The organism is Companilactobacillus sp. (assembly GCF_022484265.1).
Lineage (GTDB): Bacteria > Bacillota > Bacilli > Lactobacillales > Lactobacillaceae > Companilactobacillus.
The window spans coordinates 807400-865070 of the sequence record NZ_JAKVLR010000001.1; the positions used below are offsets into that span (position 1 = coordinate 807400).

The 57671-nt window shown below is 37.6% G+C and carries 53 protein-coding genes and 1 other RNA gene (2 of these 54 only partly in view); 22 read left to right on the forward strand and 32 right to left on the reverse strand.

Translation table 11 applies throughout. The annotated features are described in order from the left end of the window. The 6 genes from LKF16_RS04115 to LKF16_RS04140 form a co-directional block, all read right to left on the reverse strand. On the reverse strand, positions 1-985 hold the 5' portion of the coding sequence (locus LKF16_RS04115) for a methionine ABC transporter ATP-binding protein (RefSeq protein WP_291468903.1). 77 nt of this gene lie to the left of the window's left edge; 985 of the gene's 1062 nt are visible here — the first part of the coding sequence; the start codon lies at positions 983-985; its stop codon lies beyond the left edge, outside the window. A 4-nt stretch (positions 986-989) separates the two neighbouring features. Then, complete coding sequence (locus LKF16_RS04120) at positions 990-2327, reverse strand: M20/M25/M40 family metallo-hydrolase (RefSeq protein ID WP_291468905.1); 1338 nt, start codon at positions 2325-2327, stop codon at positions 990-992. Positions 2328-2342: 15 nt separating this feature from the next. Continuing rightward, entirely contained in the window at positions 2343-3161 is an 819-nt protein-coding gene (locus tag LKF16_RS04125) for a MetQ/NlpA family ABC transporter substrate-binding protein (RefSeq protein WP_434735174.1), read from the reverse strand. A 25-nt stretch (positions 3162-3186) separates the two neighbouring features. After that, positions 3187-4014: a MetQ/NlpA family ABC transporter substrate-binding protein gene (locus LKF16_RS04130; RefSeq protein WP_434735157.1), complete on the reverse strand. Its 828-nt coding sequence runs from the start codon at positions 4012-4014 to the stop codon at positions 3187-3189. 525 nt (positions 4015-4539) lie between these two features. Continuing rightward, positions 4540-5352, reverse strand: coding sequence for a MetQ/NlpA family ABC transporter substrate-binding protein (locus LKF16_RS04135; protein ID WP_291468909.1), 813 nt, complete (start codon positions 5350-5352; stop codon positions 4540-4542). A 936-nt stretch (positions 5353-6288) separates the two neighbouring features. Then, positions 6289-7065, reverse strand: coding sequence for an acetoin reductase (locus tag LKF16_RS04140; protein WP_291468911.1), 777 nt, complete (start codon positions 7063-7065; stop codon positions 6289-6291). A gap of 141 nt (positions 7066-7206) precedes the next feature. Here LKF16_RS04140 and LKF16_RS04145 point away from each other — a divergent pair, with 141 nt between their 5' ends. After that, the gene (locus LKF16_RS04145; RefSeq protein WP_291468913.1) at positions 7207-7431 is read left to right on the forward strand and encodes a hypothetical protein; all 225 of its coding nucleotides are present in this window, start codon (positions 7207-7209) and stop codon (positions 7429-7431) included. 70 nt (positions 7432-7501) lie between these two features. Here the strand turns inward: LKF16_RS04145 and LKF16_RS04150 are convergent, their stop codons facing one another. After that, complete coding sequence (locus LKF16_RS04150; RefSeq protein WP_291468915.1) at positions 7502-8113, reverse strand: DPBB and LysM peptidoglycan-binding domain-containing protein; 612 nt, start codon at positions 8111-8113, stop codon at positions 7502-7504. Between the two features lie 225 nt (positions 8114-8338). On the opposite strand from LKF16_RS04150, the gene LKF16_RS04155 reads away from it, so the two are divergent. Next, entirely contained in the window at positions 8339-8938 is a 600-nt protein-coding gene (locus tag LKF16_RS04155) for a YitT family protein (RefSeq protein ID WP_291468917.1), read from the forward strand. 15 nt (positions 8939-8953) lie between these two features. Here LKF16_RS04155 and LKF16_RS04160 read toward each other — a convergent pair whose 3' ends face one another. Further along, positions 8954-9466: a TetR family transcriptional regulator gene (locus tag LKF16_RS04160; protein WP_291468919.1), complete on the reverse strand. Its 513-nt coding sequence runs from the start codon at positions 9464-9466 to the stop codon at positions 8954-8956. Positions 9467-9606: 140 nt separating this feature from the next. Between LKF16_RS04160 and LKF16_RS04165 the strand changes: the two genes are divergently transcribed. The 3 genes from LKF16_RS04165 to LKF16_RS13065 all read left to right on the forward strand — a co-directional run bounded on the left by LKF16_RS04165 (position 9607) and on the right by LKF16_RS13065 (position 11191). Then, positions 9607-10500 carry an SDR family oxidoreductase gene (locus LKF16_RS04165; RefSeq protein ID WP_291468921.1) on the forward strand — a complete coding sequence of 298 codons (894 nt, stop codon included), beginning with the start codon at positions 9607-9609 and terminating at the stop codon, positions 10498-10500. Positions 10501-10599: 99 nt separating this feature from the next. Next, positions 10600-10967: a transfer-messenger RNA gene (gene ssrA / locus LKF16_RS04170) on the forward strand. A 152-nt stretch (positions 10968-11119) separates the two neighbouring features. Beyond that, complete coding sequence (locus tag LKF16_RS13065) at positions 11120-11191, forward strand: putative holin-like toxin (RefSeq protein WP_363305300.1); 72 nt, start codon at positions 11120-11122, stop codon at positions 11189-11191. Positions 11192-11427: 236 nt separating this feature from the next. Here the strand turns inward: LKF16_RS13065 and LKF16_RS04175 are convergent, their stop codons facing one another. The 3 genes from LKF16_RS04175 to LKF16_RS04185 all read right to left on the reverse strand — a co-directional run bounded on the left by LKF16_RS04175 (position 11428) and on the right by LKF16_RS04185 (position 14740). Continuing rightward, the gene (locus LKF16_RS04175; protein ID WP_291468923.1) at positions 11428-11835 is read right to left on the reverse strand and encodes an iron-sulfur cluster biosynthesis family protein; all 408 of its coding nucleotides are present in this window, start codon (positions 11833-11835) and stop codon (positions 11428-11430) included. Between the two features lie 203 nt (positions 11836-12038). Further along, positions 12039-13724 carry an alkaline phosphatase family protein gene (locus tag LKF16_RS04180; RefSeq protein WP_291468925.1) on the reverse strand — a complete coding sequence of 562 codons (1686 nt, stop codon included), beginning with the start codon at positions 13722-13724 and terminating at the stop codon, positions 12039-12041. 17 nt (positions 13725-13741) lie between these two features. Further along, the gene (locus LKF16_RS04185; protein WP_291468927.1) at positions 13742-14740 is read right to left on the reverse strand and encodes a LamG domain-containing protein; all 999 of its coding nucleotides are present in this window, start codon (positions 14738-14740) and stop codon (positions 13742-13744) included. A 759-nt stretch (positions 14741-15499) separates the two neighbouring features. Here LKF16_RS04185 and LKF16_RS04190 point away from each other — a divergent pair. From LKF16_RS04190 to LKF16_RS04200, 3 genes are all read left to right on the forward strand, one after another. After that, positions 15500-16027 carry a VanZ family protein gene (locus LKF16_RS04190; protein WP_291468929.1) on the forward strand — a complete coding sequence of 176 codons (528 nt, stop codon included), beginning with the start codon at positions 15500-15502 and terminating at the stop codon, positions 16025-16027. 326 nt (positions 16028-16353) lie between these two features. Then, positions 16354-16476 (forward strand): hypothetical protein, encoded by a 123-nt coding sequence (locus LKF16_RS04195; protein WP_291468931.1) that lies wholly within the window; start codon positions 16354-16356, stop codon positions 16474-16476. Between the two features lie 149 nt (positions 16477-16625). After that, positions 16626-17075: a GNAT family N-acetyltransferase gene (locus LKF16_RS04200; protein ID WP_291468932.1), complete on the forward strand. Its 450-nt coding sequence runs from the start codon at positions 16626-16628 to the stop codon at positions 17073-17075. 31 nt (positions 17076-17106) lie between these two features. Here the strand turns inward: LKF16_RS04200 and LKF16_RS04205 are convergent, their stop codons facing one another. From LKF16_RS04205 to LKF16_RS04215, 3 genes are all read right to left on the reverse strand, one after another. After that, positions 17107-19494 carry a lectin-like domain-containing protein gene (locus LKF16_RS04205; RefSeq protein ID WP_291468934.1) on the reverse strand — a complete coding sequence of 796 codons (2388 nt, stop codon included), beginning with the start codon at positions 19492-19494 and terminating at the stop codon, positions 17107-17109. Between the two features lie 344 nt (positions 19495-19838). Then, on the reverse strand, positions 19839-21104 hold the full coding sequence (locus LKF16_RS04210; RefSeq protein ID WP_291468936.1) for a methionine gamma-lyase family protein: 1266 nt from the start codon (positions 21102-21104) through the stop codon (positions 19839-19841). Positions 21105-21127: 23 nt separating this feature from the next. Next, a complete protein-coding gene (locus tag LKF16_RS04215; protein ID WP_291468938.1) occupies positions 21128-23227 on the reverse strand; it encodes a putative ornithine decarboxylase in 2100 nt (699 codons plus the stop codon). 247 nt (positions 23228-23474) lie between these two features. Here LKF16_RS04215 and LKF16_RS04220 point away from each other — a divergent pair, with 247 nt between their 5' ends. After that, positions 23475-24920, forward strand: a complete 1446-nt coding sequence (locus LKF16_RS04220; protein WP_291468940.1) for an APC family permease — start codon at positions 23475-23477, stop codon at positions 24918-24920. A 74-nt stretch (positions 24921-24994) separates the two neighbouring features. Here the strand turns inward: LKF16_RS04220 and LKF16_RS04225 are convergent, their stop codons facing one another. After that, the gene (locus LKF16_RS04225) at positions 24995-25831 is read right to left on the reverse strand and encodes a metallophosphoesterase family protein (protein WP_291468942.1); all 837 of its coding nucleotides are present in this window, start codon (positions 25829-25831) and stop codon (positions 24995-24997) included. 388 nt (positions 25832-26219) lie between these two features. On the opposite strand from LKF16_RS04225, the gene LKF16_RS04230 reads away from it, so the two are divergent. Both LKF16_RS04230 and LKF16_RS04235 read left to right on the forward strand, forming a co-directional pair. Beyond that, a complete protein-coding gene (locus LKF16_RS04230) occupies positions 26220-27410 on the forward strand; it encodes an MFS transporter (RefSeq protein WP_291468944.1) in 1191 nt (396 codons plus the stop codon). Positions 27411-27642: 232 nt separating this feature from the next. Further along, on the forward strand, positions 27643-27957 hold the full coding sequence (locus LKF16_RS04235) for a DMT family transporter (protein ID WP_291468946.1): 315 nt from the start codon (positions 27643-27645) through the stop codon (positions 27955-27957). Between the two features lie 49 nt (positions 27958-28006). Here the strand turns inward: LKF16_RS04235 and gdhA are convergent, their stop codons facing one another. Then, the gene (gene gdhA / locus LKF16_RS04240) at positions 28007-29353 is read right to left on the reverse strand and encodes an NADP-specific glutamate dehydrogenase (protein WP_291468948.1); all 1347 of its coding nucleotides are present in this window, start codon (positions 29351-29353) and stop codon (positions 28007-28009) included. A 201-nt stretch (positions 29354-29554) separates the two neighbouring features. Between gdhA and LKF16_RS04245 the strand changes: the two genes are divergently transcribed. From LKF16_RS04245 to LKF16_RS04280, 8 genes are all read left to right on the forward strand, one after another. Then, a complete protein-coding gene (locus tag LKF16_RS04245; protein ID WP_291468950.1) occupies positions 29555-30100 on the forward strand; it encodes a TetR/AcrR family transcriptional regulator in 546 nt (181 codons plus the stop codon). After that, the gene (locus LKF16_RS04250) at positions 30100-31161 is read left to right on the forward strand and encodes an ABC transporter permease (protein ID WP_291468951.1); all 1062 of its coding nucleotides are present in this window, start codon (positions 30100-30102) and stop codon (positions 31159-31161) included. The genes LKF16_RS04245 and LKF16_RS04250 overlap by 1 nt, the downstream gene beginning before the upstream one ends. 3 nt (positions 31162-31164) lie before the next feature. Beyond that, entirely contained in the window at positions 31165-31854 is a 690-nt protein-coding gene (locus LKF16_RS04255; protein WP_291468953.1) for an ABC transporter ATP-binding protein, read from the forward strand. Positions 31855-31943: 89 nt separating this feature from the next. Next, entirely contained in the window at positions 31944-32384 is a 441-nt protein-coding gene (locus LKF16_RS04260; RefSeq protein ID WP_291468955.1) for a MarR family winged helix-turn-helix transcriptional regulator, read from the forward strand. A gap of 1 nt (position 32385) precedes the next feature. Beyond that, positions 32386-32814, forward strand: a complete 429-nt coding sequence (locus tag LKF16_RS04265) for a GNAT family N-acetyltransferase (RefSeq protein ID WP_291468957.1) — start codon at positions 32386-32388, stop codon at positions 32812-32814. A 207-nt stretch (positions 32815-33021) separates the two neighbouring features. Beyond that, positions 33022-33582 (forward strand): peroxiredoxin, encoded by a 561-nt coding sequence (locus LKF16_RS04270; RefSeq protein WP_291468960.1) that lies wholly within the window; start codon positions 33022-33024, stop codon positions 33580-33582. A gap of 92 nt (positions 33583-33674) precedes the next feature. Then, on the forward strand, positions 33675-36212 hold the full coding sequence (locus tag LKF16_RS04275) for an excinuclease ABC subunit UvrA (RefSeq protein ID WP_291468962.1): 2538 nt from the start codon (positions 33675-33677) through the stop codon (positions 36210-36212). A 23-nt stretch (positions 36213-36235) separates the two neighbouring features. Beyond that, positions 36236-37102 (forward strand): glycerophosphodiester phosphodiesterase, encoded by an 867-nt coding sequence (locus tag LKF16_RS04280; protein ID WP_291468964.1) that lies wholly within the window; start codon positions 36236-36238, stop codon positions 37100-37102. Between the two features lie 379 nt (positions 37103-37481). Here LKF16_RS04280 and adhE read toward each other — a convergent pair whose 3' ends face one another. The 5 genes from adhE to LKF16_RS04305 form a co-directional block, all read right to left on the reverse strand. Further along, the gene (gene adhE, locus LKF16_RS04285; protein WP_291468966.1) at positions 37482-40079 is read right to left on the reverse strand and encodes a bifunctional acetaldehyde-CoA/alcohol dehydrogenase; all 2598 of its coding nucleotides are present in this window, start codon (positions 40077-40079) and stop codon (positions 37482-37484) included. Between the two features lie 308 nt (positions 40080-40387). Further along, the gene (locus LKF16_RS04290; protein ID WP_291468968.1) at positions 40388-41551 is read right to left on the reverse strand and encodes a mannitol-1-phosphate 5-dehydrogenase; all 1164 of its coding nucleotides are present in this window, start codon (positions 41549-41551) and stop codon (positions 40388-40390) included. A gap of 1 nt (position 41552) precedes the next feature. Further along, entirely contained in the window at positions 41553-41996 is a 444-nt protein-coding gene (locus tag LKF16_RS04295; protein WP_291468970.1) for a PTS sugar transporter subunit IIA, read from the reverse strand. Between the two features lie 4 nt (positions 41997-42000). Then, positions 42001-44085 carry a BglG family transcription antiterminator gene (locus tag LKF16_RS04300; protein WP_291468972.1) on the reverse strand — a complete coding sequence of 695 codons (2085 nt, stop codon included), beginning with the start codon at positions 44083-44085 and terminating at the stop codon, positions 42001-42003. 22 nt (positions 44086-44107) lie between these two features. Continuing rightward, positions 44108-45955: a PTS mannitol transporter subunit IICBA gene (locus tag LKF16_RS04305; protein WP_291469402.1), complete on the reverse strand. Its 1848-nt coding sequence runs from the start codon at positions 45953-45955 to the stop codon at positions 44108-44110. A gap of 234 nt (positions 45956-46189) precedes the next feature. Between LKF16_RS04305 and nagB the strand changes: the two genes are divergently transcribed. After that, positions 46190-46921 carry a glucosamine-6-phosphate deaminase gene (nagB, locus tag LKF16_RS04310; protein WP_291468974.1) on the forward strand — a complete coding sequence of 244 codons (732 nt, stop codon included), beginning with the start codon at positions 46190-46192 and terminating at the stop codon, positions 46919-46921. A 104-nt stretch (positions 46922-47025) separates the two neighbouring features. Here nagB and LKF16_RS04315 read toward each other — a convergent pair whose 3' ends face one another. Beyond that, positions 47026-47442 (reverse strand): winged helix-turn-helix transcriptional regulator, encoded by a 417-nt coding sequence (locus tag LKF16_RS04315; RefSeq protein WP_291468976.1) that lies wholly within the window; start codon positions 47440-47442, stop codon positions 47026-47028. Between the two features lie 142 nt (positions 47443-47584). Between LKF16_RS04315 and LKF16_RS04320 the strand changes: the two genes are divergently transcribed. Both LKF16_RS04320 and LKF16_RS04325 read left to right on the forward strand, forming a co-directional pair. Further along, entirely contained in the window at positions 47585-48235 is a 651-nt protein-coding gene (locus LKF16_RS04320) for a nitroreductase (RefSeq protein ID WP_291468978.1), read from the forward strand. Between the two features lie 14 nt (positions 48236-48249). Continuing rightward, on the forward strand, positions 48250-48915 hold the full coding sequence (locus tag LKF16_RS04325) for an NAD(P)H-binding protein (protein ID WP_291468980.1): 666 nt from the start codon (positions 48250-48252) through the stop codon (positions 48913-48915). 209 nt (positions 48916-49124) lie between these two features. On the opposite strand, the gene LKF16_RS04330 is transcribed toward LKF16_RS04325, so the two are convergent. The 10 genes from LKF16_RS04330 to LKF16_RS04375 form a co-directional block, all read right to left on the reverse strand. Then, complete coding sequence (locus tag LKF16_RS04330; RefSeq protein WP_291468982.1) at positions 49125-50801, reverse strand: oleate hydratase; 1677 nt, start codon at positions 50799-50801, stop codon at positions 49125-49127. Positions 50802-51071: 270 nt separating this feature from the next. Next, positions 51072-52259, reverse strand: coding sequence for an acetate/propionate family kinase (locus LKF16_RS04335; RefSeq protein WP_291468984.1), 1188 nt, complete (start codon positions 52257-52259; stop codon positions 51072-51074). 8 nt (positions 52260-52267) lie between these two features. Continuing rightward, positions 52268-53287: a class I SAM-dependent methyltransferase gene (locus LKF16_RS04340; RefSeq protein ID WP_291468986.1), complete on the reverse strand. Its 1020-nt coding sequence runs from the start codon at positions 53285-53287 to the stop codon at positions 52268-52270. A 223-nt stretch (positions 53288-53510) separates the two neighbouring features. Further along, complete coding sequence (locus LKF16_RS04345) at positions 53511-53987, reverse strand: hypothetical protein (RefSeq protein WP_291468988.1); 477 nt, start codon at positions 53985-53987, stop codon at positions 53511-53513. Then, positions 53968-54228: a hypothetical protein gene (locus LKF16_RS04350; protein WP_291468990.1), complete on the reverse strand. Its 261-nt coding sequence runs from the start codon at positions 54226-54228 to the stop codon at positions 53968-53970. Before LKF16_RS04350 ends, LKF16_RS04345 begins: the two co-directional genes overlap by 20 nt. Beyond that, positions 54221-54670: a hypothetical protein gene (locus tag LKF16_RS04355; RefSeq protein ID WP_291468991.1), complete on the reverse strand. Its 450-nt coding sequence runs from the start codon at positions 54668-54670 to the stop codon at positions 54221-54223. The genes LKF16_RS04350 and LKF16_RS04355 overlap by 8 nt, the downstream gene beginning before the upstream one ends. Then, positions 54648-54953: a competence type IV pilus major pilin ComGC gene (locus LKF16_RS04360; RefSeq protein WP_291468993.1), complete on the reverse strand. Its 306-nt coding sequence runs from the start codon at positions 54951-54953 to the stop codon at positions 54648-54650. The genes LKF16_RS04355 and LKF16_RS04360 overlap by 23 nt, the downstream gene beginning before the upstream one ends. A 1-nt stretch (position 54954) precedes the next feature. Next, complete coding sequence (locus LKF16_RS04365) at positions 54955-55992, reverse strand: type II secretion system F family protein (RefSeq protein WP_291468995.1); 1038 nt, start codon at positions 55990-55992, stop codon at positions 54955-54957. Next, positions 55934-56902, reverse strand: coding sequence for a competence type IV pilus ATPase ComGA (gene comGA, locus LKF16_RS04370; RefSeq protein WP_291468997.1), 969 nt, complete (start codon positions 56900-56902; stop codon positions 55934-55936). The genes LKF16_RS04365 and comGA overlap by 59 nt, the downstream gene beginning before the upstream one ends. An 89-nt stretch (positions 56903-56991) precedes the next feature. Continuing rightward, positions 56992-57671: the 3' portion of a YebC/PmpR family DNA-binding transcriptional regulator gene (locus LKF16_RS04375; protein WP_291468999.1), read on the reverse strand. 55 nt of this gene lie beyond the right edge of the window; only the last 680 of its 735 coding nucleotides appear in the window; its start codon lies beyond the right edge, outside the window; its stop codon occupies positions 56992-56994.

The following is a 57671-nucleotide window of genomic DNA, read 5'->3' on the forward strand; positions in this document are numbered from 1 at the left end:
CAACCTTGTCGTCATCCCCGCTTAGGGCTAACAACATGATACCGATGGTCGTACCTGAAAGACGTTCCATGTTACTGAACATGATACTTGCCGAAACGTTGAAACGCTTGTATAAACCGACAACGATTGGCTCGTTAGTAACATCACCCGTAAATTTAAGTTCGATCAAACGACCTTGGAAGTCCTTGGCCAAACCACCAGCCTCAATTTCTTCAAGAGCTGATTTGATTTGTGTAGACGTATCAACGAAGTCTTTAGTAAGTTTTTGCTTAGGTTGACCAAAGATCGTCAACAAGCTACCTTCTTCGATCAATTGACCATTTTCCATGACCGCAACACGATTACATACTTGTTTGATAGCGTCCATTTCGTGAGTAATGATCACCACTGTGATACCGAGTTGCTTATTCAAACGACCTAATAGATCCAAAATTTCAGTGGTCGTCTTTGGATCCAAGGCACTAGTAGCTTCATCAGAGATCAAGATCTCAGGATCATTTGCTAAGGCACGAGCGATACCAACACGTTGCTTTTGTCCACCAGATAGTTGTGAAGGATAGTTATTAGCACGGTCTGATAGACCAACTAGATCAAGCAAATGTTCGACCTTGTCTTTACGTTCCTTTTTAGAAAGTTTTGAATCACGCAATGGAAAATCGATATTGCCATAAACTGTTAATGAGTTCATCAAGTTAAAATGCTGGAAGATCATTCCAATATTTTTACGAGCAGAACGTAATTCCTTAGAATTTAAAGCTAACATGTCCTGTCCATTTACGGTTACTTCACCGGCTGTTGGACGTTGCAATAAGTTGATCACACGGACCAAAGTACTTTTACCAGCACCAGAGTATCCGATGATACCGAAAACGTCGCCTTTGTTTACTTCTAACGAGATATCTTTTACCGCTTCAATAGTTTTGTTTTCGTTGTGAAACGTTACATCAATATCTTTTAATTTAATAATTGGATTTGAATCTGCCATTAAATTACTCCTTCACTATTTTTCCTAAAAATTCATCAAAGAAATCTATAAAATCTAAATAATCTTGAATCCGGATGTTCTCATTTGGTGCATGATTGCCAGCCTTCGAATAGCTAACTCCGCAAGCCACGATCGGAGCTTTAGCATATTTGTTGACCAAGTACATTGGACCTGTACCCGGGCTTGAAGGCAAAGCTTCAATTTTATCTTCACCACCATAAAATTCTTTGGCGGTGTCGATCAAGGTATTGACGATTGGGCTGTTCAAGTCCCAACGATAAGCCTTTTCGCCTAATAGATATGAAACCTTAATATCTGAAAAACCTTGATCTTCTAAATACTTAGTTAATTTGTCAAAAAGAACATGTGGATCTTGATCAGGAACTAATCGAAATTCTAACTTAGCTTTCGCTGTCTTTGGCGTAACGGTCTTAACGCCCTCGCCTTCCCAGCCACTGCTGAGCCCTTCAACGTTGATGGTAGGACTAAACGTTAAGTTGTAGTTGACTGACTTGTTATCTAATAATGGAACCGTTAAGCCCCACTTTGCTTTCAAATCTGGCGTGATAGCTTTATCAACCAAATCTTTTTCACGTTGAGTAGGTTCTTTAACGTCATCGTAAAATCCTGGGATCAAGATTTTTCCATTGGGATCTCTCAAAGCATTCAATGCTTGAGCCAATCTCCAAGTTGCGGAATCGACTACAGCTGCAAATGATGAATGTAAATCGATGTCGGCTGAATTTGCTTCAAGTTCAAAACATAAGACACCTTTAGTTCCACCATTGAAACTAAATTGCTCATGTTCATTTTTAAAACCTGATTCCCAGATAACTAAATCAGCTGCTAATTCATCGTGATAAATTTTAAGATAATCCTCAAGATGTTGGCTAGCAACTTCTTCAGCACCTTCAACTAGGAACTTGACGTTGCAAGGAAGGTCGCCATGTTCCTGACGATAAATGTTTAACGCGGTGATTCGACTAATCAAATCTCCCTTACAATCAGAAGCTCCACGTCCAATGAATTTATCATCGGTAACTTGCAATTCGAATGGATCAGAATTCCAAAGTTCCAAAGGTTCCTCAGGCTGAACATCGTAATGATCGTAAATCAGAATAGTCGTATCGCTAGGCTTTTTGGGATGGGCTTCAGCAAATACGCAAGGAACATCGAAATCGTTCCAAACAGTTGCTTCAGCGCCAAAGTCGGTCAAAAGATTTTTTAAAAATTCGGCTGTTTCTGGTTGAGCTTGTTTCTTTGCTGAAACTGATGGTAGTGCTACGTAATCTTTAAATTGTTGAATTGATTCTTGAATCAATGGGTCTGAAATCTTTGACATCCAAATCCCTCCTGACTATTTATTGAAGTTATAATTCCAAGCTGGATATGTTGAACCTTTGTAAACTTCTTTGATCTTCTTAGCGATAAATTCAGTTTGGTAAGCTTTGACAACTTTCTTGTAAGTTGCGTTATTCTTCTTATCTTTAGTAGTAGCAATGATATTAACGTATGGTTTTGATTCTTTGTTGATTACTTCTTTATAAATTGCTGATTCTGGTTTTAAGTTAGCATCTTGAGCAACATCATTGTTGACAACAGCTGCTGCCACGTCAGTCAATGAATGAGCAGTTTGAGCTGCATCTAGCGGTGTGATCTTCAAATGTTTCTTGTTCTCAGTAATATCTTTAACAGTATGCAATGAAGCATTATTCAACTTGATCAAGCCAGCTTGTCTCAACACTCTCAAACCACGATCTTCGTTGGTAGCGTCACTAGGAATTGACACTTTGTCGCCACTCTTTAATTCGTTCAAACTCTTGATCTTGTCTGAATAAATTCTTTGTGGGGCAATATAAGTATCGCCGATTGAAACGACGTTTCCTTTATTAGCCTTGTTCCAATCATTCATAAAGTGATAATTTTGGAAAGCATTGATGTCAAGTTCGCCTTGAGTCAAAGCTTTGTTTGGCGTGTTGTAATCGTTAAATTCAACTAGTTTTAAATCGACTCCTTGTTTCTTCAACTTAGTAGCTAGTGGTTTCCAAATTCGATCATCTGATCCATAAATACCAACTTTGACTGTTTTTTCAGATGAATTGTTGCCACAACCTGCTAAAACAAAAAATGATAATGCTGCACATAACACTAAAAATATTTTTGAAAACTTATTAATCCTCTTCATTTGATCCACCCCTGAATTATTTAAGCTTAAGATTCCAAGCAGTCACTGCATTGCCTCCGTAAACCTTCTTGATTTCTTTGGCAGTCTCTTTTGATTGATATGCTTTAACTACTTTCTTGTAATTCTTGTTATTCTTCTCTTTATTATCAGCCACGATAATATTGATCCATGGTTTTGACTTCTTAGTGATTGGTTCACGATAAACTGCTGTCTTCGGATTGAACTTCGCGTCAGCAGCGACATTACCGTTAACAACTGCAGCGGTAACATCATCCAATGAACGAGCTGTTTGAGCCGCATCTAAAGTAATAAATTTCAAATGCAATTTGTTTGAAGTAACATCCTTAACTGAAGGAAGTTTCTTATTCTTCAACGTGATCAAACCAGCTGATTGTAAAAGCTGCAATGCACGTGCTTCATTTGACGTGTCATTAGGAATTGTGATCTTAGCGCCCTTCTTGATCTGGCTGATCTTGGTGACCTTGTGGGAATACATTGCCAATGGTTCGATGATCGAGTAGCCAATCGGAACTAGATTCGTGTGATGCGCTTTGTTCCATGCATCAAGGAAATATGTATGCTGATAAGCATTCATTTCTAGCCCACCCTGTGCTAAAGCCATATTGGGTTGATTGTAGTCGTTGAATTCGACAATTTTAAGATTAATGCCTTCTTTTTTCACTTTCTTCTTAACGACTTCCCAAATTGGTGCATCGGAAGCATTGATACCGACTCGAACGGTATTTCCATTATGGCTATTGCCACAACCAGTCAATACGACGACTCCTATAACTGCGATAAATAAAACTAATAGTGCTTTCCAACCTTTAAAAATCTTGTTCATTACGTTCTCCTGCAAATTACTCTTTCCTACTATATATACTCACGGTTCAAAATGTTGCTCATTGATCTGGTAAATTGATTGATAATCAAATTCCCCCTTAGAACATTCATTTCTCAAAGTTAGAAAAAAATTAAAATAGTTTGGAAATAAAAAAGTCGCTCCCAATTGAAACTCGACTGAATTTCATTTTAGAAGCGACTTCTCGCGATACCATTCTAATTTAAGACGAGCTTACACCCGTCTCCTCAACAACATACAAGTAAAACTTATATGCGTGTATTGTAATGGATACCACCCATTGCATCTTTATCCTTACGGACTCAGCGCACCAATCACAGGTCATTTTCAAAAGGATCATCCGTTGTCTCTCAGCAAGCGACAACTTTCTGTAGTTCCGAATCCTAATTACTTCCCCTGATCTCATTGTTTAAATTAATAATTTTCTAACTAATCGTTGAATTCATAATACGATTAGGCAATAAAATTGTCAAACTTAAATAATAATTTGCAGAAAAAATATATTTATTATAATTTCAAATTCCAGGCTGGTAAAGTCGTTCCCTTGTATTGTTTCTTGATGTTCTTAGCATTAGCTTCTGATTGGTATGCTTTCACAACTTTCTTGTAAGTGGCGTTATCTTTGTTCTTTTTCTCAGTTGCGATAACATTCAACCATTCTTTGGACTTCTTAGTAATCTTTTCTTTATAGATAACTTCATTATTTGGTAAGTTAGCACTAGCTGCAATTGTGTTGTTAACGACCGCCGCAGTCGCATCGTTTAATGAATGTGCAGTTTGAGCTGCATCCAGTGGCGTGATAGTTATCTTCTTATTATATTTAGTAATATCTTTGACTGTTGGCAAGGCAGCTTTTTTCAGTTTGATCAAACCAGCTGTTTCCAATAGTTGTAAAGCGCGACCTTCATTAGTTGCATCGTTTGGAATCGTGACCTTGTCGCCATCCTTTAAATCGTTTATTGATTTAATTTTTGGTGAATAAACTCGAAGCGGTGCAATAACAGTTGTCCCAATTGAAACTAAATCGGTGTGATGAGTCTTGTTCCAATTATTTAAAAAGTAAATGTGCTGGAATGCATTGATATCGAGTTCTCCTTGCGATAGAGCTTGATTAGGTTGGTTAAAATCGTTGAATTCAACTAACTTCAAGTTGATGCCTTCTTTGGCTAACTTCTTCTTAATTGGTTTCCAAATTGGATCATCAGAAGTCATGATACCAACCTTAACTGTTTTTTCATTTGAATTGTTTCCACAACCGACTAAAGCGAAAAGTGAAAATGCTGCAACTACTACTAATAAAACTCGACGTAACTTTTTCATGATGGATCCTCCCTATAATAAAAGATAAAACTAAAAACAAAACGCAACGGATTATCCTGGTCCGTGGCCGTCCCATAAGTTGGCGTATGCACTTCGGTTACTCCAAATCAAGGATTGCCGCGGCCTTCGGCCGTCCCATAAGTTGGCGTACGCACTTCGTGCTACTTAAAAACCAAGGATTGCCGCGGCCTGTGGCCGTCCCATAAGTTGGCGTACGCACTTTCGTGCTACGCCAACTAAAAAAGCCGCTCCTAAGCAAATATATATTTGCTTTAGAAGCGGCTTATCCGCGGTACCATTCTAATTTAGGATAAATTTACACTTATCCCCTCAACAACGTACAAAATTATACGCGTGTACTGTAATGGGTACCGACCATTGCCACTTTATCCTCTGGATTCAGTGCACCAATCACAGGTCATTTTCGCTCAAGACGTCTACCCTCTCTCAGCTAATGAAGGCTTTCTGTATGTCGGTCGTTGGGTTACTTCCCCTGATCAATTTGTTTGGTTAATTAGTTTTATCTGTTAAGTTGTGACCAATATTAAACAATATCTGATGACTTGTCAACAACTTTATTAAAATTATTTTCATTTAATAAGGATTTTTTCTAATTTAAGAAGATTTATGAATTAAAAGATCATTTTCATTTGTTTTTTTGAAAAAAATGGTATTCTATATTCGTAATATGAATTGTGACAAACGAAATTCTAGGAGGTAACTTGATGAGTAAGAAATTCATCAAATTTTTTCTCGGTTCTTTGCACTCTGTCCAAAATTCATTATCACCGGTCTACATCTCACATGAGATCAGACTGATTCGTAACTCCAATAAGGCTTTTACAAAGGAGCCTCCCTAAAGAATTTCAATAATAATGATCATAAATAAAGCTCTCAACTAATTTTTTGGGATAGTTGAGAGCTTTTTTAATTCAATTATAGTAATCCGCCACCATCGACTGCATATGTTTGACCAGTAATGAAATCGGCTTTTGGTCCAGCTAAGAATGAAACCATATTTGCAATATCATTAGGTTCAACCGTACGACCTAGTGGAATTGTACCAACATAGTCCTTCTTATTTTGGCCGATTGGTTTGCCATTGATCTCGGACATCTTTTTATCAATTTCATCCCACATACCTGTAGTACCAACAACTCCGGGTGCGTAGGCATTGACGTTGATATGTGAATGAGCATATTCGTTTGCTGCATCTTGGGTGATACTAATTACTGCAGCTTTTGTTGAGGAGTATGTTGCCCAAACTGGGAATGCGTGCATTCCGGCAATTGAAGAAGCATTGATAATACGTCCGGGAACATTCAATTCTTCAAATTTTGCTGCAGCAGCTTGTATGCCATAAATAACGCCAAAAACATTGATCTTGTAACTAAATTCCAGGTCTGCTGGCTTGATATCTGCGAATTTATCAACCTTTGCAACACCCGCATTATTGACCATTACATCAAAACCACCTAATTTATCAGCAGCTTCATCTACAGCTTTTTTAACTGCAGCTTGATCTGTGACGTCAACCGGTACGAAAATAGCTTTTTGTCCAATTTTTTCAATTTCAGAAATAACATCTTGGGCTTTACTTTCTTGTCCAGGTAGATCTGCAACAGCAATATCAAATCCGTCTTGAGCTAAATGTCTTGAAACTTCAGCACCGATACCTTGTGCAGCACCTGTGATCATAGCAACTTTTGTCATAAAAATGACCTCCCATTATTTATCTTTTGAATAACAGTTACTAATATATTCTTAATGTAAGCGTTTTACAAGCTAATCAAAACAATATTATTGCCATTTTCATTAGTTACTGTTAAAGTCTTGTGCAAAGAGGTGTTGATTATGAAGTACAGACAATGGCACGAAGTTATGAAGAATGATAAATATAAATCGTTCCAGCAAGAAACCAGTCGAAACAATCCCGATGGTATCAGAGCTGTGAATAACCTTACTCGTCAATATCAAGAAAAATATATCAATGATCATCCCTTCACTAACAAAATTTATAATGGGATCACTAATTTTTTAAATGATTTAGAAAGATTTCGCAAAGAAACTTACTTTTAAATAAAGAAAAAGAGCTTCCCCTCAGATGGAAGCTCTTTTTTGGTATTCGTATATTCGTATGTGTTAAATCTTATCCAACGACTTCAACAGATGCTGATGTAACACCATATGAAGGAATGCTTGAGTTAGGCATAGCAACATCTAATTGTTGTGGGTTGCTGTATGCAAATGTACCTGTATCATTAACTGTTCTGTACAATACTGTACCGTCAGATAATGTGATCTTCAATTGTGTTCCCTTAGGGAATACTGAAAGGTTTGCGGCTACACCAGAGTAACCCATGTTTGAACCTAATACAGCTGGATCATAGAAAGAAATCTTGAATGTTCCTGCTGATTGAGTTGAAGCACTTTGTGTTGTAGCTGCTTGTGTAGTTTGTGTTGCAGGTTGTGCTTGTGTTTGTGTTGTTTCTACATTTTGTTGTACGGCTGTACTTGTTGGCAATGTAATTGTTTCACCTGGGTAGATAATATCGAATCCACCGACTTCGCGTCCGTTAGCTTGTTCCAATGCTGAGATTGAAACGCCATTTTCTTCTGCGATGCTCTTGTATGTGTCGCCTGCTACAACTGAAACGTGTGTGCTATCTACTGTAGTAGCAGCTTGTGATGTACTAGTTTTGATACCGAAGACTGTCAAAGCCATGGCACCTACAAATGCGAGTGATAATACTTTTTTCATAAAATAATAACATCCTTACTTTTTAAAGTTTAGCTCTCGTTGCTATGTGAAGTACTATAACAGGTCAATGTTACATAACTACTCCGCGTACGTTACATTTTATGGAATTTATGTAACCTTAGTAATGTTATTGTAATATTCATATATAATTTCTGATCTAAAAGTTGATTAACGGGCAATTACCAAACTTGCTCGATTTCTCCTAAAAATGATATATTTAATAACATGAATAAAAAAACACTTAGAATCATTCAAAAAATAGCCCTAATGTTAGTTTCATTAGAGCTAATTGCATTAAGTATCAACATGTTTTTCGAGCCCAGCAAAGTTGCTGCAGGTGGTGCAACCGGTATCGCAATCCTATTGTTTGAAGGTTTTTCCATCCCCACGGCACTTTCAGTTTTCTCGATCAACATCGTCATGCTGATCATTTCCTACTTTTTCTTGGAGAAAATCACCACTATCAAATTAGTCTTTGGTAGTTTTGTATTACCGATTTTGCTATTTGTTACGCCTGTATTTGATGTCATCAAGCCGATTTTTCCTTCTGTAATAGTAGGAAGTATCATTTTCGGGATAGGATTGGCAATTTTGTACACACTGGATATGTCCAGTGGTGGAACTACGGTCCCACCGATAATCATCCACAAGCATTTCGGAGTTGACCGCTACATCACCCTATTTATAGTAGATGCATTAGTTTGTATCGGAAATATCTTTGTTACCAGCTGGCTAAACTTCGGGTTAGCAGTAATGTCCGTGGCAATCTCAAGTATCGTCATCAAATTGTGTACTATTATAGAAGAAAAGTATTTAAACTTTTAATTTAAGCCAGAAGGCTTATTTTTTTTGTTCGACTTTCCCTTTCTTAAAAATTTTATCTAGTTGTTGATAATCAACAAACGCGTCATATGGTTGATGGGTTTGTTCGACCCACATATTAATTGCCTTAAATCTTCCTATAAAGAAGTATTTTTCCAACTCAGTTTTTTCAGACGGTGCATCCATGATGAAATTCATAATGAATTGAAACAACGTGTTTCGAAATTCTTGATCATGAGTCTGGTATTTGAAAATTGGCAACAGTTGCTCATTGCCGATATTGGCAAAAGTCGTATACGGATGTTGATAAATTTCTGCTACTTGCAAATGAGAGGTGGAACTCTTGTCCTTTAGAAATTGTTCAAGCAAATCATATTTATCATTAAAGTGAATGTAAAAAGTTGAACGGTGGATCATTGATTTATCCGCAATATCATTGATCGTCATCTTGCTGAATTGCTTTTGCAGCAATAATTCTTGAAATCCCATGAAGATGATTTTTTTCGTGCGTTGATTTTGTAATGATGTCATATTGTCTCCTGGATAGACATTTTATGGTATTTGTCGATTATATAAACTATATCTATCAATTGAATATTATCTAATTTATATACGGTGTTATTATAACTTTGTTGTTGAAAAGAACAACCCTATGTAAAGGAGATATTTAAATGAAAATATTTATGACAGGTGCTACTGGATACGTTGGCACACAAGTTGCTAAAGAATTAATTAAAAATAACTATCAAGTATATGGACTCACTAGATCAGATAAAAGTGCTCAAAAATTAACCGGCTTAGGTGGAATTCCAGTCAAGGGAACCTTGGAAGACTTGGACATATTGAAAAAATCAGCACAAGATGCCGATGCAATTTTGCATTTGGGATTTACCAACGATTTTGACCACTTTGATAAGGCTACTAAAATGGATCAAGATGCCATTGAAACGATGGGTGAAGCAATCAAAGGAACTAACAAGCCACTAATTGTCACAGCAGGAACTGCTGGACTTGATCCTGGCGTGGTACTAACAGAAAACGACCTGGGATTTCCTGGCTACGATGATGTTTCACCAAGACAATCAGAACAAACCGCACGTCGTTTGGTAAAAGAAGGCGTTAACTCTGCGACAGTTAGATTTGCTCCATCAGTCCATGGAGACGGACGTTATGGTTTGATCTCAATGATGGTCCAAATGGCACAGAAAAATGGTGTCGTAACCTATTTTGGAAATGGTGAGAATCGCTGGAATGCCGTTAATTATTTAGACGCAGCTCATTTATTTGTCCTAGCATTAGAATATCGTCTAAAAAATACTGGAGAAATGCGAGTCTTCAACGCTGTTGGTGAAGGCGAAGTTAAAATGATTGACATCGTTAATACAATTGCGAAGAAGTTAGATCTCCCCACTAAATCACTACCTCAACATGAAACTGGAGCATCGTTTGATGTTACTCAGACCTTTGGTGCTGACTACCCTGTTTCAAGTGAATTAACTCAAAAAGAATTGAACTGGAAGCCTGACCATATTGGTTTACTCGACGACTTGAAAGAAAATTTATAATCGAAAATATGACATCCCTGAAGGCATAAGCTATAATATAAGTGTTCCTGATTGATTAACTTAGCAATATCAGTTAATATAGTTAAGCATGAATATCCCGGGGATGTTCTGGATTCGACATGTGTAATAGCGTGCGGGCTGCACTTCGTTTTTTTAGGTTCGTAAAACCTATCAGTTTAAATTATAACTGCAAAAAATAATAATTCTTACGCATTAGCTGCTTAATAACAGTCTAAGCGTGATCCAACCTGGTTTCGCCCAAGGGCCAGAATTGGGTCTCAAATTAATTGGGCTACGTTTAACTATCCCTTCTGAATAGTTAAAAAGAGATTCATCAGGATAGTCATTATGGTTTGCCTTGTTATATGGCGTTCATGATGGCAAAACTTCAAATAATATAACTATGAGTGTAGAGGTTTGCATAGCATTATGCCTGGACAGGGGTTCGATTCCCCTCATCTCCATTCTTCCTTAATGTCGTTGGCGTAGCCAACATTAAGATAACGAGGCGCAAACGCTAACCAACTTAGTATCATTACTGTTTGGCAGGCGTTTACGTACAAATAAACCCAGTAATATCAAAATTAAAATTTGATATTACTGGGTTTTTCATTATCTTTTGAATCTTATGTTAACTTTCGGTATATTCTTAATTGCCTTGTTATCATACGTTCATGATCAAAAGAAATGAGCACAAAAAAATAACCGTCAAACTTTGGCTAGTTACGGTTATTTTTTCGTTTCATAATTAATCTGACATAGTCACCGTCAAAAACGGGCTATCAAGGGGGATGTTACCGCATCCCTCTTTTTTGTACACCTGTATTATAACAGAACCTACCTCCATTTCTAATACCGTCAATAAAATATCGTTCCCTGGCAAACAAATAGTACTTGATTCCTACGAAACAACGCATTCTGACAATATTAACAAATAAATTGGCCTAACGTCTTCATCGTATTCAAACGTTCTGCCTCAGACTCAGCAGTAACATTTCTCCAGTCGACTACAGAAACAGTGTTTCCCAGAATACCGGTATTATCGCTCAATACGAGATATCCGTGCGTATAATCAATTTTCAATCCATCACTCACTAAGTAATCCTCATATGAGGCCATCGACAAGTCAAAGTTTGCGTTATTGTCTAATACCACGTTGAATTTTGGATCTGGTTGATTCACGATAACTAGCTGAAACTTATCGGCCATTGCGCAAGTCGCACCGATGCTTGAATATTTGTTTGAACCATCATCCGTTGTTAAAATCACTGTACTTCCAGCTGGAATTTTATCTGCTAAATATTCTTTTGCTTCAGGTTTAATTTCAATTTTCATAACATTGTCCCCCATATTTGTTTGAATGTATTTCTAATTCAACATTGTTGTGATTTCAATTTAATTCACAAAGATATAAGAAGCAAATATTCTGATTTAAAATCATACAAAAACACCATCCAATTTTTATTCTGGATGGTGTTTTACTTGCTATAATCTAGACTAATTTTGTAAAAAGTCGAATGTACTATTGAGTCTAAAAATTATTTTCCTCTTTTGTGTGTAACCAAGTTAATTACGTTGTTGATAACATCTTTTACTTTATGTGAAATGTGACTCCCTGGTTTGATTGAGCGGTCAACATTAGATAAATCAACTAATACTTCTGCACCTTTATCTGTCGCAGCCATAGCTTGGTTAACGGAAACTTTAGCTTTATTGGCTTTAAGTGAATGTTTGAAGTTGATCTTCACAAATTCTTTTGATAGGCCTTTATCAGAACTCACCGTTAGCTTCAATACGCCATTTTCAACTGTTTTACGGACAATCTTAGCACCCTTAACTGCATGAATATTTTTAACAGTATGTCCTGCTAAATCGATTTGCATGTCAACGGCCTTGATTGGATTACCTTTAAGGTTCTTCATGCCAATTTTAGCTGTTGCGCCATGACGGCTTAATTCAACTGTTTCAACATCACGGTTTTTCTTAGTCAATTCAGCTTGATTCAAGAAAGCAGACTTATCAAATACTTCTTTATTTTCCATACTTGAAACTGTTGGGACTTGAAGAGCATTCAGTGCTAAGGCTGTGATATCCGCATTGCTACCACCATGTAAACGATGACCACTGTTTACAGTTTCACCACCCACGGCAATAAAGATGTCGCTATTTGTATGATCCCATCCACCGTGGTTTTGGTGTGCTCCACCGTGATCAGCATTGGCAATCACCAGAGTATCATGACTGTGTCCAGTTGCTTCTAACTTATCCATAACTTTTTTGAAGAGCTGATCATATTGCAAATATTGGTTCCAATAATTTTCGTTGTACCAACCTTTACCGTGGCCTTGACCGTCCATATAATCACTTTGCATGTATAGCATAGAGGTATTTTGGAAGTCATCAGTACCAATGTAATCTGCAACATCATCAAATGATTTCAGTTTACCAGACACTTTAGTTGTCACTGCTGCATCTGGTTCAACGATTGAGTTAGCAATTGGTCCCCATTCAGAAAAAGCAGCTGTTTTTTGAGTTGGATTATATTGTTGTAAAATTTTGAATACAGAAGGGAATTGCGGAGTTGTTTTACCAAAGTCAGCAAAGTATTTTTGTCCCATGCTTGCATTATCACCTTTATATTCTTTTGGCAATGTATCCCATGGACGACCATGCAACATGGAAATGTAGTTTTGGGCAGAAATTGCTGGGTTCACTGAACGTGCACTTGTACTCATGGCAAACTTATTGTTGAACAAGTCCATTGTGTAAGTATTTTTACGTTTTGCAAGGATTTCTGGATCAGTTGTCCACTTTGGACCAAATCCGAATCCATGGTCATAGTACATTCCTTCAGGATTCCAAGGGTTACCACCACCATCAGTTGTCAAAACGATAACGTGCTTATAAGGTTTGATCTCTGATTTTGCAGCTACTTCAGCTTTTTTATCATCAGGTGCTAGGGCAACGTCTCCGGCACCAATAATTCCGTCACCGTTGTAATCTAAAGGATTTTGAGCTTGAATATCAACATTTAAAGCAGCACCCAACTCAATTGTTCCCTTACGTGCAGTTTGCTCAAATTTAATTTGAGTTTGACCAGATGCATCTTTCTTAGCACGTAAATTAATGTGAGCTAATCGAGTTTTTGCATAGTAGATAAAATCTTGTGGAGACATTTCAGCAGTTGTAGTAATTCTTAATCTACCATCCGCAACCTTTTCCACATTTGTTGCGTTGCCACCTAAGGTACGATCAAAATTTCATATTCAAATTTACTTGCATCATAAACTACATCAAATGATAAATTCTCTTTATCACCTAATTTCAAGGATTTTGCATGAACGTTTAAACCGTAAATTGCGCCGGATGCAATTTGTTTAGGACCTACAAATTGTGTCCCAACCTTTTGATCAACTGGTGCAGTGACAATTTGATCCTTATGAGCAGTTTCACTCAATTGTGCAACCTGATTGTCAGTTAATGTTTGTGTATACAAACGAGCTGATTTAACTTTACCAGTCATTTGAGATTGAACGTGATTGCCTGGATGAGCATCCCCACCTAAAACAAGATCCTTTGTTCTATTAGCAAACTTTAGATTTCCTGGCATTTCAACGGTATCGACAAGTTTTCCATCCAAGTATAATTTAGCATTTTTGTTTTTATCAATAACACCAACGGCGTGAATCCATTTTCCGGTCGTTAATGCATGTGATGGTTGTTTATAGCCATGTCCGTCATGGGCATAGAATATAATTTTGCCGTTTTGAACTCCAAGACCAAAACCACCACCTTCTTGACTAGAGAAGATTTCATGCTCTGATGAAGTATCCGAACCACGGTCATACTTGAAGTATGCCTCCATAGTTAGACCATTTCTCAATTTATTTTGTTGATCATCAGTTAATGTTGTGTAGTAAGCTGAATGGCCGTCAAAATTAAAGACGTCTCCTGTCATTCCTTTATCTGTTGTGATACTTGGCTTACCCGTTGGTGTCCATGTATTGCTACTCTTAATATCTGCAAACTTACCATCTTTGATGCCTAAGTCCATAAATGCTGTGGCTGCAATGTTATTTTCTTCTGCTGCTTGTTTTTCCTGTGAAGAAGAGGAAGCATTAGCGAAAGGTGCTTGAACAGTTTCGTTAGCAGCTGGTGTAACGGCCGCAATAGCTGGTGTTACAGTAGTTGCTAAAGTTACTGAACAAATTAGTAAAGTCGTTAAAATGCGAGGCTTCATGAATAGATTCACTCCATATATTCTTATTATTTTTATATTGTAGTTACATAAATATTCATATTTATGTACTCTATAATTTCAGTTTGATCTTACGATTATTAAATGATCCATTTTGAATCATCAATAACAATTTTTTTGATCGAAATTTTATCATTCTATACTTTTGTCATTTATTGGCAATTCTTGGATCTAATTATTAACTTTCCAAAATATCCAATACATGTCAAAAATTCCATAATTTCAGTAATATCAGTGTTACATCGCATACTTTCAAGGCTAGAAAGCATTAAAAATTATGTGTCTTATTCTGCAGACACGAAATTTCGGTAAATCAGTTTTATCAATTTTTCCTCCTTATTTTTTGAATAAATTAAATTTAACATCATCATTCTCATATTGAAAATTAAAGTTTTGGTAAAAAATATAAGTATTAAAAATAAGTATTTTGTTATTCATTTAAATGATTGATCGACACTTTTAGCATTTGCCCTTTTTCATAAAATGAAAGCGACTAACAAAATTCACATGTATTTGGACAAAGCTATGAAGTGTAATTATTTAGAAAAATAATATTTGTAGAATATATAAATAAATAATAATTTGAATTCTAGACAAATGGGATAAACAAACTTTTTCAGGTCTAAAAAGGATTTTTTGGTTAATATTCACAAAACGTTCAATATTTTTTAAGTTTCAAATAATAAAGCTCCAGTATTCTTTAAGTATCGAATCAATCAAAACTTAAAAGGAAGTACACACATGCGCTGGATACCATTATTATTGATCTTAAGCTTCACCCTTATCGGTGGAATCAACATTTACAAACATGAAACTCGTTTAACTCAACGAGGATTTTATTTAATTGGATTAACTTATTTGACGCTACTAGAAATAATCGTCTTCACACCAATCTCATTTGACAGTTCGACTATTTACGTGATGCCGCTTGGAATTGGTCGAGTAAATCTGACTCAACTTGATATATTCAATCTCGGATTTTTCGAAAATATTGTTTTGACTGTACCATTAGGCATGATGATCAAATGGTCCTTTGAAAAAATGTCGCTTGTCAAAATGTCAATGATAGGTCTGCTCATTGGGAGTTCAATCGAAACTATCCAGTACTACCTTTCACACGTCTTCTTGATCAACCGTTCTAGCGACATCAACGATGTACTTGCTAATGGAATCGGAATTATTGTCGGTGCAATTTTAGTATCATCATTTGCTTACCTACTCCGCAGAACCAGCCTAAAAATTCCGTTAATTGCTCGTTTAGAAAAGTAGTTCAAGAATAATTTTTTAAAAAAACTAGCTATTTGTCGTAAAAGTCTGTATTATTATCTTTTGCAGGTAGCCTACCTGTTATTCAAAAGTGGTGGTCTTGCACATTCCAAGGTTTCAATTGTAAGACTGCCCAGGGTCCCTCATCAGGAAGATGTGGGACCTTTTCTTTTACTCCGAAGTTTATTTTTACTCAAAAAATCATTAACAATTTATATATAATTGATACAAAACCAGATCATATTATTTCAATTAAATGAAATAAAACGCTTACATTAACATTTTTATGCTATAATCTATGTAAATAGTTTTTATAGGAGGAACCTATTATGAACAGCAATACAGACATTACTACTACAAACACAGGTGCACCAATGGATTCAATCACATTGGCAAACCCATTGTATTTCATCGAATCTCTTGCAGGTTCAATCTTCGGTAGAATTTTCTAGCCATTATTCTTATTAAAAAACGCAACCAAGTTGATCAATAACTTGGTTGCGTTTTTTTGATTTATTAAGAAAAATTATCGTTGTATTCGCGACAATCATCCAAAAAGACTATACTTTTTGCTAATTAATACCCTAACAGGAGGCAAATTATGATCCATTATGTCGCAAAATTTTTTGACCAATTAACTACTAAAGAACTCTGGTCGATCTACAAACTAAGAGTTGAAATATTCGTCGTCGAACAAAAATGCTACTACCAAGAAGTCGACGAAGATGACCTCAAGTCTCTGCACTTAATAGGAGTCGACGATGATGGCAATTTGGTCACATATGCACGACTTATACCTGAAAAAGATCACGTTAGAATCGGGCGCGTTGCTGCCGCCAAATCAGTTCGTGGAAATGGTGCCGGACGACAACTAGTTGCTCAAGCAATTATTTGTGCTCACGACGACTTCCCTAACGCAGATCAAATCGACATTCAAGCCCAAGCCTATTTGCAAAAATTTTATGAGTCAATGGGATTCACTGCTACCAGCGATGTTTACCTAGAGACAGAAATTCCACATTTGGACATGATTTTGGGAATAGATAACTAAAATACGAGAGCCTCATTTGGCTCTCGTATTTTTATATACTATTAACTAAACTCCAGTGTATATATCCGTGATAGTTATCTTCGTTGTTGGAACCATTCACTTTCAACAATACACCGCTGTCATTTGTCCATGTCTTTACAAGTTCAGTTGTTTGTGTTCCTTGTAAACTTTTTCTCCCATCATCTTTTATGATTTGAGGTTGATTCTCCAACGGTAAAATACTACCGTCAGGATTTTTAAAGATAATTGCACCGTTAAATTTTTTGTGTGTTTTGTCCCCTATTAGTGGATCAGCCCAAGCTTTTAATTTCCATATATTTTTCTTATCATCAGAAAGATTCAGAGGACGGCTATCAACAATATTAAGTTGCCAATTTCCTTTTCTTCCTACTAATTGATTTGATGTCTCAGGATTAATATCTTTGAACGATACAGTGTTAGTATATGTTCCAATTACTAGTGCACCAATATCAGTAACCGTATATATGATGCGTTTAACTGGTGTCTCATTTCCATTACTATCTGTAGCATACAAATAAATACTATTTTCCCCATCGTGAAAAACGCCAGGAACAGTTAGTTCATCGGATTCAGTACTACTTTGAACTTTAGGATCATAATCGGTAAATTTATCAGCACTATTTACCTTCGCATGAACAGTTATTTTTGGTGAGTTCCATCCTTGAGAAGATTCCCAAACATAATACTGAACATTCATAGATGTAGGTTTGTGTTTACTATCAATAATTGCTGCATCTCCAGTCGGTTGAACGACTTTCAAATTTAACTCTGGCTTATCAATAGTAAATCCCTGTGATTCCGCATCTTCAATCAAATATTGGCTTTTAAACCTAGAATGTTCTGGACCAACCTTTGTCGTCTGAGAAACGGGATTAACTTCTGTTACTACGGAAATTATTGCATGAGGATTATTTGGGTCATGATCTTTTAAAGCATTACTCAATTCAAAATTAAAATGATGTTGGTTCTCGTCGCACGGTACATTTGCAGAGGAACCGTCAGCATATTTAATACTGATAGACTTTGCTGTGACATTTTTAGGAATATTAATGTCTGCAACCGTGTTATTCCATGGTTTTATTCCACTAAGATATTTCAGATAGTATTTGAAAGTTAATGAATCACCCTCGGTGACTTTTTGACTATCCGAGGTAATATCTTTATTTAATGTATCATCATGAAGTTCTGTTGTAACTTCACCATTGACGAACGAAGGCACTGATTCAAAACTAATTAAATTATTTTCGAAATAAGTCCCTGTTGAACCAGTGAATCCCCATCTCAATTTGGTTTTTCCATTTAATACGAAATGATCAATGTTTATTTGGTTTGTAGCTGTTACGGGATTATTTCTCGGTGTACCATCTAAATTCTTATCATTAAATTTATATGTTAAAGTTCCTAACTTATCATCAATTTTATTATAATCAATTGTAATATGATGCCATGATGCATCTGTCAATTCTTGATTATCGCGAACATTATCTCCGTGATTCATAATAAAGTATCTTTTAAATCCACCGGTTGCTGAAAAATCACTACGATATGTTTTTGCCGAATCAGGATAAGTCATAGCTATATGCTGTGCTCCTCTCAAATCTAAATCGAAACTATTTCCCAATCCATTTATTTGTTTAGATGAAAATTGAGCATCGCGAAAAGTGTCGAATTCTAATGCATAACTTTGTTGAATAGCAGTTCCTGCAAATTGCTTAGACGTTAATTCGGTTTGCGTATCGAAGTCCGTCCCCCAAACACCTAGTGACTCACCATGTCCAAATCTTTGATCTGGCAATCCCTTGTGGAATGTGGAAATAGCAGCTGCACCTCTAGTATCATTTTGTAAAACAAAGGCCATACCGTCACCTACGTATTTGTTTTCTTTATGCTCATCAATAGCCGTAGGTCGTCCAAAATATAACCACATTGAAAGTGTTTGGTTTTTAGATATATCAATATAATTACCATCATCAATATTTCCCCAAATGGCCCCTAATTGATCTGGGCGATTGGTAACCTGTAAAATACTAGCATTACTATTTTGAAAACTATTCTTATCTATAATTTTGGCAGCATTATCTTTTTCGGTACCAAAAGTTCCCAATTGAAAAAGATTGGCGATTCCAAGTCCATCAGGCGCATTACTTAGAGCCGCTTTTAAATCTTCAGGATCTTTAGAATCTGCTGGTTTCGGATTTTCTTGCATCCCGGGCAACGAAGAATCAAAATTTGGTACAGAATCATCTTCTCGCTGGACTTTTACGGATTTTGCAACGGTTTCCTGTGCGGCATGCACTTGTTTCATCTTCGGCGCATAATAAATAACACTAACTATTGTAATAATACTTATCATTACAACATCAAACAGTATTCGCATCTTCTTTGAATGAATAAGCATATTCCCTCCGCTAGAATCATCTATATTTAAAACTTAGTAATGATTTAGATAATTTACTTACTGTGTAATAGTGTGGCAGTCACAACCGACAGTCCAAAATCATTACATCCCCATTTATTTTCACAATCATTGTATCAAAAAATGGTCAATTATTTACTATTTTTTGAATTTAATATTTTATATAAATTACATATTTATTAATCAAATTTTATAAACGTTAATCCACCAACATTTAAACAACCACACACCAATCTAATCACCCACAATTTTTTACAAATTTGACCACAAAAAAAGAGGATTTGTCCAGTAATTTGGAGAAATCCTCTTGTGAAATTTATCGTATATTATTTATAAAATGTTTCGTTAACTGCTTGAGTGATGGCAATTTTAACGTGTTGATAAGATAAACCACCTTGGACGTAGAGTGAATATGGTGGTCTGATTGGACCGTCACTTGATAGTTCGATGGTGGATCCTTCAATGAAACTTCCTGAAGCCATGATGATCTCATCTTCATAGCCATCTTGGTGACTAGGGATTGGGTCAACGAATGAATTCATTGGTGAATAGTGTTGAATAGCAGCACAGAATTTGATCATTGGTTCTGGCTTACCAAAGTTGACTGTTTGAACAATATCAGTTCTCGGTGCATCCCATTTAGGAGAGACGTTCATGCCCATTTCTTCACACAATGCGGCTGTGAAGATCATTCCTTTTAATGCTTCGCCAGTTGTATGTGGTGCCATGAAAAATCCTTGGTAGAAGTCACGGATGTAACCCCAAGTAGCACCCTCACCTTTACCGGCACCAGGAACAGTCAATCTTGATCCGGCTGCATCAATCAAATCTTTACGACCAACGATGTAAGCACCACTCTTGGCAATACCGGCACCAGCATTTTTATATAATGAACCAGCCATAATATCAGCACCGTAAAAAGTAGGTTCTTCCATTTCTGAGAATTCGCCGTAACAGTTATCGATAAAGATATTTACGTCTGGACGGATACCTTTAACAAATTTGATCATCTTAACAATTTTTTCAACCGTGAAACTATCACGAACGGCGTATCCACGTGATCTCTGAATAGCAATCACCTTGATCGACTTGTCAGACTTCAAAGTTTTTTCAGCGGAATCGTAGTCGACTGAACCGTCTTCTAATAATTCATCAGTTCTGAATTTGATACCATAATCGGTCATCGTACCTTGGTTATCGCCGGCAATTCCGATAACTTCTTGGATCGTGTCGTAAGGCGTACCTGTCAAATAATACAAAGTATCGTTTGGACGCAACATACTGAACAAAGCTGTTGAAATGGCGTGAGTACCAGATGCAAACTGTGGACGAACTAAGGCGTCGTCAGTTTTGAAGTATCCAGCGTAAATTTTTTCTAGCTTGTCACGACCAATATCATCGTAGCCGTAACCAGTTGATGGAACTAAATCTTCTTCACCGACTTGGTTTTCTCTAAATAAATTTAAAACTCGTTGTTGTGCATACAAAACTTGTTGGTCGATCTCATCGATCTTTGGTTGGATCATATCCTCAACTTTAGCAATTTTATCGCTAAGATCCTTTGGTAAATCCTGTTTCCATGACAATGCCATGAATAAATCCCCCTTGAATATTACTATTTATTTTTTAAAACTTCTGCTTGAACTGAAATTGTGCCATCCTCATTCGTATCCCAATATACTCCTTGAATCTCTGGAACAAAACCTGGGAAGCGTTCGATTGCTCCGACCAAGACTTCAAAATACTCTTGATCAATTTTTTGCCACTTTTCTCCTGGCGCCACAATAAAGACTCCTGGTGGATATGGCAAGGCACCTTCCATGGCAACTCGGCCCTCGATTTTGTCTAAGTCGACTAGCTCACTCTGATTTTTCATAAACAACCGGTCAGCTTGTTCAGGTGTCATTTGATAATTTTGCATGTTCGGCTTTGCAAAAAGTTCTTTCTGCAACCTGAACGTTTGATGTGCTTGATAGTACTCATGCATCTCCTGACACAATTGTTTCAAAGTGTATCCTGTATACCGTTTGGGATACCGTGAAGCTAACTCTGGCAAGACTTCTGCCAATGGAGTGTCATTCAAATAATAATGTTCGAACTCTAAAAATGCTGCTAATAGTTGATCTAATTCTTCCTTAGTATCGCCAGGCGTTAATAAGAATAATAACGAATTGAGATCATCTTTGGCTCGGATAATGTTGTGTTCCATCAAATATTCAGCTACGACTGGTCCAGGAATCCCTGTTTCTTCGTACTGAGAATTTTCCACATCGATACCAGGCGTTTTAACGGTGATCTTTAATGGATCAAACATAGCTTCTCCATTGGCCATTTTTGAAAAGCCATGCCATTTTTGAGTGCCGTTCATCTCCCAATACTTTGCCTGAGTGGCCAACTGATCAGTCGTTAAGTTCTCAAAATCATCAGGAATTAATGGTTTAAAAAGTTTTGATTGCTCAAGCAGCTTTTTCCGCCACTCGATACCCATCCTCAACATTTCATCCCACCATTTGATATTGCTAGGTCCTGACGTCACATAAGCGTTGACTGTCAACGATGCATAAATTGGATAAGAATAGCTTGAAGTAACAAATTTCAAATAGGCATTGTTGAAATGTTTATGATCGACATAACGTGCTTGCCCTTTTAAATGAGAATCTTTTTTCAAAATTTGTGACGTCTGGGCTAATCCAGCTTGTTGTTTGTGGAGTGATTGCGTAACTAAGATACCAGGGTCATCAGGACCGTAGTTATAACTGAGTGGCGACAAATGCTTCATGATCGGAACAAATTGTTCGAATCCGCCCCAGGCACAGTCGAATAAAATATAATCGCAAAGTTTTCCAATGCGGTCGATGATCCATTTAGCATCGTAGAAGACGCCATCGTATGTCTCAAGTTGTAAAACTGCTAATCTAAATGGACGCTTTTGTTTAGCTTTTTCAGGATCGACTTTAGCAATTTCAGCCCGGATCTTGTCTTCAGTTAAAAACTTTGGATCCATTTCGCCAATCAATCCTAAGGCATTGCGGTCAGTGGGGATATACACTGGTTTAGCTCCACTCATGACCAATGCACTATTATACAAGGACTTGTGGTTATTGCGGTCGAACAATACTAGGTCGCCTTCTGTTAGCAAGGCACTAGCACAAATCGAATTCGAACTAGTCGTTCCGTTGGTACAGAAATAAACTTTGTCGGCATTGTAGGTCTTAGCTGCCTTTTGTTCGGCTGTTAATGGTGTTCCGCCATGCGTCATCGTATCGCCTAATTGGTCAACGGTGTCACTAGTGTCGGCGAACATCAAATTTTTTCCAAAAAAGCGATTGAAGATTACTCCTGCCGGATGCTTATCGTAATATTGTCCGTTGTGATGACCCGGAGTCGTAAAGCTGATCGGACGTCTGTCAGTAAAATCGATCAGGTCAGTCAAAAATCCTGGAACGACTTTATTTTCATAATCTTTAATTTTCGCAGTTATTTCGGATTGGACAGACTTTATGTCGTCTTTTGAGTCAATTGTGATTATGGGGATACCTAACCCTGATGTTTTCTGTAGATCTTGAGCTGCCTGAATGTCAGTTTTATTTTGGTTATCGAGCACGATCGCTGCCAATGTTGCTGGATCAACGTGTTCGTTGAACGAAACAACATTCCAACCACTCGGAATGTACTGATTAGCATCATTACTGATAGCAATTTTCAGAAAATTCATGATTATCCCCCATTTATTTAATTATTTTCATAAATAACTATGCAAACAAATATTTATTCTCTACAATTGTTTTGAATTAAATTTTTATCGGGATTAGTATTAGTTATGAAAAAATATTACAGTTCTGATTATATCTATCAGTCGAGGTACTGCACAAGTGAAAATCAATAGTTCTTTACTTACCCTGAAGCCTCCTAATAAAAAATTTATTTAAGATAAATTTTTTAACTTCCGGGGGGAACCTAAATTGGAGACTTTAGAACCAAAAAAACATTATTTAAAATGGCAAGTCATAGCTTTGATCGACTTCGTTACAATCATTAGTTTTGAAAATATCTTCTATCCTTTTCAAAACCAAGGATTATCAGTTGTAATCTCATGGATCTTTCTATTATTTGCTTACGTTATTCCTTATGAACTGATCGTCAGTCAAATGAGTTTGACTTTTGATAATCAAAGCGGAGGTCTGGCATCTTGGGTACGTCGTAGTAGCAACGACACACTGGGATATTGGACTTCTTGGATGTATTGGGTACAAAGCGTTCCTTACATTGTTGATGTTTCAAACTCTGTTATCGTTTCATTTAGTTGGATGTTCTTAGGAAACAACACGCTTGATAAAAAAATGTCGACGTTCTGGTTTGGAATGTTAACATTTGCAATTATTTTAGCCTTTATTTTATTAGAAAACGTCTTTAAAAATTCGCTCGAGATCTTATCTTTGATCGGTGGTGGAGCAATGTTTATCATGTCAGTGCTCTTCGTATTGCTGGCTGGATACTCAATTGCTCACGGAACACCAATCGCTACTCAACCATTTAACTGGGGAGCCTTCATGCCGAAATTCAGTCTGAAATACTTCTCAACCACTGGACTATTGATCTTCGCCATGTCTGGTGCTGAATTAGCAGCTCCGTACATCGTTCAAATGCGCGATCCCAAGCACGAATTTCCAAAGGCTATGTGGCTGTTAGCTATCATGACCGCCTTCTTAACGATCTTTGGTACCTTAGCTCTGGCAATGTTCTTTAACGCTAACCACATACCACACGACTTTAAGATGAACGGTCCTTACTACGCCTTTAGTTTATTAGGACAAAGCTTAGGCCTTGGAAAAACCTTAATGTACATCTTTGCCGTGGTTCAAGCTATCTTCATGATGGCTCAGTTAGCCGTGTTGCTTGATGCATCTAGTCGTGTATTCGCCGGTGATGTTGCCGACAACTTCATGCCAAAATGGATGACTAAGAAAAATAAGAATGGCCGTCCAGTTCACAGTTACATGATGACTTCTGGATTGAGTCTGTTCTTACTATTGCTTACCGGAACACTTCCAAACATCAATACCATTTATAATTGGCTATTGAACATCAACGGAATCATTTCACCTTATAAGACTTGTTGGGTCTTCTTCGCCTTTGTCGCCGTTAGATGGCAACAGAAGAAATTCAAGTCAGATTATACCTTTATAAAAAACAGAACTGGTGCCTTACTAGTTGGTGGCTGGTGTCTAGCCTTCACCTTCGTCTGTGCCACTTTAGGATTCATTCCTCAAGAAGCAGAGGCTGGAACTGCTGCCTTTAATCACCAATTATTATTGAATTTTATTACCGTGATCGTATTATTCGGTTTAGGATTTATCATGCCAATGCTTAGAAAACACGAAATGAAAAATGAACCCAGTTTAGATTAACTAAAAAACTACAAATCGAATCTGTACTGAAAGACTGAAACTTTCAACAATGCAGAATAAGATTTGTAGTTTTTTTATCGAAAAATATTGGGATTTACAAAATCCGTATCAGGTACTTCGATTTGATTGATCACGTCTTGACCAGCAAAAAGCGTGCGAGTCTCAACGCCGATCTCCTTGTCATCGATGGTAATGATATCAAAATTGGTGGCATCATAGATCAAGTGATGATGTGGGTCGTCGCAATTGATGTGATAAGCCGTTGAATCAGCTGAATGCATCAAAATACCATCTTTAACAAACGAGTTTTCAAAGTGGATATGTCCCGAAAAGACCCCTAAAACGTTCGTATCTTTAATAACTTCCATTAGCTCAGTACTTTCTTGTAAAATACTGTAACGCATCTGATGGATGCCAGGACCATCAATTGGGTGATGCAAAAATAGGACCGCCGTTTTATCTAAAGCATCGCTTAAATTATCGCGTAACCAAGTTAATTGTTCTTCGCCCAAATATCCCTGTTCAAAATTATGGAATTTACTATCAAGAAAATAAAAATCGATATCAGGTTCGTGAACAGCATAATAATATTTTTCACGAGTGGGTTGTTTTAAAAATCCTTCAAAAAATTCATCCGTTTGGTCATGATTGCCCAAGATAACATTGATCGGTATTTGGAGATTATCCATTTGATGACTGAGAAGCTTCGCTAATCGCTCATAGTCAGACTTATCTCCTTCGTGGATCAAGTCGCCGGTCAATACGATCATATCAGGTTTGTCGACCATATCTCTGATAGCTGAAAAAACAGTATTCAACTTTAAATAGGGATCGATCCGTTGATGATTGGCGGACGTCTTCCCTTCAGGTGTCAAATGCGTATCACTAATTTGCAGGATTTTATATTTCATAATAGCTCCAATATGCTGCCCATCTAAACCACTCCGCAGGACAACGATGATTTAGAATCGCAAATAATTTATTGGTGAAACATAATAACCATACAAAAGTAATGTAAAGTTTCGATATTAATCATGTATATTTTCTGTAAATATTTCAAAAACTCATTTTGATATTAAGTCGAACAATTTTTTATAAAAAATATTTTGTGTTAGAATTTTAATATAATAATTCGTAAACATTACTATTTGTTTAAAAGTGTTTTCTTTAAACATTTAATGATGTATACTTACTTGCCAGGCACTATTAGGGTCAATTTATAGGAAAGAAAATAATTACGACCACTATCACCGTTTAACGGTGGTATTTTTTTTGAAGTCGTAAATAATGGGAGGCACAATGAAGAATAAGAGATCTATTTACATTTTAGTTTTCAGTAACTTTTTAATTTGTTTGGGGATTGGACTTGTCATACCTGTCACGCCATTCATTAAAAACGAATTTCACTATACTACATCAGATATGGGAGTGATGACTTCACTGTTTGCCTTAGCGCAATTCATTGCCTCCCCTATCGTTGGACGTATTTCTGACCGGATTGGTCGTAAACCAATTATCGTTGCTGGTTTACTGACTTACGCTGTATCAGAAGTGATCTTCGCATTAGCAACGTCCTTACCACTATTTAACTTGTCACGTTTGATTGGTGGTTTATCAGCAGCCATGGTTGTCCCTACTTCAATGGCTTTAGCGTCAGATCTAACAACTTTAAAAGAACGTGCAAAAGTAATTGGTTGGCTGTCAGCTGCCTTTAGTGGTGGCTTGATCTTAGGTCCTGGTATTGGTGGTATGTTAGCCAACATCAGTTACAAGACGCCATTCTGGTTCGCAGCTGGTATCGGATTGATCAGTGTGATCTTTACGCAACTACTGCTACACGATGCACCGCAAGAAGCTCTTGAAGAGGATGCAAAAAAAGAGCTTTCCAAAAAGGCAGGCTCTTATCGTTCAATCATGACGGCACCTTTGATCATCTTGTTTACAATGATCTTAGTTTCATCCTTTGGACTACAAGGATTTGAAAGTATCTATAGTATTTACGTCAACCAAGTCTTTAACTTCGGTATCGGAACGATTGCTTTAGTTTTAACATTAAATGGTATCATCTCACTGATATTGCAAGTTAGTTTATTCAACTGGCTAGTAGTTAAAATCGGTGAGATCAGATTGATCAGTTATTGTTTCTTATTAAGTGCTTTAGCAGTTGTCTGGATCTTGTTTGCACACGGACAAGTTGAAGTTATCATTGCAACATTGATCATCTTCTCATCATTTGATTTATTGAGACCAGCAATTACAACACTACTAACTAAAGCTGGCAAAGCTAATCAACAAGGTTTGATCAACGGTATGAATATGTCATTGACATCCATCGGAAATATCGTAGGACCATTGATGTCAGGTGCCTTGATGGATTGGAATCCACATTCACCATATACTGTCGTAGCAGTCATCTTGACACTATCATTTATCTTCACATTTATCGTCAGAAGATTCCCAGTCATTCCAACAGAGGACCAAGCTGAATAGATGTGCTATAATGAAAACACAATTTAAATAAAGACGCCGCCGGGCGTTACTAAATAAGCATTCTTAACAATTCCATTAGGCCAATGAAGGAATTGTTGGGGGTGTGTTTTTTTTAGTTGGAGTAGCGCAAAAGCGTGTACTCCAACTTACGCGAAGGTGCGATCTTTGCACGTCCGCGATTCCTTGCTTTTAGCAAAAAGCGAGTACTCCAACTAAAAAAAGGAGCCTTATTATGAATTGGATCTACTTATTTGTTGCTGGACTTTTCGAAGTCGTTTGGGCAACTACTATGAAGCTATCACACGGATTTTCAAAATGGGATTGGGCACTTGCCACAGTTGCCGGAATGATTGCCAGTTTCTTCTTTTTGGCAAAAGCTACTAAATCACTCCCGCTTTCGTTGGCCTACCCTATTTGGACCGGGATTGGCGCCGTTGGGTCGATCATCGTCGGCGTGATTCTCTTTGGCGATAAGATTCCCGCTATCACTTGGGTCTTTATCGTCTTATTGCTAGTCAGCATTATCGGCATCAAAATGACTGCATAAAAAAAGCTTTTACCGTCAGAATTTTCTGATTGGCAAAAGCTTTTTTTGATTAAACTAATCCTTGTGCAAGCATAGCTTTGGCAACTTTTTCAAAACCAGCAATATTGGCACCGGCTTGATAATCCTTGTCCAAACCATATTCTTTGTCAGCGTCGTCAGACATCTTGTAAATATTTTCCATGATAGCCTTCAAACGATTGTCAACATCTTCAAATGTCCATGAAAGACGTTCGCTGTTTTGACTCATTTCAAGAGCAGAAACTGCAACACCACCAGCATTAGCAGCTTTAGCAGGTCCATAGATAATATCGTTATCTTTGTAAACTGCGATAGCCTTAGTAGTACTTGGCATGTTAGCACCTTCAGCAACATACTTAGCACCATCTTTAGCAATTAATTTAGCTTGGTCTTCGTCGATTTCGTTTTGAGTTGCACATGGCAAGGCAATGTCATAATCGATATCCAAGTCCCAAACTGAACCTTCTGTATAAGTAGCAGAACTGATCTTGTCAGCGTATTCCTTGATACGTCCACGTTCTACTTCCTTGATTTGTTTAACTGTTTCAACGTCGATTCCGTTTGGATCATAAACATAACCATTTGAATCAGAAGCTGTAACCACTTTAGCGCCATTTTCTTGTGCTTTTTGAATTGCATAAATCGCAACGTTTCCGGCACCAGAGATCTTGATAGTCTTACCTTTCAATGAATCCCCTTGGCCCTTGATCAAGGCGTCTAAGTAGTAGATCAAACCAAAACCAGTAGCTTCAGTTCTAGCTAGAGAACCGCCGTATTCCAAACCTTTACCAGTTAGAATACCGTTTTGTGAACCGTTCAAACGTTTGTATTGACCGTACAAGTATCCAATTTCACGGCCACCAACACCAATATCACCAGCAGGAACATCCAAATCTGGACCGATGTGTTTTTGAAGTTCAGTCATAAAGCTTTGGCAAAAGCGCATAACTTCTGAATCTGACTTACCTTTTGGATCGAAGTCAGAACCACCTTTGCCACCGCCGATTGGCAATCCTGTCAAACTATTTTTCAAGATTTGCTCAAATCCTAAGAATTTAACGATACTTAAGTTAACGCTAGGGTGTAAACGTAAACCACCCTTGTAAGGTCCGATAGCTGAATTAAATTGAACACGGAAACCACGATTTACATGATAATTTCCTTCATCGTCTTGCCATGGAACACGGAATTGAATTGCGCGTTCTGGTTCAACTAATGAACCTAAAATATTAGCCTTGATATATTCTGGATGCTTTTTTAAAACAGGTTTTAGAGTATCTAACACTGTAAATGCAGCCTCTTGAAATTCTGGTTGATTAGGATCTCTGTGAGTAATTGTTTCCTTTAGATCTTTAATATAAGCTTCAACGTCTGCCATAAAAATACCTACCTTTTTTAAATAAGAGTTCATCCAATATTTAACGTTTAGTAATTAAATAAATAGATTGGTATCATTATAGCACTTTATTAAAATATGTGACTTTATATTAAAAATAAACTAATGTTAGTTTAAATTGACACTGTGTCACTTTTTATTTATCATGTGATTAATGACAAGGCGTCAACAAGGAGAAAAGCTATGGTATCAACAACATTTATTGATTTGAATTCTGATAAAAAGAATAAGATCACTTCCGCAATCTTAAAAGAATTTTCTACACATTCCCTTTCAGATGCAAAAGTTTCTCGGATCGTAGCAGATTCTGGAATTGCTCGAGGAGCGTTTTACAAATATTTTGAAGATCTAAATGATGCCTATAGTTATATTTACCACTTGGCGATTCAAGATATCCACGCTGATTTTAAACATGAACCTGGTATCCACTACCCGACAGAAAAGTATGTCGATGAAGTGACTAGCTTCGTCAATCAAGTTCACAGCAGCCAATATTTTGATCTGACCAAAATGCATATCACTACCAACGAGGCTCTTGTTGAGCATCAACAAAGACAACAGATCGAACAAGTCTTGCTTCAAGCACATGTTGACCCTGTCACATGGGGTATTGCGACCTTAACCCACGAAACTATAAAACTAGTTTTGCTATATCCAGAATCGCAAGATTTTCTATTAAAAAGATATTCTGATGCAATTGAAAAGTTGAATATCCAGGAGGACGACTAATGTATTTAGCGTTGAAAGAAATCAAACATGAAAAATTACGTTATGGTTTGATCATTGCCATGATCGTCTTGATCAGTTATTTGATTTTCGTCTTAACCAGCTTGGCCTTAGGCCTAGCCGACGAAAATACTCAAGCTATCGATTCTTGGGATGCAGAAAGCATTGTCTTGAATAAAGATTCAAATATTAGTTTAGGTCAATCACTGATCACTAACGAACAAAACGACCAAATGAAATTGACTAATAAGGATGCCTACTTAGGTCAAGCTTCCGTTGTTGCAAAATCGACTGGCCATGAACAATTATCGGCTCAGTATCTCGGTATCCAAAAGAATCAATTTATCGACAAAAGTTTAAAGCTCTCGGCTGGTCACAAACCAACTAATGACCGTGAAGTCGTAGCTGATACGCAGTTTCAACAAAGTGGCTATAAACTTGGCGATACGGTCAAACTGAATTCACTATCAGGCAAATATAAAATTGTCGGCTTTACGAAAAATGCCAAGTTAAACGTGGCCCCAGTACTTTACGGAACGCTCAATGGTTGGCAAACCATCAAAAACATTGGTCCTAACTTCAAAGCCAGTGCCATCGTTTCAAAAAATAATTCTACTAAAGTTGGCGACACAAATTTGAAGAGTTACTCAATGTCGACCTTCATCAATAAACTACCAGGATATTCAGCACAAAACTCAACCTTTACCTTCATGATCGCCTTTTTAATGATCATTTCATTGATCGTTATCGCTGTCTTCCTATATATCCTAACTATCCAAAAGATCCCTAATTACGCCGTCTTACGTGCCCAAGGTATTCCTGCTAAAGTGCTGATCAATACCACGATCGGTCAATCGATCATTCTAGTTATCGGAGGATTAGCAATTGGTTCGATCTTCACGATCTTGACTGCGGTCGGAATCCCAACTAGCGTGCCAATGAACTTTAATCTGCCACTACTATCCTTAGTGGCTCTGGGCTTAGTAGTAACTAGTATTCTCGGTGCAATCATCCCTGTTAGAACCATCCTAAAAGTAGATCCTGTTTCAGTTATCGGAGGCTAAATTATGGCAACTATTGAACTATCAAATATTAATAAAATTTTTGGAAGCGGCTTGAGTCGAGTCCAAGTATTGAACGATGTTAACTTCAAAGCTAATAAGGGCGAACTAGTCTTAGTTCTAGGACCATCCGGCTCAGGAAAAAGTACTTTTTTGACCATCGCCGGTGGTTTGCAAACTCCAACCTCTGGAGACGTAAAATTAAATAATGAAGAAATCGATTCATTATCGAAAAAAGCGATGGAAAAACTTCGTCTAAATCAAATTGGCTTTGTCCTTCAGGCATACAATCTAATTCCCTACTTAACTGTCAAAGAGCAGTTTTCACTAGTTGACAAAGTTAAACGCCAAGGCAACCTCAACCAAGCAGATTTGGATGAGTTGCTCGATTTATTAGAGATCAAAGATACGTTGAATAAATATCCTTCTGAATTATCAGGTGGCCAAAATCAACGTGTGGCAATTGCTAGAGCACTCTACACAGATCCTGAGATCATTCTTGCTGATGAGCCAACTGCTTCTCTTGATACTGACCGTGTCAATGATGTTGGTGAACTTCTGCAGACTTTAGCAAAGAAAAGAAATAAAGCCGTCGTTGTCGTGACCCATGACTTGAGATTGGAAAATTACGCCGATCGTATTTACAAGATCATGGATGGTAAAATGACCGAACAGCTTCCAGTAAGTCCGAAATAATTCGGGCTTTTTTTTGAATTAATAGTGGACAAAGTCCATTAAAGGAATATAATGGACATCGTCCACTAATTTATTTCAAGGAGGTACCCATGCTATCCATTAAACAAATCTCGTTGATTCGTTCTTTTAATCGTGAATATACAACTACTTTAGGCTTGTTGAATCGAGATGTTTTTGACACGACTTTGAGTTTCCCAGAATCACGAGTCCTGTTGCAAATTTCTGAATCTAAGCAGATCACTCCTAAAGAAATCTCGAATCGCCTTGATCTTGATGCGAGTTACGCCAGCCGCTTGATCAAAAAACTAGATAAATTGGGATACTTGATCATTACTCAATCCCCAATTGACGCTCGTTCAAAAATCATCGAACTTTCTAAAATCGGTAAATCGACCGTGGAAGAATTAGACGAAGACTCGAATGTCCAAATTCAGAATTTGATCAGCAACTTAGACGAGTCTCAACAAAAGGATCTTTACCAATCATTTAAAACTATCAACACACTTTTATTTAAGAAAGAGGAACACTAATATGTGGCAAGTAAAACAATTTTCGGAACTATCCACCGAAGAGCTTTTTCAAATATATCAATTACGTTCAGCTGTTTTTGTAGTCGAACAAGACCGTCTCTATCAAGATGTCGACGTTCATGACAAGGAATGTCTTCACCTGATGAATGTTGAAAATAATCAACTAGTTTCCTATGCACGTATTTTTATGGAGGGAGATCACTTGACCTTTGGTCGCGTAGTGATTGCTAAAGACCACCGAGGAATCGGCATGGGTTCAGAATTGGTCAAACAGATCCTCAAGACTATCAAGAAATATTATCCCGATGAAAAAGTCGAGATCCACGCTGAAGACTATGTTCAGCATTTTTATGAAAAATTCGGTTTCAAACGTATCGGAGACATTATTTCTTTCAATAATTCGCCACACGTCAAAATGGTGCTGCAATAAATTCCTAGATGAGAATGACTCACCTGGTTTGATTATTTCAATAATCATTCTAAATGATTTGATATCCATTAATTCCTAATCTAAACGTATTTATAGCACTTTCATTTTTCTAGATTGTAATCATTATTAAATAATAATTACTATTATCTATTGAATTTTCACAAATTTGATTTATGATTAAGATATACATTTGAAAGGAGCTTGTTTATGTTTATTAATAAAGAAATACCTGACTTTAATGTTAAAGGTTACCAAAATGGTGAGATCAAAGATTACACAAAGAATGACTTATTAGGTAAATGGTCAATCATCTTCTTCTACCCCGCTGACTTTTCATTCGTTTGCCCAACTGAATTGAGCGAACTTCAAGATGATTACGAAGACTTCAAGAAGAACAATGCTGAAGTATACTCAGTTTCTGTCGACAGTGAATTTTCACATAAGGCTTGGGCTGATGCTACTGATACTATCGGTAAGATCGAATACCCAATGCTTTCAGACCAAACACATCAACTATCGAACTTCTTCGACTTGTTAGATTCAGAAAGCGGTCAAGCATATCGTGGCGTATTCATCGTCAACCCAGAAGGTGTTATCAAGTCATACACTATCAATGCTATGGGTATTGGTAGAAATGCCGATGAAATTTTAAGAACATTGCAAGCTGCTCAATTCGTTGCTGAAAACGGCGACAACGTTTGCCCTGCTAACTGGCATCCAGGGGAAAAGACAATCAAGCCATCAACTAATCTTGTTGGTAAAATCTAAAAATATTTTTTCGACGTTGATGATAATTCATCGACGTCTTTTTTTGTGCAATGTTAAACTTAGGTCAGTATTAAAAAGAAAGTTGGTTCAATATGCAAATTCGACATAAAAATTATATTCCAGATAATATTGAAGTTCGTGGTGCGAATGCCAACAATCTAAAAAACTTAGATATTGACATCCCTTTAAATTCATTCGTGGCAATCACTGGCGTCTCAGGTTCCGGTAAATCTTCATTAGCCATGGATACGATCTATTCCGAGGGAGCTCGAAAGTATCTCAATGCCCTCTCGACCTATACCAGAAGACGAATCGCACAAGTGGGTCGCTCCGATGTTAAGGAAATCAAAAACTTACCATCAACGATTGCTTTAAGACAACGTCCCACCGTCCCTGGCATGCGTTCAACAGTCGGAACAATGACTGAAAGTCTTAATATTTTACGATTGATGTTCTCGCGTTTGAGTTCAGTCGTTTGTCCAAACGGACACCGACTCGACCCAACGCTCAAAATTTCTGAAGTCATGGACTTACCCACTTCTGACGAACAAATGGGAGAATTGACCTGTCCTGTTTGTGGCGCAAAGTTTATGGCCTTTAGTGCTGAAGACTTCGCATTTAACTCAGATGGAGCTTGTCCAACTTGTGAGGGTACTGGAACGTTGAAACAGTTGGAACAATCAAAGATCATCCCGGACGAAAATCTTTCAATTGAAGAAGGAGCCATCCGTTCTTGGGGGTTGCCAGGACGTTCCATGCAGCAGCCTATCGCTCGTGAATTAGGAGTCAGAACTGACGTCCCATTTAAGGACTTGACTGACAAGGAAAAAGACATTTTGCTGCACGGTAAAGGGGTTAAAAGAAAGATCACTTTGCCAACCTCAACAGGTAAAGCTTTTACCCTCAACGCTCTTTATGAGAATGCTTTTGATGCTGTCCGACACAGTCTTGAATCAACTAAAAATGAAAACACATTGACTCGTTTGGGCAGATTTTACACTGTTAAAACTTGTCCTACTTGTGGAGGGAGTCGTTTCAATCCAAAATTGTTTACTAATCATTTAGTTGATAAAAATATTGCTGAAGTCTGCGAATTCACTGTTAGCGAGCTACAAGATTTTTGTCAAAAGATCATGGATTGGCTGCCTGATGAAATGCAAAAATTAGGTAAAAATTTGACCACCGAATTGCTCGACCTATTATCGCCAATCGATGATTTGGGTCTGAACTATTTGTCTCTTACTAGAGCTGGAAATACATTGTCGACTGGTGAGCTGCAACGTATTCAATTAGCTAGAACGATCAGAAACCAAATGACCGGAGTATTGTACGTTCTTGATGAACCCAGTGTCGGCTTACATGCAGCAAATGTTGCCGGCTTGATCAAAATCCTCAAAGAGTTAGTACGACTGGGGAATTCTTTGATCGTAGTTGATCACGATACCAGTATCATTGCTGCAGCTGATTACGTGATCGAGATTGGACCTGACTCAGGTGCTGATGGTGGTCGAGTTATCACTCAAGGAACTGTCGATCAGATTAAATCCCAACCTAGTTCGATTATTGAACCTTATTTGACCGGTCAAGCTGACATCATCAAACATCCACAGCGACAAGAAATTTTTAAAAAAGGCGAGATCAGCGTTGATATCTCGGATCGATTCAACATTCATAACATGCATGCTAAATTTGCCAAAGAACGATTGAATCTAGTAACAGGAATGTCTGGTTCTGGTAAAACCACACTGATTTTTGATAGTTTGATTCCAGCATTAGATCATGTCATCAAGCACGATTCGATGCCAGATTATGTCTCAAACGTTGAAGCTGGAGATGTTAAAAATATCGTCACAGTCGACTCAGTCCCAATCGGTAAAAACGTGCGCTCAACTGTGGCCACTTACAGCAAAGTACTAGACGAAGTTAGAAAACTTTTTGCCAAAACGGACGCTGCTAAAAATAAACATTTCACTGCTTCGAATTTTTCATACAATAATAAAGAAGGTGCTTGCCCTAATTGTGGAGGTACCGGCGTTATCACGTTAGATATCCAGTATTTGCCAGATATGGTCGAAACATGCCCAGTCTGCCATGGGAATCGTTATAAGAAAGAAATCCTAGACATTACTTGGCACGGGAAAAATTTAGCCGAGATATTAAATATGTCAGTCAAAGAGGCAACCGGATTTTTTGAAGACGATACCCGGATCCACAACATCTTAGAAGTGATCGACAATATTGGATTAAGCTATTTGAAACTTGGCGAAAGCACACCTACCCTTTCTGGAGGCGAGGCTCAACGTTTGAAATTAGTCACCTATATGAAACGTAGTCAGAAAAACACGCTATTTATTTTTGACGAACCAAGTGTCGGATTACATCCCAAAGACGTTTCTGTTTTGATCGACGTAATGGACCAATTATTGAAGCATCGTGCAACTGTCATCGTGATCGAACACGACTTAGACTTGATTGCTAATGCAGACTATATCAACGATCTTGGTCCCGAAGGTGGGATCAATGGTGGAAAAATAGTTGCTACTGGTACGCCAAAAGATATTTGTTACAATAAAGAAAGCGTTACCGGCAAATATCTCAAAGAACATCTTGAGTTGTTTAATTTGCTGTAAATCTAAGTTTTGGGGGAAATACCATGAAAAAAAGTTTACAAGCTACCGTTGCTGCAATAGCAATCGCTATTTTTAGTTTGGGGATCTCAGCAACGCCAGCCTCTGCAGCACCAAAAGTTAAAAACATGGTCTCGATTGAAAAAGAGATCAAGAAAGCATCGCCCAAGAATCCAATTATTTTTTCACATCGTGGCAGTCCTTACAACAGTCCAGAGCATAGTTTTGCTGGCTATGACCACGCTATTAAAGATGGCAGTCACTTTATCGAACAAGACGTTTGGCTCAGTAAAGATGGCAAATTATACGTGACTCACGATGACAATTTGAAACGAACTACCGGTAAAGACATCAATGTTTCAAAATCTACTTCTAGCGAGTTAAATAAAGTCAAGCTTAGAAATGGCGAACCTTTGCATCAATTAAAGGACGTTTTCGCCCACTATAAGAAAAATGTTCACTACATTATCGAAGCTAAAAAAAATGACGGCGACAACACCGACACTGAAAAAGCATTGGCAACGCAATTAGATAATTCTAAGATGAACAAAAACGTCATCATTCAAGATACCGACGTTAACGGAATTGAGTTGTTGCACAGCTTCAAGAATCAAAAGAATGTCCCATATCTTTGGTTAATGGAAGCATCTGGCGAGAATGAATACTTATCAATGATCCAAGGTGCTCCAAAGTACATCAAATTCTTGTCAATGGACGCCGAACAAGCAACGCCAAAATTGATGAAGGCTATCAACAAACGCGGTATGCTATCGGACCTATGGACCATCCAAACATACAACGACAATTACAACGCCATCAAGGTAAATAAGACCGATAGTCTATTCACTAACAATACAAAAGAAACAAAAGCATTGATAAAAGACTGGAAATAAAAAGAGCGTAAAAAAACAAGTTTTGAGGCAAGAACATAAGACAAGCCAATACGGAGTCGGTCCGTAAGACCGAAGGAGTGTTGGATTGGCTTATGTGCACTGCCTCATTGTTTTTTTACGCGTTTATACCCGATTTGAATGCGGAGCATAAGATCAGAAAGGTGGAGGGGGACTGTTCCCCCGTAACCTTTTTGATCTTATGCAGTAGCATTCAGGGTGTCGTTTACGCGTTTCCACTATAAAAATAAAAGCGACCAGCAAAAAAGCATCCCCGAGGAAAGGGATGCTTTTTTAATCAATTTAAATTTTTGGAAGGAATTTAAATTTTGATTTTAGTGCTTTAGCTTTTGGTACTTTGGTACTTTCGTGAAGGATGGTACTAATGCTCGATATTCTTGCCTGAATATTCATCAACCAAGATATCTTTTAGTTCTGAGATCAATGGTTCTTTAGGATTTGCAAAGGAGAATTGATCAGCAAAGGCGTTTTCTGATAGCTCATCGACTTTTTGTTCAAATTGTGCTTTATCAACACCGTTATCTTTCAAACTTAATTTGATGTCGACTGAGTGAGCTAATTCAACAATCTTCTTGATCAAGGCCTCTTTGAGATCCTCATTGGAGGAACCATTCAAGCCAATGTATCTTGCTAATGAAGCATAATCTTCATCAGCTCTAAAGTGCTCGTATTTTGGCCACATAGCAATCTTTGTTGGTTGCTTGAAATTATATCTTATCACTTGAGGGAGTGAAATGATAACCCCAAGACCATGAGAAAGGCCAAATTCGTTATAAAGTACATCTGCTAGTGAATGGCCAACACCAGCAAAGGCGTTTGCAAATGACATTCCAGCAAGAGCTGAAGCATTGTGCAATTCTGCTTGTGCATCAACGTCTCCGTCATAAGCTTTCTTCAAATTATCAACGACCAGCTTCAAGGCTTGCATAGCATATGGACGTGTATAATCTGAAGCCATGTTTGAAACAAACGATTCAACCGCATTGTTCAATACTTCTAATCCAGCAATCGCAATGATATGTTTAGGCATTGATTCAACAAATTGCGAATCGATGATTGCAACGTCAGGCGTCAATGCATAATCAGCGATTGGATACTTAACGTTGGTACGATTGTCAGTAATATTAGAAAATGGCGTTACTTCTGAACCAGTTCCATAAGTTGTTGGAATAGCGACAAATTGAGCTTTTTCAGGCTTAGGGAACTTGTAGGTACGTTTTCTAATATCAATGAAGCCTTGTTCTGCTCCAAACAAGTCAACATCTGGATGTTCGTAGAACAACCACATATCTTTAGCAGCGTTCATCGTTGAACCGCCACCTAAAGCAATGATGGTATCTGGTTTGAAGATGTTCATCTGAGTTACGCCACGTCCAACCATATCAGTGGATGTTACGTATTCTACATCAGAGAATAAGGTATATTCAACTGGATGTTTTCTCCGTTTGAGTTCGTCAACAACTGTATCGACATATCCAAGTTGAACCATGTTAGGATCTGCAACAATCATTGCACGGTGGATACCTTCCATATCTTCCAAGTAACGTACAGAGGTTTTTTCAAAGTATACTTTAGGCTGTTTGATCCATTGCATGTTGTTTCTCCGTCTTGCGATAGTCTTGATATTCAAAAGATCGAATGATGAGACATTATGTGAAATAGAATTTTTACCCCATGAACCTGTTCCTAGTGTTAGTGATGGGATCATCTCATTGTAAAGATTTCCGATACCACCGATTGCTGAAGGAGTGTTGACTAGGACACGACTGGCTAACATCTTTACGCCATATTCAGTGGCTAACTTCTCATCCATCGTATGAATGGCAGCTGTATGACCGAGGCCACCGTGATGGAGTAAGGCGTCAGCTTTCTTGAAGGCATCTTCGTGACTAGTTGACTTATAAATTGAGATTACTGGAGAAAGTTTTTCGCTAGATAATGGTTCGTCGTCACCGATCTTAGTTAATTCAACAGCTAAGACTTTAGTATCGTCAGGAACTTTGATTCCAGCAAGTTTAGCAATCTTCAAGGCAGATGCGCCGGCGATTGGTCCTTTGACTCCACCTTGAGGTCTAAACATTGTTTCGGCTAAGGCTTTATAATCAGCCTTCTTTAAAAAGGTAACATGCATCTTTTCCATTTCTTTTTTGACATCATTGTAAATTTCTTTATCAACAATGGCACTATTTTCAGATGCACAAACCATTCCGTTATCAAAAGTCTTTGAAAGTACGATATCATTAACTGCACGTCTGATATTTGCTGTTTTTTCGATATAGGCTGGTCCATTACCAGGTCCAACACCTAACGCAGGCTTACCTGTTGAATAAGCAGCTTTGACCATTCCAGGGCCACCAGTGGCAAGAACACTTGCAACGCCTTCATGATTGATCAAATAAGAAGTAGCTTCGATCGATGGCTTCTCGATCCATTGGATGATACCTTCTGGTGCACCAGCTTTAATGGCTGCTTCATACATTACTTTTCCGGCAGCAACTGAACAATTTTGTGCTTGAGGATGGAATCCAAAGATGATCGGATTACGAGTCTTTACAGCAATCAATGATTTGAACATTGTTGTTGAAGTTGGGTTTGTAACCGGTGTGACACCAGCTAAAACGCCAAGTGGTTCAGCAACTTTGATCAAGCGATGTTCTTTGTCATCTTCAATGATCCCGACTGTCTTATCACGTTTGATCGAATGCCAGATCTCTTCGGTAGCAAACATATTTTTGATAACTTTATCTTCAGTCACGCCGCGACCAGTTTCTTGATAAGCCATCTTAGCTAGTTTCAAACTAGCGTTAAGTCCGGCAATTGCCATTTGATGGACTATATGGTCGACCTTTTCTTGGGTAAAGTCATCCATGGCCTCCAATGCCCCATGTGCCTTGTCGACCATTTTATCGATCGTCTTGGAGACCTCTTCTTCGTTAACTTTCTTATTATCCTTTAGCATACAAAATCCTCCAAACAATTCATAAGTTTGTTAAACCATTCACGTTATTTATTTCACATACTTATATTAACACCGGAATTTTCATTTGCAAGTTTTTTCACTTACTTTTTGAAAGTTTTTATATTTGTATACGCTTACATAATTATTATTATATTAAGTAAAGATAATCTCTGGTCAAAGATTGTTATCATAGGAATCTAACTTCCTGGGGTTAAAGCCCATTGTAAACATTTCTTTGAAAATAATCCGTGAAGTTACAAACTTTTTGGGCACAAAAAAAGAGTGAAATTATTCACTCTTTTTATTTATTAAGCTTCTGTTGCTTTAACTTTGTCTTCGTATGAAGCAACAATTTCATTAATAAGATCTTCATCTTTTAAGCCAGTAACTTTTGTAATTACTTCTTTAGGTGAACTTTCTTGGAGCATCTTTTGTAATTCTACACTCTCTGAATCTTTTGGTTCATCGAATGTGAGGATCATACCAACTGTATCAAGAAGTACGCTGTAATCTAATCCACGTTCCTTCAATTCACGAATTGGACGAATAAATCTTTCGTCAAATCCTAACTTACGGATTGGTGTACGACCAACACGTAAGATATCATCAGAAATAAACTTATTTTGGAAACGGCTCAAGATTTTTTCTTGATAAGCTTTGTGGTCGTCAGGGTTAAAGTTCCACTTGTGGATCAATAGATCACCAGTTTCCTTTAGAGCACCCTTAACTTGCTTCAAGACCTTGGCATCAACAATTGCGTCACCGATTGTCTTGTAGCCAAGATATTCGCCTGTATAAGCAACTGTGGCATGGCCTGTGTTAACTGAGAATAATTTACGTTCGATATATGGTTCCAAATCTGGAACATAAACAACTGTATCCAATTGGATTTCTGGATATTTCATTTGTGACTTGTCAACGACCCATTCCTTGAATGGTTCAACAGTAACTGCAAGTGGATCATCATGATGTTGAATTGGCACGATACGGTCAACAGCAGCATTTGGGAAGCCGATATATTCATCAGCAAACTTCTTATCGTCGTCTGATAAGTGTGTGTAAACTTCTTCTTTCAAAGCTTGGCTTCCGCCAATCATGTTTTCGCAGGCAATAACATCAAGTGTAGTTGTGTTGTTGTTTGCTTTACGTGCACTGATACCTTTAGCAATTAAATCAGCGATGAACTTCAAGATCTTTGGTCCAATAGCTGTTGTAACGATATCTGTGTTTTCGATAGCTTTAACAACGTCTTCTGGATTATCTTTATTGTTGATACCATCAACATTATCAACATGGATCTTTTCATGACTTTCTTCAGCCAATTCAATGTCGTATTCGTGACGTGCGTTCAAGGCATCAATGATTGTTGAGTTAACATCAACAAAATGAATTGCATATCCGTTTGATGCTAATGTTTCACCAATAAATCCTCTACCAATATTTCCTGCTCCAAAATGTACTGCGTTTTTCATCCTACTCAACCTCTTTTAATAGATTTATGACTTCGTCAGCTGATTGAGCGTCAGCTAATTTTTCAACATTTGTAATATCGCTGCAGAACAATGCAATTGAAGAAAGCAATTGTAGATGTTCTCCATTTAGTCCAGCAATCCCGAAGACAACTGTAATTAATTTTTCATCAGCTGGATCATCGCTAAAGTCAACGCCCATTGGGTATTGAACGATTGAGATACCAGTTTTTTCGATATATTGCTTTCCATCTTCAGTTCCGTGCGGAATAGCAATAAAGTTACCCATGTAGACCGAAACGTCTTTATTTCTATCGATCATTGAGTCAATGTAACCAGCCTGAACATTTCCGTTATCAACTAGCAATTGACCAGCTTGCTTAATGGCATCTTCTTTAGTCTTTGCTTGTTGATTAAGCTTGATAAGATTCTTATCTAAAGCTTTCATTACATCACTTCCAATCCTCTTCTTTAATAACCCTCAAAAATAATTTTGCAATTAATTGTTTGATCTCGTCTGAATCGCCATCTTGATAAGTTTTTAAATTAAGCTCATTGTCGATGATCGAACTTGAGATACTGCCCAAAAGGTCAATGCTAAATTGTGGTAGATCTTTTGGTGCAATCATAAATAAACATCTAGTTAAGTTCATTGATTTGTAATCCATCCCTTTGATCAGGATTGGATTAGTTAAATCATAGAGTGCAAAAAATGGTTTTCTGACACCGTCATTGGTCGTGTGGATCAAGGCTAAGTTTGTATTTGGCAAACCAACTGGAGCTTTTTCCATCCGCTGATAAAGGGCCGTAGCGACCATATCAGGATTGGTAACGTACTCTGGACGCAAGCGTCTAGATAGCAACAGTAATGTTTGCTGCAAATTAAAGGCTCGATTGTCGATCTGTTTGACTTCAACTTGATTTAACAGCTGATGAGCAACCGTCACCTTGTTATTTAAACCATTCAATTCCGCAATGGCATCATTTGAGTCGACTACTAACTTCTTATTGGGATGAACTTCGACGACTCCAAATCGTTCGTTCAAAAAAGTTTTGATCTCTTCGATTTCATTGTTGAGCAACAATGGCGAAATAACTTTATATGGCAACTTGAACCCTGGTAAAAAGATCGTCGATAAAATAATGTCGTAATCTTTAAGATCCAAGTGATTCAATTCAGCCACTCGAGACACCTTATAACGGTTGATTTCAGGAATCGTTTTTTTCAAACGACTTTCCAAAACCTTGGCCGTTCCAATACCGTTAGCACAAACTACTAAGGCACTGATTGGCTTATTTTGACGTTGCTGTTCGAACGACGATGCAAAGTGAATCAAGATATAAGCTGCTTCACTCTTCGGCAATCTTCCATTAAAGACGCTGTCCAAAGCTTTGATGATCTGATCATAAAGTTCCGGATAGTTCTCGATCACATTCTGTAAAACCGGATTGTTGATCTCTGGAAGTTGCGACACTCGTCTTTTTAACGCTGAACCAATATGAGCCATCAGGTCATTGAACAAGGTCTCATCAGTTTGAAAGTCATAATCAAAGTCATTGGAGACTTCTTCAATCAAACTTCTGACTTGATATGACAACGTTAAATCATAGTCATCTTGTAAAATGTTTTTTGAAATTGAAAAGCTCATCCCTTGAATTTGTTGAGCCATAAACTCTAATTCCATCAAGGTGATAGGGTCGCGCACGTCTTGGTCAAAATCGTTATACAAGTCAATCGCAATTCGTTGATATTGAAAAATTGAACTCTTGTCGACTGCCTTGAACTCGCTGACTAACTTGCCCATTCTGATCCGTGCAGCTGAAACAGTTAAGATGATCATCAACTGTTTTAACTGACTGTCAGATAATGAGGTGAAATCATTTTTTACATGTTTTTCCATCGCTAAACTAGCTTGTTTTAATAGATGGAAATCTAATAGATTTATAAAGTACTGTGAAGAATTCTTGGCTACTGTCTCAGTGCCATCAAGATGATCAACGAATTCAAAAAATTCATATTCGTTGATCTCACTTGAAAGAATTCCACTTAAAACCCGTCTGACATTGCTTTCTTTTCCATCGACACGGATTCCCTTTGCTTTGATTCGGACTAATTGCAATTCATAGTCATTAAAGATTGGTTCAATCGTTTTAAGGTCTTGCGTAATGGTTGTCGAACTGACTTCAAACTCATCTGCCAAAGATTGTATTGTAATGATTGTATCTACTGTTAATAATTTACACACAATTGCACTTTGCCGAGTTGCAACTGAGGTAAGTATTGTTTGAGTATCAGATTGCGTCAAAACATTGCGTAGTTCAGTGAAACTGTCTTTATTGCCCACCAGATGGTATAGTCCGTCAGTTTTGGTCAACTGAATGGCTAGCCGAGCCAACATAGTTTCTAATGAAGATAATTCCCGATAAATCGTTCTCTTGCTGACATTGATCCCTTTCGTCAAATCAGATACATTCAACCCTTGAGGATTTCTAAGCAAAAGTAATGTGATTTCAGATTCTCGATTTGATAAATCCATTTATTTAACATCCCTAATATTATTATTTCATTTCAGAAATAAGTTTATCATATTCGGGTGGATCGATTAGACTATCGACTACTAGAACTTGAACGTTCTTGAATGATAGCTTGATACGTTTAGCTGTGTCACGACTTGCGATAACTAGGACTGAATCTTCATCGTCAACTTCACCAACTGAGATGTGTTGAACTTTGATGTCCTTGATTCCAGCTTTCTTCATGTTGTCCTTAAAGATCGAACGACCCATTGTAGCTGAACCAACATTTTGATCATGATGGATAAAGTCAATTGTCTTGATCTTTGAAACATCGATATCTTGAAGATCACTTGTTTCTTGATCGTTATCTTTTGTCTTTGTTGCTGAATCTGTTGTTGTTGCTGTATCTGAACCAGATACTTCTTTAGTCTTTAAACCAGTGACGATCTCATCGTACTTAGGTGAGTTAAGGAAGTTTTCAACGGCCACGTGGACAGCTGATGGTGTCTTAGTTAAGGCACGACTTGCTAATTCGTCTTGAGTAACAACTAATAATCCTGGTTCATCTTTCAAATTGTTGATAGCTGTGTTGGTAACTGATAAGTCCAAACCAGCTTTTTTAACTTTATCTCTTAAGATTGAAGCACCCATTGCTGATGATCCCATTCCGGCATCACAGGCAAAGATAATGTGGTTAACTTCGTTTGCTGTTGCTAAAATTGCTTTTGCATCTTCTGTTGAAGCTTGTGTACCGCTGGCATCAACTGCTTCGCCTTTGGCTGAAGCTTTTTCGTTGCTCATTGCGGCTTGACTAGCTGCAAGGTCGCCGTCCATTGATTTATCACGTTTTAAGATGACCATTGAGATCAAGAACGAAACGACTGTGGCTCCGGTAACACCGGCAAGGATTCCCAGATAATTTCCGAGCCCCTTAGGCGTCATCAATAAGATTGAAATAATGGAACCTGGTGAAGGTGAAGCCTTTAATCCTGATCCAAATAAACTGAATAGGAATGTACCTGTAACACCACCACCGATAACTGATAAGAACAATGCGGGTTTCATAAGTACATATGGGAAGTAGATTTCATGGATACCACCAAAGAAGTGAATAATAGCGGCACCAGAAGCACTACTCTTAGCTGTTCCTTTTCCAAAGAACATAAAGGCTAACAATACTCCAAGTCCTGGACCTGGATCTGGTTCAAGCAAGAATAGGATCGACTTACCAGCCGAAGCTGATGCTTGAATACCTAATGGAGTTAAAATACCTTGATTAATTGCGTTATTTAAAAATAGAATCTTGGCAGGTTCAATAACAACGTTGGCAAGTGGTAGTAGATTATGAGCAATAATCCAGTTAACACCAACTGCTAATGCACCTGATAATGTAGCAACCAAAGGTCCGATTCCGTAGAATCCAATGATTGCTAAGATCATACCTAGAATTCCGGCTGAGAAGTTGTTGACTAACATTTCAAAACCTTGTTTAGTTCTAGGTTGAGCCCAGGCATCAAATTTTTTGATCATCCAGCCACCTAAAGGACCCATGATCATGGCACCAATAAACATTGGAATATTGGAACCAACAATGACACCCATTGTTGAAATTGCACCAACGACACCACCACGGTGACCGTCGACGACATTACCACCAGTAAAACCAATTAATAGTGGTAGTAAGTATGTAACCATTGGTGTGATCATTTTTGCTAATTGGGCATTTGGTAACCAACCTGATTTCATAAATAAGGCTGTGATAAGTCCCCAAGCAATGAAGGCACCGATATTTGGCATAACCATTCCGGAAAGTTTACTACCGAAACGTTGTAACTTTGTCTTTATAGAAGTTTTCTCTTTAACTTCTGTTGAAGCTTTCTTTTCTTTCATGCTAGAAGTTGCTTCCATCTTCGACTCCCCTTTCAAGCACTGTAACTGCTTACAAGAATCAGTGTATACGCTTACCTTTTTGTCATCAACGGGAGCTTTGGCACAAAAATTTATGACAAAATTTTATGAATACGTTTTCAACTACTTACTAGTTGACTGTATCTTCGTTCGATATTATAATTGGGCTATACCAAAGTTAAGTGGTAGATCCGTTAATTTGAAAGGGGAATAACGATGAAAGTTATCGTAGCAACTAATAATGATGTAGCAGGCAAGAAAGCCTTTGAACTAATTAAAGAAGAAATGAACAATGGTGCTAAGGTTCTTGGCCTTGCAACAGGTAGTACACCAGTAGCAATGTACAAATATATGGTTAATAGCGATGTTGATTTTTCAAAAATGACATCAGTTAACCTTGACGAATACGTTGGATGTGCTCCTGATGACCCTCAAAGTTACCGTCACTTCATGCAAGTTAACTTATTTGATAAGAAACCTTTTGCTAAGACTTACGTTCCAGATGGTTTGGCAAAGGATCCAGAAGAAGAAACAAAACGTTACAACAAAGTCATTGCTGACAACCCAATCGATCTTCAAGTATTAGGTTTAGGTCGCAATGGTCACATTGGTTTTAACGAACCAGGTTCACCTTTCGATGCAGAAACAAGAAAAGTTCCATTAACAGAATCAACTATCGAAGCAAATGCTCGTTTCTTCGACAACGAAAACGATGTTCCTAAGTTTGCTTACTCAATGGGTATTGGTTCAATTCTTAAGAGTAAGAAGATCGTTCTTATGGCCTTTGGTAAAGAAAAGGCTGATGCCGTTAAGGGAATGATCGAAGGACCTGTTACTAACGAATGCCCTGCATCAGTTCTTCAACAAAAAGACGATGTTACAGTAATCGTTGATACAGACGCAGCTAGCGAATTAAAAGATTCATCAATCGACGAAAAGATCAACTAATCATTAAATTCAAAAGGAAGTCAGGATAAGTATCCTGGCTTCCTTTTTTTGCAACAAAGAAAGACCACTCATGAAAAAATTGAGTGGTCTTTTTGATACGCAATTTATTTAATATTTATTTCGTTGTCCGGTGCCTTCATCCAAGAATTCTCAGTCAAATCGATGTTAAATCTCTCTTTAATATATTCTGGGTCATTTTCCTCAATATATTTCGTTCCCCAACCATCTAACATCAATATTATTTGACGCATACTTTCACCAACATTAGTTAATTTATACTCAACTCTTGGCGGTACCTCAGGATAAATTTTTCGGTTAACTAAGCCATCTCTTTCCATCTCTCGAAGACTTTGTGTCAACATTTTCTGACTTACGCCAATGACGTTCCTCTTTAAATCACCAAATCTTTCAGTTCCCTTCAATAATTCTCTCATTATCAAAATTTTCCACTTACTACTTAACATTGCGATGGTTATCGTACATGGGCAAATTTCATTTACATCAAAATTATTTTTTTTCATTTTATTCTTACCACCAATCGTCGAATTAACACAAATGATACTTTTTAGTAACTATACCACTAAAAAGTGGCGTCTTCTAAAGTTGCCAGTTTGACGTTATAGTTTCACTCGTAAAGTCAAAGGGATATGGAGGTCATTAATTATGGACTTTATTGATACTGTTAAAAATCGTCACTCAACCAGAGATTTTGATGAGAGACCTGTCAGTGAACAAACGATAAATGAGATTATTAGAGTTGCAGCTCTGACTCCATCATGGGCCAATGATCAAATATGGAAAGTAGAAGTCGCAAAAGGAAATAGTTTAAAGCAAATTAAAAATATGCATCAACTATATTCACAAAATGGTAAGACAATGTCCTATGAATTCCCACCGTTACATCGAGAATCCATGGGAACTCAAGGACGTAGTAATGTCTCAACTTGGTCGAATGACTTATACAAATATCTTAAAGATGAGCCAAGCACCATGCAGAACAAGTCAAATAACTTATTCAATGCTCCTGCAATCGCATACTTACTAATGCCGAAAAAATCATCACTATGGTCAGCATATGATTTAGGAGCATTTGGACAAACCTTGATGCTGGCAGCCTCGAATCTTGGAGTATCTTCGATGCCCGCTGCGGAATTTGTTGGTTATCCACAACAATTACATAAAATTTTGAATGTATCTGATGAATATCAATTTGGAATGGGGATTGGATTGGGTTATCTGAATGAAAAATCGAAAATCAACAGTTTCCGTTCTAAACGAATGAATCTAAATCAATTTCTTACAATTCATGACTAGAAAGAAGAATAAAAATGACAAACGTATTAATCATCGGTGCCACAAGCAGAATCGCCTCAATCGTAGCTGATCAAATTAAAGATGAAGATGATATCAACCTTGCTCTGGTTGTCCGTAATATTCAAAAATTGCCGAAATCTTTAACAACTCAAAACATCTCGGTTGCAGATGCTACCGATTCAACAATGATGGCAAAAATCATTAAGAATCAAGACATTGTTTATGTCAGCTTAAATGGTGACGTGATCTCTTCTGCAAAAACAATTGTTAACGCTATGAAAAACACCAAATCTAAACGTCTAATTTGGACATCATCCTTAGGAATCTATAATGAAGTGCCTGGAGAATTTGGTAAGTTGAATAACCGTGCACTGCCACAATATTTGAAAACGTATCGGCAAGCCGCAGATATAATTGAAAATAGCAACCTGGATTATACAGTAATTCGCCCAGCGTGGTTAGTAGATGTTGATGAGGTAAGTTACGAAACTACGCACAAGCCCGAGCCTTTCAAAGGAACAGAAGTATCCCGTGCTAGCGTGGCCGATTATGTAAAAAATACGATTTTACATCCAGAAGTCGATGTTAGAGAATCAGTCGGTATCGACAAACCAGGAACAGATGGCAATAGGCCACGTAAATTCGTAATGGAATATAACGGTTTTGACCCCAACATGTAAATTTAGTCGTCGAATTAATAATTTTGGACAATCAAAAAGCAGGCCATCATCTGGTCTGCTTTTTGCATTCTATCTATTTTGTTAGTGAATCGATATATTTCTTGCCGGCGAAAAATACTACTGCACCGAGTACTGTTGAGAACAGTGTAAATTTGAAGATGAACTTAAAGAATTTTTTCATGATACCCTCCTGTTGGCACACTTATTTTTTAACGGAACATTGTCTTGGCTGCACGAGCCATGATCTTTGGATCTTTTTCGTAATGATGCATTGGTGTCATTTCTGACAATGGAATTCCTAAGAATGTGTAGACAGCACGTTGTGCAGCACGATATGAATATTGCTCAGTAAATACCATGTCAAATGGTTGCTCACAGAATTGACTAATGAATGCTAAGTTCTTGCTGTGCTTTGGAACGACGTCTGGACGATCTCCAACTGCACGTTGGTTGAACAATGCACTAGCATAAGGCATGTAAACTGGGATGCAGTTTACGATACTCTTCTTGATCTCATCAAAATGGTCACGAATATTGTCTTTTGCTGGATCCACTGCTGCCAATTGACCTAAGAATTCGTCCAAGACTTCTTCACCTGTCATTTCCATAACTGGTTTTTGAACGAAGTCACCGTTTCTACGTGGATACATGAAGTAGCCCCAAAGAACAGTTTCATTTGGTTTTTGTGCGTGGAAATGTGGTTGATGGTGAACAACGATTGACATGAGTGGTGTACTGTCGATCCATGTGTTCAAAGCATTCCCTGGTTGTTGTTGAGTAATTCTAGCAATGTTTTCCAAAAGTAGATGGTTGTTAGTTGTAATTGTGAAACTGTACCATTCGCTTTGTGTACGGTCATTGAAGAATTTGTCTGGATGGCCAAGTGAATAGAATTTGCTTGCTGCTTGTTTCCATAATGCAGCACTTGGAGCATATTCCATATTCTCAGTTACTGGTTTGTCCCAACTACCGATTGATGAACTGTCAGTAATTGAACCGTTACAGTCAAAGACCATGTCGTCTTCAGCAATGTCAATGTGACCTTCTTTATTGTCATTGTCGACTTCTTCATACTTAAGGCCTGTGACGATGATGTCATCTTGCAATGCAGTGTCTTTGAATTCTAATTCTGTAACTTTACGATTGTTAATGAATGTTACGCCACGATCTTCCAAGAATTTACGCATTGGTAAGATCAAACTCTCATATTGGTTATATGGAGTTCTGGTTACACCCTCTAGAGTATTGATTCTAGTGAATTCTAGGATCATCCGGTTCATGTAACGACGTAATTCCATAGCTGAACTTGCACGTTTGAATGCGAAAGTTGTTTGCCACATGTGCCAGAAGTTTGTGTCCCAGAAATGTGGTGAACTCTTGAACCACTCAGCAATACTGATGTTGTTTAGTTTTTCCTCGTTCTTTTCAGGCATCAGCATCAAAGTTGATAATAATGCACGTTCTTTGTTTGTAAATTGCATATGACGATAGTTGTCAGGTCCTGGATTGATTCTTGGACCATTGCGGTCAATCAAACGACCAACGTCATGTGTTGGATGTGCGTGATCAAAGTTCAAAATGTCATCAGTAACAGTTTGTCCAGGATTATCTAATGAAGGTACTGAACTCATTAGATCCCAAAGGTTTTCATATGTTTCTTCGTTCAACATACGACCACCTTTAGCTAAAAATCCTTTGCTGTTAGATAGTGCTTGGTTACTATATTCGTTGGCATAGTCGGCTGCAGCAGCACCATCATTGGCACCATGCGTTTCCAACCCCATCATAGTGATTTGTTCGCCCTTGAAGCCACCATCACGGATCAAATAAATACCAGCTGCCAAGTTACCAATACCTGTTCCGATCATATAAGCTTTGCGTGTCATTATGAAACACTCCCTTTCGAATACCTCTTAACAACTTAAATATAGCTATCAATTTAGATTTTGTAAAGGGTTTCACAAGTATTAATTTTAAAATTCAACAAAAATGTATTATATTTTTTGATATTTGACTTTTGAGATAAAAGCTTTATTTTGTCGCTTAGAGCGAATCTTGCATAATGATTGACCACTCTCGTTCATTTTTTAGGACATTAATAATCGAAAATCAAGCAAAATAAAAAGAGGCCTAGCATTTGCTAAACCTCTTTCTTCCTATTTAGTAAGTCTTAAAACATCACGAACGATCATCAACTCTTCATCAGTTGGAACGACCAAGACAGTAACGCTTGAATCGTCGCCACTGATCTTTCTGAGTCCTTTGCCATTTTCGTTGGCATCTTTATCAACAGTTACACCCATGTACTTGAATTGGTCCATGATCAACTCGCGGATCCATGAGTTAGCTTCGCCCATACCGGCTGTGAATAGCATTACATCCACACCGTTCATTAAGGCAATATATGAACCAACATACTTAACGATTCTGTTAATGAAGATCTCAATCGCTAATTCGGAGCGCTTGTTTTCATCTTTTGTAGCAATGATATCACGCATATCAGGTGAAACGCCTGAGATACCAAGCAATCCAGATTTTTCATTCAAGATATCGATCATGTCGTCTGGGTTAGTCAACTTGAGTTTACGCATCAAGTAGGCAAACAATGAAGGATCTAAGTCTCCTGAACGTGTACTCATTGTGATACCTGCAAGTGGAGTAAAGCCCATTGAAGTATCAATTGATTTGCCACCTTTAATTGCGTCAATTGAAGCGCCTGAACCTAAATGCATCGAGATAAGCTTAAGGTCCTTGAGTGGTTTGCCAAGGAATTCAGCAGCTTGGCCTGAGACATAACGATGTGATGTTCCGTGAGCACCAAATTTACGTACGCCATATTTTTCGTAGTATTCATAAGGAATACTGTACAAGTAGTTAACTGGATCCATTGTTTGATGGAATGATGTATCGAATACGGCAACTTGAGGTACATCTGGAAGGATTTCTTGGAAAGCCTCAATACCATATGCTTGACCTGGATTATGCAATGGTGCAAATTCAGCAAGGTCTTTAATTTGTTGAAGTACCTTTGGAGTTACAACTGCTGAGTCTTTAAAAATATTTCCCCCAGCAACTACACGATGTCCAACACCTGTGATCTCTGAATAATCTTTAATGATGCCTAGTTTGATCAAAGTCTTTAACATCTTAGTAACAGCTGTTTTGTGATCAGGAATATCGCCTGTTTCGCTTGTCTTTTCGCCATTATATTTAACTTTAAAAATTGAATCAGAAAGGCCCAAACGGTCAACCATTCCTGAAGCAATAACCTTTTCATCAGGAACTGAATACAATTTCCATTTAAGAGTTGAACTTCCTGAATTTACTGCAATAACCTTAGTCATTTCTACACCTATCCCTTGAAATTATTTTTTGCCCAATCTTGAACTTGATTTCTAAACCCTTCAAATTCCTTAACATTCTCTGTCTCTGGTATCGATCCCATCAAGACGTCTGTTACTTGCTTGGAGTTGCCACCGTGTTTTTGCAAAACAACGATTGCCTTTTGAGCTTCTTTGGAAGCAAACAAGTTGGCTGGTAGATCCAAAACTGCTTGCAAGTAAACGTTTGAAACCATCCATTCTGAAAGCTTCTTAGCTTGATCAGTTTGGAAAATCGCAGATGGAACCACGAACATCCCAATACCGCCATCATTTAAATTGTTCATCGTTTGCTCGATCAGCAAGTGATGTGCATATGAATGTCCCTCATCTGCCTTAGTTGCAAACTTAGCTGCATTGTCGTCGACTGGATAATATCCCACTGGTAGATCAGCAATTGCCAAATCAATATCAGTAATGTCCCATTCAGCGACTGCATCTTGGTGATATGCGTCTAAGTTCAAATTCATCATTTCGGAAAATGACTTAGCTAATCCAATCAAGACCTCATCATTATCGATACCGGCTGCATTGATATCAAAGTCGCCTGCTAATTGCATTTGATTGATAAACTCAATTAACAAATTTCCGGTACCGATAGTTGGATCGACTACATTAATGGTCTTTTTACCCATGGCACTAAAGAGCTCATAAGCAATCAAACTTGCAATGAGTCCAATCGTATCTGGTGTCATCATCTTGTTAGCTTCAACTTTATCCTTACGTTGAGCTTGAATGATATTTACCGTGATAGCTTGTTTAAGCTGTGCCTGAGTAAGTTGAACCTCTTTGATCTGTGAATATAATTCCTCTAATTTAGTTACCGTTTCGCTATCTGGAGCACCATTTTCAACATAAACCTTCCCATCCGAAAGATTTGTCAATGATTCTGCCAACGAATCGGTATAACTGCTGCTCAAAGACTTTTGCAATAAAGTAGCAGCTTGACTCAATAAATCAAAATAATTCTGCATTCCATTTTCTTCTGCCATTAAAAAACCTCTTCGCACATGATAATAAAATTTTAACGTTGATTTTCACTTAATTCAAGCGTTTTCATGCTCCAAAAATTTTATCGTCGTCGAATTTGAGAAATCATCTTTAATTTCATGGTGCAAACGTTGTTCCAACAAGCGATAGTTAATCAAACTCTCTGAAAAACGTTGATTGGTATAAAGGACCACCATAATTACCACTGAAAAAATTAATATGGCATTAACGAACAAGATCCCCTTTTTTCTCTGCAAAAGTAATGTCACTAATAAACATCTCCGTAACTCGATTTGAACTATCGACAATCGTTAGTTGAACAGATTTCAATTTTTTTAAAATATTGAATCGCTTAATGTTATTTAATACTGGTTCAAAGCCACCGTGCTCGTCCTTTTGCCGCAGATACTGATCAGTTTTTTCAAATGATTTAATATCAGGTTCGCCCTGATTGTCATTTCCGGCCGAATAATACAGTCGCTGATTGTCAGAATCGACGTAGACAGTCTTGTCTTTCAAAATTGCTTGAATCCTAGCTTCGACCACGTGCATCCTGATATTGTCGCGAACGTTTAATTGACTGCTTTTTGAGATCAGTTGTAAACACTGCTGCATCATCAAGATAGTCAAAATTGAGATCATCAATGCAATAATTGCCTCTCCTAATAAAAATCCTCTCCGCCTAGTGCCAATTAATTTCATACGACTTACCTTGTTGAGGTGTGACTTGAATGGAATGAGCGGTTGATTCGACACGATATTTTTCACCATTGATCGTGACCTCAGCTGGAAAATCAGGATTTTTAAGTTTATCAGCAATGATTTGTAATTCGCTAACTCGATGTTCGGCTGCTTTCAATAATCGATATTCCCGGATCACTACCACTGAAAATGTTGCTGTCATAAGCGTCACAAGCATCAATGAGAACAGTGACTCAATCAAGAGAAATCCCCTTTTTCTCATGGCGATTCAACACACCCCAATTCATCTGAACTGTATATTTATAAGTCTTTTCAAAGCCTTGAAGTCTTCTGGAAAAAAATTTGATAGTTTTCGGCTGCACTCCACCATCTCCATTCATTCTTAATGTTAAGTGGCTGATTTCTAAAGTCTCAGGTAAATCAACTTTCGAGACTCGGTGACCTTGATAGTAGAAAGTGATTTGGTGTTTTGCTCCAGAAATTTCAACTTCATGATTAGTTAAAAATGAATAATTCAAAGCGTTCTCCCAACAAGACTCAAAATCTTTTAATGCCTGTTCTTCAGCATTCTTCGATTGATAATCCCTGATCTCAAAAGAACCCATCATTGCAAGACTGACGATTACAAACAGTGCCAAGACCGTTTCAATTAGAGTAAAACTACTTCTTGTTATTGCCTGCAACGACTCTACCCTGATCATTGATGAATAAACCGAGTTTTTGACACCGAGTCTTAGCAGCCTCGTTGTCTCCTTCAAGGTCTTCAGGCTTGTTAGTTTTCTTTTCGTCATCAGACTGCATATCGTATTGAGCTTGAACCGATTGAATAAATGCTGCATTTGATTTTTCTTCAGCATGAGATTTTTGGGCTGCCAAATTAGGCACTATGAAAACTAATAACAACGAAATAATAAACATCACGATAACCATTTCGATCAAAGTAAAACCTGGCTTCTTTTCTTGCAACTTAATTCATCCCCTTCATCATCCCGTAGATAGGCAATAAGATCATCAAATATGCCGACAAAATGATCAGTGCAATTACCCCAAATAAAATGGGTTGGACTAGATTCAATAATTTTTTCAACGATGCCTGCGTGGCTTGATATTTTAATTCAGACATCAACAATAAGTCGCTTGCTGAATCGTTCACGCCACTACCGATTGAAAAAATTAAATTTAACTCATTGGGCAATAATGGCTCTTTTTCAATTTGTTTCTGCAGGGATCGTCCGCTAGTCAGACTATCTAAAATTTTTTTCGACAAAACATTTTGAATCGAACCTTCGGAAAAGTTTTGATTATTCAGACACATTTTTCTAAGGTCAAATCCGTTGGAAAATTGCATCCCCCATCCCTGTAAAATGGAAAACTGATAAAAATTCAAATAGCTTTTATTGACTAATGGCAACTTGATCAATATCTGAGCACGTTGATATTCAGACTGTCGTTTAAGGTAGAAAATAAACCCAATTAGACTCATCATCAGCAATGAAATGAGCACAAAACCAATTGCTAAGTAATGATCTAAATTTTCTAACTGTCCAGTATTATCAAGTTGCGGCAGCAAATACAGCTTGATACCGATAACGATCAATACCAGAAATGACACGATAAAAATCGGATAAGCTAATAGCTCTTTTAATTTAGCTTGCTGAGCTGCCTTGGTTTTTAAGACCCCACCACATTGAAGAACAGTTTGCTGCAGTCCGCCGTTGACTTGAGAAATCACTAATTGGTTTTGTACCACCGGTGGCAAACGCAGGTGTCTCAATGCAGTCGACAGCATGAAACCTGCCTCCAGATCCTGATAAATAGTCTTAAATATCGGTTCATCTTGATTCAAGATCATTAAACATCGCATCGCTTGATTCAACGAAAATCCATTTTTTAAAAGCTTGCCGATCAATAACAAATAGTCAGCTTGAAATTGGCAAGCCGTCACCTTATCCGGCCTGAAACTCTTCAAATATTTCTTCAGAAATGATTCCATTGTTTTTCGCATTCGTTAGCATCTGTCTCCAATTTTGGTCTTCTTGCTCATCTTGTTGATATTTCTGGATCTCTTTATGGTCTAACAAATCAGCAAACAACTCCAAGCGTTGGTCAGTTGGAATCAGTCGCTGATAACAGATCAGATTGATTGCATTGTCGATTTCAAATGATGTGACGCCAAACTGTTTCAATCTTTGAATCACTGAATATTTAGATTTTCCATGAATAGTCGTGAAGACAGTATATCCGCATATTGCAGCTCTAATTGCTTGTTGAGCGGTCTGTTGATCTCTGATTTCGCCAATGATCAATAATTCCGGACGGTGACGCAAACTAGTTTTGATCAATTCTTCATAAGTCATCCCTGCTTCAACATTTACCTGTAATTGCAAAAAATCTTGTTCAACTATTTCAATCGGATCTTCGATGCACATCACTTTTTTATGCTGACCAATTTTTCTAGCTAGGGCGTACATCAATGATGTTTTTCCCGAACCCATCGGACCAGAGAAAATCATCATTCCTTTTTGCTTAGCGGTCGGCAATAAATAATTCAAGAGATCCAAGTCAGATTCCGAAGTATTGTCTTGTGGATAGATCAATCGAATAACCAATGACTCTCGATTCAAGAAATCGCCAACGGTCGAAATTCGCACGTTGATCGGGTGATTTTGATAGTGATAGTTAAATGAACCCTTTTGAGACCGACGACGCTCTGAGATATCTAAACCACCGTTGAATTTCAAAAAATTCATGATGGAAAAAGTTTCGTCAACGTCTAGTTCAGCGACCGTATAGGTGGTCAGGCTGTTCTTAGCCTCAATTCGATAAGAGTTTTGTCTTGGTAAAAAGTAGATATCCGAGATTCTATTCGCACAAGCTTCTGTTAATAAATTATTTGCCATAGTTTCTGCTGTCATATTTCACCTCCTTCACCCAAAAATTACGCAAAAAAAAGCCGCAAACTTTTCAGTTTGCGACTTATTTAATTATTACAACTAGTTAATGATTATTCTTCGTCATCGTCTGGAGCTGCTGTATAAACTTCTGAAACATCATCATCGTCTTCAAGTTGATCGATCATGTGTTCGAATTGTTCTTTCTTGTCCTCTGGTACTGGAGTTGTATTTTGAGGAATCATTGTTAATTCAGCATTTGCTAAATCATAACCTTTTTCAATCAAACCATCACGTACAGCGGCAAAATCTTTTGCGTCTGTATAGATTTCATATACATCATCTGATGTTTGAAGATCGTCAGCACCAAGATCCATAATATCAAGCAATACTTGGTCTTCATCTTGTGTGTTCTTTGAACGATCTAAAACAATATAACCTTTACGGTCGAACATGTAGGCAACTGAACCAGTTGAACCTAGGCTACCTCCGTTACGAGTAAATGCAACACGTACGGATGAAGCTGTTCTATTTTTGTTATCTGTTAATGCTTCAACTAAGACTGCAACGCCACCTGGAGCATATCCTTCATATGTGACTTCGTCGTAGTGTTCTTCTGAACCACCTTCAGCTTTATCTAAGGCACGTTTGATGTTGTCCTTAGGCATGTTAGCTGCACGAGCTTTATCTACAATTAAACGAAGAGCAGCATTACTGTCCGGATCAGCACCACCCGATTTTGCTGCCATGTATAATTCACGTGATATTTTTTGGAAAATCTTTCCACGTTTAG

What these genes read in the sequence shown, in the direction of transcription:
- LKF16_RS04120 (WP_291468905.1), bottom strand. Translation starts at nt 2,327, where the DNA reads ATGTCAAAGATTTCAGACCCATTGATTCAAGAATCAATTCAACAATTT.
- LKF16_RS04130 (WP_434735157.1), bottom strand. Translation starts at nt 4,014, where the DNA reads ATGAACAAGATTTTTAAAGGTTGGAAAGCACTATTAGTTTTATTTATC.
- LKF16_RS04135 (WP_291468909.1), bottom strand. Translation starts at nt 5,352, where the DNA reads ATGAAAAAGTTACGTCGAGTTTTATTAGTAGTAGTTGCAGCATTTTCA.
- LKF16_RS04140 (WP_291468911.1), bottom strand. Translation starts at nt 7,065, where the DNA reads ATGACAAAAGTTGCTATGATCACAGGTGCTGCACAAGGTATCGGTGCT.
- LKF16_RS04145 (WP_291468913.1), top strand. Translation starts at nt 7,207, where the DNA reads ATGAAGTACAGACAATGGCACGAAGTTATGAAGAATGATAAATATAAA.
- LKF16_RS04150 (WP_291468915.1), bottom strand. Translation starts at nt 8,113, where the DNA reads ATGAAAAAAGTATTATCACTCGCATTTGTAGGTGCCATGGCTTTGACA.
- LKF16_RS04155 (WP_291468917.1), top strand. Translation starts at nt 8,339, where the DNA reads ATGAATAAAAAAACACTTAGAATCATTCAAAAAATAGCCCTAATGTTA.
- LKF16_RS04160 (WP_291468919.1), bottom strand. Translation starts at nt 9,466, where the DNA reads ATGACATCATTACAAAATCAACGCACGAAAAAAATCATCTTCATGGGA.
- LKF16_RS04165 (WP_291468921.1), top strand. Translation starts at nt 9,607, where the DNA reads ATGAAAATATTTATGACAGGTGCTACTGGATACGTTGGCACACAAGTT.
- LKF16_RS04175 (WP_291468923.1), bottom strand. Translation starts at nt 11,835, where the DNA reads ATGAAAATTGAAATTAAACCTGAAGCAAAAGAATATTTAGCAGATAAA.
- LKF16_RS04185 (WP_291468927.1), bottom strand. Translation starts at nt 14,740, where the DNA reads ATGAAGCCTCGCATTTTAACGACTTTACTAATTTGTTCAGTAACTTTA.
- LKF16_RS04190 (WP_291468929.1), top strand. Translation starts at nt 15,500, where the DNA reads ATGCGCTGGATACCATTATTATTGATCTTAAGCTTCACCCTTATCGGT.
- LKF16_RS04195 (WP_291468931.1), top strand. Translation starts at nt 16,354, where the DNA reads ATGAACAGCAATACAGACATTACTACTACAAACACAGGTGCACCAATG.
- LKF16_RS04200 (WP_291468932.1), top strand. Translation starts at nt 16,626, where the DNA reads ATGATCCATTATGTCGCAAAATTTTTTGACCAATTAACTACTAAAGAA.
- LKF16_RS04205 (WP_291468934.1), bottom strand. Translation starts at nt 19,494, where the DNA reads ATGCTTATTCATTCAAAGAAGATGCGAATACTGTTTGATGTTGTAATG.
- LKF16_RS04210 (WP_291468936.1), bottom strand. Translation starts at nt 21,104, where the DNA reads ATGGCATTGTCATGGAAACAGGATTTACCAAAGGATCTTAGCGATAAA.
- LKF16_RS04215 (WP_291468938.1), bottom strand. Translation starts at nt 23,227, where the DNA reads ATGAATTTTCTGAAAATTGCTATCAGTAATGATGCTAATCAGTACATT.
- LKF16_RS04225 (WP_291468942.1), bottom strand. Translation starts at nt 25,831, where the DNA reads ATGAAATATAAAATCCTGCAAATTAGTGATACGCATTTGACACCTGAA.
- LKF16_RS04230 (WP_291468944.1), top strand. Translation starts at nt 26,220, where the DNA reads ATGAAGAATAAGAGATCTATTTACATTTTAGTTTTCAGTAACTTTTTA.
- LKF16_RS04235 (WP_291468946.1), top strand. Translation starts at nt 27,643, where the DNA reads ATGAATTGGATCTACTTATTTGTTGCTGGACTTTTCGAAGTCGTTTGG.
- gdhA (WP_291468948.1), bottom strand. Translation starts at nt 29,353, where the DNA reads ATGGCAGACGTTGAAGCTTATATTAAAGATCTAAAGGAAACAATTACT.
- LKF16_RS04245 (WP_291468950.1), top strand. Translation starts at nt 29,555, where the DNA reads ATGGTATCAACAACATTTATTGATTTGAATTCTGATAAAAAGAATAAG.
- LKF16_RS04250 (WP_291468951.1), top strand. Translation starts at nt 30,100, where the DNA reads ATGTATTTAGCGTTGAAAGAAATCAAACATGAAAAATTACGTTATGGT.
- LKF16_RS04255 (WP_291468953.1), top strand. Translation starts at nt 31,165, where the DNA reads ATGGCAACTATTGAACTATCAAATATTAATAAAATTTTTGGAAGCGGC.
- LKF16_RS04260 (WP_291468955.1), top strand. Translation starts at nt 31,944, where the DNA reads ATGCTATCCATTAAACAAATCTCGTTGATTCGTTCTTTTAATCGTGAA.
- LKF16_RS04265 (WP_291468957.1), top strand. Translation starts at nt 32,386, where the DNA reads ATGTGGCAAGTAAAACAATTTTCGGAACTATCCACCGAAGAGCTTTTT.
- LKF16_RS04270 (WP_291468960.1), top strand. Translation starts at nt 33,022, where the DNA reads ATGTTTATTAATAAAGAAATACCTGACTTTAATGTTAAAGGTTACCAA.
- LKF16_RS04275 (WP_291468962.1), top strand. Translation starts at nt 33,675, where the DNA reads ATGCAAATTCGACATAAAAATTATATTCCAGATAATATTGAAGTTCGT.
- LKF16_RS04280 (WP_291468964.1), top strand. Translation starts at nt 36,236, where the DNA reads ATGAAAAAAAGTTTACAAGCTACCGTTGCTGCAATAGCAATCGCTATT.
- adhE (WP_291468966.1), bottom strand. Translation starts at nt 40,079, where the DNA reads ATGCTAAAGGATAATAAGAAAGTTAACGAAGAAGAGGTCTCCAAGACG.
- LKF16_RS04290 (WP_291468968.1), bottom strand. Translation starts at nt 41,551, where the DNA reads ATGAAAAACGCAGTACATTTTGGAGCAGGAAATATTGGTAGAGGATTT.
- LKF16_RS04295 (WP_291468970.1), bottom strand. Translation starts at nt 41,996, where the DNA reads ATGAAAGCTTTAGATAAGAATCTTATCAAGCTTAATCAACAAGCAAAG.
- LKF16_RS04300 (WP_291468972.1), bottom strand. Translation starts at nt 44,085, where the DNA reads ATGGATTTATCAAATCGAGAATCTGAAATCACATTACTTTTGCTTAGA.
- LKF16_RS04305 (WP_291469402.1), bottom strand. Translation starts at nt 45,955, where the DNA reads ATGAAAGAAAAGAAAGCTTCAACAGAAGTTAAAGAGAAAACTTCTATA.
- nagB (WP_291468974.1), top strand. Translation starts at nt 46,190, where the DNA reads ATGAAAGTTATCGTAGCAACTAATAATGATGTAGCAGGCAAGAAAGCC.
- LKF16_RS04315 (WP_291468976.1), bottom strand. Translation starts at nt 47,442, where the DNA reads ATGAAAAAAAATAATTTTGATGTAAATGAAATTTGCCCATGTACGATA.
- LKF16_RS04320 (WP_291468978.1), top strand. Translation starts at nt 47,585, where the DNA reads ATGGACTTTATTGATACTGTTAAAAATCGTCACTCAACCAGAGATTTT.
- LKF16_RS04325 (WP_291468980.1), top strand. Translation starts at nt 48,250, where the DNA reads ATGACAAACGTATTAATCATCGGTGCCACAAGCAGAATCGCCTCAATC.
- LKF16_RS04330 (WP_291468982.1), bottom strand. Translation starts at nt 50,801, where the DNA reads ATGACACGCAAAGCTTATATGATCGGAACAGGTATTGGTAACTTGGCA.
- LKF16_RS04335 (WP_291468984.1), bottom strand. Translation starts at nt 52,259, where the DNA reads ATGACTAAGGTTATTGCAGTAAATTCAGGAAGTTCAACTCTTAAATGG.
- LKF16_RS04340 (WP_291468986.1), bottom strand. Translation starts at nt 53,287, where the DNA reads ATGGCAGAAGAAAATGGAATGCAGAATTATTTTGATTTATTGAGTCAA.
- LKF16_RS04345 (WP_291468988.1), bottom strand. Translation starts at nt 53,987, where the DNA reads ATGAAATTAATTGGCACTAGGCGGAGAGGATTTTTATTAGGAGAGGCA.
- LKF16_RS04365 (WP_291468995.1), bottom strand. Translation starts at nt 55,992, where the DNA reads ATGCGAAAAACAATGGAATCATTTCTGAAGAAATATTTGAAGAGTTTC.
- comGA (WP_291468997.1), bottom strand. Translation starts at nt 56,902, where the DNA reads ATGACAGCAGAAACTATGGCAAATAATTTATTAACAGAAGCTTGTGCG.